The organism is Halopseudomonas pelagia CL-AP6, assembly GCF_000410875.1.
Taxonomy (GTDB): Bacteria; Pseudomonadota; Gammaproteobacteria; order Pseudomonadales; family Pseudomonadaceae; genus Halopseudomonas; species Halopseudomonas pelagia.
The window spans coordinates 1-56,435 of record NZ_AROI01000021.1; the positions used below are offsets into that span (position 1 = coordinate 1).

Sequence of the window (56,435 nt, forward strand, 5' to 3'; positions counted from 1 at the left end):
GGTTGTGGCCAAGGTCAAAATGGATTCCCGCCTGCGCGGGAATGACGAGGTGGCGGCGGGAATGACGAGGTATTGGGCGGGAATGAGGGATGAGGGGCGGCGTTGACGGGTGTGGGGCGGGATTGACTCGGTTTTGGATACGCTGCGACGCTCAAACACGCACTCTGTACTCCGCCGCCATCGTCATCCTCGCGAACGCGGGGATCCATTGTTGGGTTGGCAAGAATCGGGGTTATGCACCATGTTTAGCGGGCTGCTACCAGTGGCTGTCGATTTCAGGCGCTGCTGTGCGACTACGGATATCACCATTCATTTTGGAGGTCACCAGCATGACAGCTATTACTCAACGGATTGTTCCGCACCTCTGGTTTGATACCCAGGCCAAGGAAGCCAGCGAGTTCTATGCGAGCTTGTTCCCAGAGTCAGCGGTGCTGGCTGTAACCACACTGCATGGCACGCCGTCAGGCGATTGCGAGCTAGTCTCGTTGCAATTGTGGGGGCAGCGGTTTGCCGCTATCAGCGCCGGGCCGTACTTTCAGTTCAATCCATCCATTTCCTTTATCGTCAACTTTGACCCACTGCAATTTGCCAGTCCATCGCCGCGACAGGCGGCGAAAGCGGCATTGGAGAATGTCTGGGCAACATTGTCTGCGGGCGGGAAGGTACTGATGCCCTTAGACGAGTATCCGTTCAGCAAAGCCTATGGTTGGGTGCAGGATAAATATGGTTTGAGCTGGCAGCTGGCTCTCTGGGATTCCGAAGGCGAGCCGCGGCCAGCTATTGTGCCTTCGCTGTTATTTGTAGGTGGCCGCTGTGGAAAGGCAGAGGAGGCCGGCGGTTATTATGCGTCCATCTTTCGTAATGCGCGGTTGGGTGAGTTGCATCGCTACCCGGCCGGCCAGGCGCCGAACAGGGAAGGCACAGTGATGTATGCTGACGTCATGCTCGAGAGCAGCTGGTTTGCCATCATGGATAGCGCACTCGAACACGACTTTGGCTTCAATGAAGCTACTTCATTTATGCTCAACTGCAATACTCAGGAAGAGATCGACTACTACTGGCACAGGCTGTCGGCGGTACCCGAGGCTGAACAATGTGGATGGCTCAAGGATAAGTACGGTATCTCCTGGCAAATTGTTCCTGCCGAACTGGAACAGATGATACGTAGTGGCACGCCTAAGCAGCGAGAGCGGATCACCCAGGCATTTCTGGGGATGAAAAAGTTCGATATTGCGGCCTTGCGCGACGCTTTTCGATCAAGATGACAGCGGACCCGCTGAACTGAAATCCCGGCAAGATGTCTCAGAGGGGTACGGTCGAATCCCGATCGTTAGCAGGAGTACTACCATGACCAGCACCACAGACAAGATCAAGGGCACTGCCAATGAAGTGGTTGGCAAGGGCAAGCAAGCTGTAGGTAAATCAGTCGGCAATGAGCAGCTTCAGGGTGAAGGCGCGGCTCAAGAGATTAAGGGCAAGGCGCAGAATCTTAAAGGCGACGTTAAGAAGGCGGTCAAAGACGGTATAGATAAAGCCTGATAGCGATTTTTACTCGCAGCAGCACGGTGGGTTAAGCTACCGGTGCTGCTGTGCATTATACTTATTTCCGTGCGAAAAATTACCGGCAGTTCCCCGCTTTCCGATATCCCTGCGTCTGCGCTTGATCCTCGGTTTGAAACAGCACCCTGTTGCGCTCACCGACCTGGCTATAGCTAGGGCAACCTTGTGGCAGGTGAAATACCTTGCTGTTGCGATTGCCGATGATGGGGCCAGTAGCGTCGGCTGGCTGGGTACGGTTCTTCACCGCGCTGGGTTGTTGCGCAGTCAACTGCTGCAAACCTTCTCCACTAGGCCGTTGTCCGAGGGTCCAAGTGCGTTTACCCGTTACATATGGATTGCTGTGCCCCATCACTGCGGCAATACGCTGGTCGCGGACGCGCTCGGGTTCAGTCACCGGATATTGGCCATACCAGGCCATCAGCAATTGTTGCTGCTGTCTGGACATGCTTAACCCGTAGCGATCATGCATATAGAACTGGATTCGGGCTACTGTGCCTTTTGCTTCGTCACGGGGTTCGGCGACACGCTCCTTGAAATCAACGCGTGAGGTACAGGCACCATAGCGGTAGGGTGTGCTGGTCAGTTGGCCGTAGTTATAGTTACTGCGGTCGGCGTTCACCTCACCTACCGTAGGCCACAAATTGTGCATATCGGCCTCCATGGCACGGAACACTGGATCGGTACGAATACAGTTTTTGCGGCCACCCTGTTGCCAGCACTGACGCTGGTGCCCGAACGCCCAGGCTGGCATCACATGTTCCCATTCCAGGCGTTCGGCCCGCACCGCCTGCGCGCGAATCTGGTAACCGCAGGAAGCCAGATCCATGCTCCCGCCAGAACGGCCCTGCCATTGCCAATTACAGCCACAGTAAAGATCGCCAGCGGTATTCTGGTCATGAAATACCTGCCTGCGTAGTTCTGTTTTGGCTTGGTCAAAGGAGAGTGGGGCGGCGGTAATCGATAACGACGCAAGGGCGGCTAGCGCACCAGCGATAAGGTAGATAAATGGCACTGCTATTCCTATTGCTGAAGGAGCCATTACTGCGGGCGGCATGGTAACTGGGTGTTCTGTGCCGGACAACGTGTTTCGCAGGGAATGCTGCGTTTAGAAAGTTGCTAACCCCGTTACAAAACCGAAAGAATGTGTGCTCTTTTTCATGTTGATACGTGCCTGATGTGCTTGAATTCAGCTCACAGGAGGAGGTGTATCAGCATGAGCGAGGCCGGGAAGCCCATCACCTTGATGATCATTGATGACCACCCGCTACTGAGGGCTGGCATCGCAGCGGTGATCAGCATCCATGCGGATATTGAACTGGTGGGCGAGACCAGTGGCGGCCGTAACGCCATCGTCTTGTTCCGAGACCTGCAGCCCGACGTGACACTGATGACCGTGCAAAGGCCGGTAGTGCATACTGTTGACGCAATCAATAGCATTGTCAGCGAATTCCCCCAGGCAAAAATTGCAGTCCTGAGCAGCGACCGTAAAGAAGCCCGAGTACAGCAGGCGATCAATGCGGGCGCCTGTGCTCATCTGCTGAAAAATAACTTACACAAGGAACTGGTCGGCACCGTGCGCGCGCTAGCAGCTGGGCGACGCTGCCTTCCAGCGGAAGTTACGGTTGATTTACGCACTCAGGTGGGCCGCACCAGCCTATCCATTCGTGAGAGGCAGGTATTGCATTGGGTCGCTCAAGGCCGATCAAACCGGCACGTGGCGCAGTTGCTGAGCATTAGTGAGGCAACCGTGAAGGGCCATCTGCACAATACAATGAACAAACTGGGCGCTCATAATCGAACCCATGCGGTGACCATTGCCTTGCAGCAGGGAATTATCCAGGTAGAGCGCTGAAGACGGCAAGCAAAGCGAGGCTCGGCAACCTGGTGGACGCCGAGCCTGCTCACCAACCAGGTCGCGGTTACTTTGCCAGTGTTGGAGGCTGTTTTTACACAACCTCACAAAGCAGGCTTTTTATCGCCTCCAATAGTGCTTAGAACTTGTAGTTGAATCCAACCTCGAATGAGCGCTCAGGTCCCACGTAAATACCCTGACGCAGACCCGTGATATAACGCTTGTCGGTGAGGTTCTTCACCGCGCCCTGCAATCTCAGGTTCGGATTGATCTGATACTGGCTGGTCAGGTCATAGACGGTGTATGAGCTCATTTTTCCACCCCAGATGCCGCCTCCGGCGTTGGCCGGGATTTCCGAGGTATTGCTCGCGTCGCCGTACTGCTCACCCTGGTAGTGGGCATTGAGTGCGTTGGTCAGCTTGCCATGGTTATGCACCAAGCCTACGTTGGCTAGGTACTTGGGTGCGTAGGGCAACCGGTTGCCCTTGTTTTCACCGGTCTTGAACTCTGATACAGGAACCCAAGTGGCGTTGGAATCGATGCTGAAACCCATGCCCAGTTCATAGCCAAGGGCAGCTTCCAGGCCATAGTGCCGTGTTTTGCCGGCATTGGATTGCGACAGATTGGGATCGCTGTTGCCGGTAATTACCTGATTCTTGAAGTCCATGTAGAAACCGGTGACTTCATAACTCATAGGGCCCGACGCGCCGCGAACACCCAGCTCGTAGTTAATGGAGCGCTCACCATCCAGCTTCTGATCTGTCAGTCCGTCCAGCGCAACACCGTTGGAAGCGGGGGAGAATGCTCGGTAAACGCCGCCATAAAGCTGGGCCGCCGGGGTCAACTGGTAGGTCGCGCCAATGCCAGGCAGAAACTCGGTATTGGTCGTATCGGCTGATTCGTTGTTTTGTGTCAGTACCTTGCGCTCTTGCTTGTAGGATTCGATACGCAGACCGGGTGTGACCGCAAAACGGTCAGTAAAGACAACCCGGTTTTGTACATAGCCGGCAATGCTTTCTGCGGTGTCTTCGATATGCCGGTCATTGATACCGGTGCGGTCCTGAGCTCGCGTGGCGCGAATGCGCCGGTCATCAGACTCTTCCTTCATCAGCCGCAGGCCGAATTCGGCTTCGTTGATCAAGCCAAACAGGTCGTGGTCCAGAGATAACCGAGTTTCCACCCCGAAACGTTCAAAAGAGCGGTTGTTGCCCGTCAGGTCATCGGTGTAGACCCAGCGGCCGGCTGCGTTGGATGCAGGGGTATCAACGTTGTAGCGCCAGTAGTCGCGGGTCACTTCGCTCCAGTAGGCCAGCGTGCGCAGGGTGGCGCGATCATTGAGGTGCCACTCGTGGTTGACGTCAAACGCTTTACGATCGGTCAGATAGTAATCGTCTGGCGCTGGGTTATAGGTACGGCCAGCACGGTAATCTTCCAGGAAGATGCCGCGGTAAGAGATATTGGCGTCGTTCTCATACCAGGAAAACTTCATGCCCAGGCTCTGGGTGTCACTCAGGGCAACACCGGCCTTGAACATCAGGTCGGTCATTTCATAGTCTTTGTCCATGAAGCCGTCGCTGCGCGCATGGGTGGCGACCAGGCCGCCAAATGCGTCACCTGAGCGGGAGCGGCCACCGGCTTCAAGGGTTGTTTCGCGGGTGTTGAACGAACCGACGCGGCCGGACACAGACACGCCGTCGTCCGGAGTCTTGGTCTTATAGTTGATCACACCACCGATGGTAGACGGACCATAGCGCAGGGAAGAGGAGCCCTTGAGCACCTCAATGCCTTCCATCCGCTGAATACGTGGGTTGTAATAACGGTCATTGCCGATAAACAGGCCTGGTGCAACCGGTACACCATCTTCCAGAATCAGCGATTTGGCTTCGCTGGCGGAGAGACCGCGAATACCTATATTGCTGACTACCGCGGACTCTTCCTCAGTTTTGGTGTGGACGCCAGGCACCCGGCGCAATACGTCCTCGGTTGAGGTGGGTTGAATGCGTTCAATCTCTTCGCGATCAATGATAACTACCGCACCCGTCTGGCGCGAGATCGCGTCCTGTTCGGTTCCTATGACCTCCATCGAAGGCATGCGGAAAACGTCTTTTGTCTGAGCCATGCTACTGGCGGGCAGTAACGCAACGGCTACCGCAATAGGGAGGTATTGGCGTTGAAAGAGTGAGGTTGGCATCATCTCATTGTCCTGATTATCGGTTTATGAATTATTAGAACCGTACCCTGGCGGGGAAATGGGGCAGGGGGCCTAGCGCGGCGTGATTCTAAAAATAAATGATAATCGTTGTCAATCGTGTTAATTGTTTAATTTGATGGATCGTTTTCTGACGACAGCGGTATGGTTGTCCTGAAAATAGTGCTCGATGCTCGTTCGGCTGATGGCGTACGCAGGTTAAGAGTCCCTACGTACCGTGCAGCGGGGTTCAAGGCGGCTGGTGCAACTTCCTGGTTAATAGTGGTGTCTATAAGAGCGCTTCGGGGTTGCCTTTTGCTGTAGAAGCGTTTGTAACAGGCAGTGATGGAAAGGCGCGTTCATTCGTGATCTGATAATAGTGCCGACCCTGTGCCGCGACCCCTCGACTCCACGTTTATGGAAGAATCATGCTGAAAGCTCGAATGGAAGAAAAAAGCTTTATCTTGTTATTGGTGCTGGTGTCCATCGCTTTCATTTTCTTGCTGTTGCCATTTTACAGTGCGGTGTTCTGGGGCACGATTCTGGCGATTATCTTCCAGCCGGTGCAGCGCTGGGTAGAGGCCAAGATGGGCGGGCGGCGCAGTCTGGCGGCGTTCGTGACGTTGATAATGATTTTACTGATAGTGATTTTGCCAGTCATATTCCTCACCGGTGCGCTGGTACAACAGGGTGCGGCGCTGTACGAGCGGATGGAGTCGGGCAACATCAATTTTGGTGACTATTTCGAGCAGATAATGACTGCACTGCCGGGTCCCATTCAGGATTTGCTGGCGCGCTTTGGTTTGACGGATATTTCCAGCGTCCAGGATCAACTGTCTGAGGGCGCGCAGCAGGCCAGCCAATTCTTAGCGACCAAGGCTTTTAGCGTCGGTCAGGATACGTTCCGCTTTTTGATCAGTTTCGCGATCATGCTCTATTTGCTGTTTTTCCTGCTGCGGGACGGGCCTACCGTGTCTCGACACATCAAGCGTGCGATCCCGCTGGGCGAGTCTTACAAGCAACATTTGCTGACCAAATTCACCATGGTGGTCAAGGCCACAGTCAAAGGCAATCTCGCCGTCGCAGCAGTACAGGGCGCGTTGGGTGGCTTTATTTTCTGGGTGTTGGGGTTGCAGGGTGCTTTGCTCTGGGGTGTGCTGATGGCGGTGCTATCGTTGTTGCCTGCAGTCGGCGCTGGGCTAATCTGGGGCCCGGTGGCGATTTACTTTCTGGCCACTGGGGCACTCTGGGAGGCCGCAGTATTGACCGCTTTTGGCGCCATTGTGATTGGCCTGGCGGACAATATCCTACGCCCGCAGTTGGTTGGCAAGGATCTCAAGTTACCCGACTATGTGGTGCTGATCTCTACATTGGGTGGACTCTCGCTGTTTGGTTTGAACGGTTTTGTCATCGGTCCGATGATCGCAGCGCTGTTCATTGCTGCCTGGAGTCTGTTTGCTGATGCACGGGAAGAGGGCGTCATGGCGGTGGACCTGGCCGATGCGCCGCTGGATCCGCATGAGTCGCTTGGCGTGGATACCTTCCCCATTCAGGCCAGTGATGAACCGCGTAGCTGAGCATTACTGATGGTAAGCGGTTAGTCCCTGACGCGGCGGACGGCGTCCAGCCAGCCGGTGTAAAGCTGTTTGCGCTTGGCCTCCGGCATCGCCGGAGTGAAGGCGCGTTCGCACTGCCAATGGCGAGCGATCTCTTCAAGGTCCTTGAATAAGCCAATATGTAGCCCGGCTAGATAGGCCACGCCCAGCGCGGTGGTTTCGGTCACCTCTGGGCGATCCACGGGCACCCCCAAAATATTGGCCAGCGCTTGTACCACCCAATTATTCACTACCATGCCGCCATCGACGCGCAGCGCGGCGGTGCTGTTGGCGCCATCGGCGGTCATGGCGTCAAGCAGATCGCGGGTCTGGAAACACACTGACTGCAGGCCGGCAGTGACGATCTCGGCAATACCGGTATCACGGGTTAAGCCGAAGATCGCGCCGCGGGCCTCGGGATCCCAATAGGGCGCACCAAGCCCAGTAAAGGCTGGGACCAGATAGACACCACACTGATCGCCGGTTTGCTCCGCCATGGCTTCGGTTTCACCGGCATGCTGGATCAGCTTGAGTCCGTCGCGCAGCCACTGGATGGCGGCACCGGCTACAAAAATGCTGCCTTCCAGGGCAAAAGTGGTCTTGCCATTCAGCCGGTACCCGACGGTGGTCAGCAGCCGGTGCTCGGACCTGATGGGCGTGTCACCGGTATTCATAACCATGAAACAGCCGGTGCCGTAGGTGCTCTTGACCATGCCCGGCTCGAAGCAGGCTTGGCCGATCAACGCAGCTTGCTGGTCTCCGGCCATGCCGGCGACGGGTATGGCCGCGCCCAGTATCTCGGGGGCGGTGCTACCAAAAGCGGCAGCGCAGTCCATTACTTCGGGCAGCAGGCTGGTTGGGATATCCAATAACTCAAGCATCTGCTTATCCCACTGCTGCGTGTGAATATTAAACATCAGCGTGCGTGAGGCATTGCTGGCATCGGTGCGATGTACCTGGCCGTCGGTCAGCCGCCAGAGCAGAAAACAGTCAACAGTGCCAAAACGCAGTTTGCCTTGTTCGGCGCGCTCGCGCGCACCGTCCACGTTGTCCAACAGCCAGCGCAGCTTGGTGCCGGAGAAATAGGGATCGATCAATAGACCGGTGTTGGCGCTGACCATTGCTTCATGGCCAGCGGCCTTGAGTTCGCTGCAGTAGTCAGCGGTACGCCGGTCCTGCCACACAATGGCGTGGTGCAACAGTTCGCTAGTTTCGGCATCCCACAGCAGTGTCGTTTCGCGTTGATTGGTGATGCCGATGGCGTTGATATCGTCGGCCGTGAGCTGGGCTTGTTTCAGCGCGTCGCGGCATACCTCAAGCGTGCTCGACCAGATTTCTTCACCATCGTGTTCGACCCAGCCATCCTGCGGGAAGTACTGTTTGAATTCCGTCTGCGAGACGGCCACGAGCCTGGCTTGGGCGTCAAAAATGATAGCGCGGCTGCTCGTCGTGCCCTGGTCAATAGCGAGAATATGCTGGGCCATGGCGCTGAGGTCCTTGTTGTAATGGTTTTTGACCCTCAGTGGGTCGTTTTGTCCAAGCGGCTAATGCTAGCAAACTCGCCACGGGTCTGGTCAGCCAAATCAGTTGGCGCCAATTCGATTTCCAGGCCGCGACGGCCGCCGCTGACATACAGCGTCGGCCATTGTTGGGCGCTGTTGTCGATAAAGGTACGCAGGAATTTCTTCTGCCCAAGAGGGCTGATGCCACCCAGCAGGTAGCCGGTGCTGCGCTGAGCAGCGGCAGGATCGGCCATGGTGATTCGCTTGGCATTGGCTGCTGTTGCCAGCGCCTTCAGGTCGAGCATGCCATTGACCGGCACGATCGCCACCAATAATTCATGGGCATCAGTGCTGGCCAGCAGCGTCTTGAACACGCGCGCTGGGTTAAGGTCGAGCTTGTCGGCGGCTTCGCCGCCGTAGGATTCGGCCTTGGGGTCGTGCTGATAGCGGTGAAGCCGGTAATCGATACCGGCTTTGTCGAGCAATTTAGTGGCTGGGGTCATGGCATTTTCCGGGTAGGGGTCCTGCAACAGGGACCCGGTAAAGGTGATACGGCAAGAGGCGCGCGGCTAGCGGCGCGCGGCGAGGGTAAAGAGTCCCCGAGCTGTCGCCAAGTGCCGATCAACTGTCGGCGATCTTGACTACCAGTTTACCGAAGTTCTTGCCTTCCAGCAGGCCCATGAAGGCGGCTGGCGCATTTTCCAGCCCATCGACCTGATCTTCCTTGACCTTGACCTTGCCCTCAGCAACCCACGGCGTCATGACCTTGAGGAACTCGGGATAGTGCGGCCCGTAATTATCGAAAATAATAAACGCCTGCATGCGTATACGCTGGCTAAGCAGCAGGCGCATCAGCTGCGGCAGGCGATCCGGGCCGGGTGGTAACTCGGTGGCATTGTATTGGGCGATCAGCCCGCATACGGGAATGCGCGAATGCGGATTGAGCAGTGGCATCACCGCGTCAAAGACCTTGCCACCGACGTTTTCAAAGTACACGTCGATACCCTGTGGACAGGCTACAGCCAGTTGCTCAGCGAAGTCATCCTGCTTGTGATCCAGGCAGGCATCAAACCCCAGTTCTTTCACTGCATAGGCGCACTTTTTCGCGCCGCCTGCCACGCCTACCACGCGACAACCCTTAAGCTTGGCCACCTGGCCGACCACCGCGCCCACCGGGCCGGTTGCAGCGGCCACCACAACGGTCTCACCCGGCTTCGGTTGGCCGATATCCAGCAGGCCCATATAACCGGTGAAACCGGGCATGCCGAGCACGCCCAGCGCCTGGGAAGGATTGCTCATGTTCGGGTCGAGCTTGAACACCATAGTGCCATTGCTGAGGGAATAGTCCTGCCAGCCAGCGGTGTAGGACATCACCAGATCGCCCTTGGAGAATCCGTTCAGGTGCGATTCTTCCACGCGGCATACGGCGCCACAGGTCATGACGCCGCCCACCGGAACCGGTTCCGAGTAGGACTTGGCATCGCTCATCCGGCCACGCATGTAGGGATCCAGCGACATCCACAGCGCACGCAGCAGCATCTGGCCCTGCTCAGGTCTGGGGATGGGGCTTTCAACCAGGTTGAAGTTCTCATTACGCGGGGCGCCGACGGGGCGCGAAGCGAGCAGGATCTGGCGATTGACCTGATTGTTTTGAGGCATGGGTGTCTCCGGCGTTGGGTGGCGAGGGCGATTGCAAATAGCAGCATGCGAGGGGTTGACCGACAGGTCAACCAGACTGCCGGAGCCTGATGGTGGGGTATTGATCAGGAGCAGATCACGGCTTGATCGCCATGGGTCATATTCCAACTGCTGATGAAGTCGCGCGCGCTGGCGCCTTGGTGCGGATAGGCAAGCTGCCAGACCTGAGCCAGCGCCGGCATGTCGGCGCAGTCGTCCAAACACACGGCCTGTTGCTGATAAAGCATCCATGCTATAGCGGTGGCATAGCCCAGGTTATAGGCGAGTTCGGCATGCGGATCTTGCAGAAAGCAGCGTTGGCTAGCCAGACCGCGGATCAGACTCGCCAGGTCGGGGTGCAGCGCCAGGTACTCATCCCACAGGCGGGTATGCACGGAGGCGCTGATAGCGTACGGACCTATACCATCACAGCAATGTTTGTCTGTAGGTAACCAGGCCATAGTGAGCAGTGTGCCGAGCAAAAGATTTTCTGCAGCGTTGCCGGCAACGCCCAAGTAGGCCAATGTGGGGCGAATAATGTTGCAGCGCAAGCTCTGCGGCGGCACAAGGACGGCAATGTTTAGCGGAGGATTGGATTGGGGGGGCTGGCTCTGACCCTTTTCCAGGTCTGGCCCGGCCGGGTCATGCTGGTGGTGTTGCGTTAGTAGTGGGCTAATAACGATCACATTATCACCTTACTGCAGCTTTACATTAAAGGGCTTAGCTGAAGCATAGTCGTAAAAAGGCAAAGCAAAATGTTGTTTTTAAACTGATTAATTTTTTAATATTGTTCCTATATTGCCCGATGGTATAAAAACGCCATCATGCATCCAATAACAACAGGAAATTGGCCATGACCCCCGGCCCTGCCATCAATCCACCTATCGATGAGCCAGCGTTGCTGGCTCAGCAGCGCAGCTTCACCCACCTGCGATTCAGCCGAGCCCTGGAGGCCGGTTTCCAGCTCTATCTACATGGCAAAATGTGTAGCCGGGTCGCGGTTGTTGCGTTCTCATGCATCAGCTTTATGTTGCTGTTTGTCTGGGTCGATTTGACCTTCCTGCCTGACTATCTCAACCGTTACACCATTGCCGTGAGGTTGGCGGTTCTGGCCGTGGTGTGCGTTACCCTCTGGTACGCCAACCGGGCAGGGCAGGTGCCACCGCGTCGCGCTTTTGCTGCCGCAATCTTAAGTTATGTGCTCAGTGGCCTGATGGTGACAATGATCATTGTTGTCAGTCGTATTGCCAATATCGGCGTCACAGTCACCCATGATGGCTTGTATCTGGTGCTGCTTTCCGGTTTCTTTCTACTGGGGCTGCCCATGCGGCATGCGGTGTTGGGCTCCTGGACCATCGTCGTGTGCTATCTGGGGGCGGAATACCTGATCGGCAGTCCTCGCAGCTTGCTCATTTCCAGCGGTTTGTTTCTGGTGTGCTTCAATCTGATTGGTAGCCTGGGTGCCTACATTTATGAATACATGATGCGTGGCGCTTATCTCAACGAGCGGCTGCTGGTGGCGGCCCGCGCCCGAGCTGAGCGTGAAAGCCAGAGCAAAACGCGTTTTCTGGCCACAGCTAGTCACGACTTACGCCAGCCGTTACATGCGATGTCGCTATTTATCCAGCATCTGGATGAGCGGGTGACCGACCCTCAAGCGCGACTAACAGTCAAACGGTTGAGCGATTCCACGCAACTGTTGCAGGCCATGCTCAATTCGCTTTTGGATATATCGCGGCTCAGCGTGGGCATGGTGCGTCCGCAGTTGAGTACCTTCAATCTGCATCCTTGGCTGCTCAGGGTGCTGGCCGGGCTCGAAGCTAGCGCCGAGCAAAGAGGGATTCGGATACAACTGGTCTGCCCACACCATAGCGCAGTACATAGTGATCCGCTGCTGCTGGAGCGGTTGATCCGCAATTTTCTCAATAACGCCGTGCTGCATGCCCAGGCAACTGACGTGCGTGTTGAGGTCACCCGGGTTGAACAGCGGGTACGCCTGTCGGTAGTGGACAATGGCTGCGGCATGAGTGCACAGGAGCAAGAGCGCATCTTTGAGGAGTTCACGCAACTGAACAATCCAGCACGTACGCTGGAAAAGGGCGTCGGCCTTGGTTTGTCGATCTGCCGGCAGTTGATGCATCTGCTTGAGTATCCTTCTGGGTTGCTGTCTGCGCCAGGGCAAGGTTCGCGGTTCTGGATTGAGGTACCCTCGGCCGACTGGACCGAAGATGCGCCGAGCGCCCGTGAACATCCTCATGCCCGATTATGTGGACGGGTGGTGATAATAGAGAACGATCTGATCAACCAGGAGGCAATGGAAACAGTGTTGCGCGAATGGGGGTGTGAAGTACGCTGCTATCAAACGCCCGAGCAGGCGCTGGATAACATCGAATCCGGTCGCATCGATCTGCTGATTAGTGACTATCGGCTGGAGGGAAGCCTGGATGGTATCGCGTTGATCCAGGCCCTACGTGGGCGGGGTTTATACAGCGGGCCAGCGTTGTTAGTTACCGCCGATACCAGCGAGGAACTGGTCGAAGCTACGCGGCTGACGGATATCGAGCTACTCTACAAGCCGGTGTTGCCGGCGCGGCTAAGGCGCCTGATCCAACAGTTTTTGGCAGAGCCCAGCACCCGCTAGCGGCCGAAACAGTACTCTAAAAACTGATCAGCCCGAGCTTGCGCGCAACGCCGACGCATTCGGTGCGATTGTGGCAGTTAAGGGTGATGAACAAGGCTTTGAGGTGCGTCTTGACGGTATCTTCCGAAAGATTGAGCCGCTGGCAAATGACCTTGTTGGGCAGGCCTTCACACAAGAGGTCGAGAATTTCCAGCTGTCTTGGTGTTACCCCCATCTCACGCGCGGCGGCTTGACGGTCCAATGGCTGGGTGCCATTCCCGATCACGACTTGCTCGCCAAATAGCAAGCGCGTAACGGCATTGAGCAGGGTTGTACCATCAGCGGTCTTGCTAATGAACCCAGCTGCGCCGAGTTGCATGGCAGCATCCAGGTCGCTGGCACTGTTGCTCGCGGTCAGTACCGCAATCGGCACTAGTGAGTCGATCTTGTGTAGCTTCTGTAGCAGGGCCAGCCCGCTACTGTCAGGCAGCTGCAGATCGAGCAGAATCAGATCATAGGTATGGGTGTTCGCGTGATGCTCGGCTTCGCTGGCATTGTGGGCGTGATCAAGTGTTATTCCCTGGCAGAGGTTCTGCAGTGTCAGGCTCAAGCCGTCGAGATAAATCTGATGATCGTCGATCAACAGCAATCGGGTGTCGGGCGGCAGACTGGGTGCCAGCATGAGTTCTGTTCCTTGGTAATGCACCATGTAAAACGCGCAGGCATCACGGTGTCTTTATTGTTGTGGGGATCATAAGCAACCTTTCCCTTGCGGTCTAGGTGCAGGGTTCGCAATACGGTCTGATGGCCCGCTCCGGCTAAGCCGTGCCACTTTTGCGGCGCAGGTAGAAAATCAACCCAAGGTTGATTAACAAAATCAACAGGCTGCCTGCAACCACGCTGGGCCAACCGGCTAGCCGCCAGAAAGGCTCTAGGTAATACACGCCCAGCGCCGAGCCCAGATAGTAAAACACTGAATACAGTGAGGACGCACTGGCTTTGCTGTGCAGTGCATGTTGGTTGATCCAGGCGTTGGCCAGCGAATGGGTAAGAAAGAACCCGAAAGCGTTGCACAGCAACCCGACGAGGATCAGCCATAGTTGTCCGGATAATGTCATCAGGCAGCCGCCGATCAAAAGCAGCACGCCTATGGCCATGCCGGGCAAGCCGCCGCCGCGCTGCAGGCGCCCGGATAACGCAGCGGAAAAGGTGCCGGCCAGATACGTTAGAAACAGCAGGCCCAGTGCGCCTGCGCCCAGGTGCCAGGGTTCTGCGCTGAGGCGGAAAGTCAGATAGGTGTACAGGTTGATGAATACCATGAAGTTGCATCCACCGAGAAGAAATGCCGGTAGCAATTGGCGGTTGCCCAGATGATCGGCAAAGTTCCTGAAGCTACCGGCCAATGACAAGCGCTGCGGCAAGAATCCGGCAGGGCGGGGCAGTAGTAACGTCACGCCTATCAGGCCAATCAAGGTAAAACCGGCTAGGGCGAGAAAGACCGCTTGCAGGCCAAGGTGTTCGCCAATAAAGCCGCCGACAAGGCGTCCGCCGGCGCCGCCCAGTGTGTTTCCGGCAATATAAAGTCCCACTGCGGCCACCAGGGCCTTGCGGCTCATACTGTCACCGAGATAAGCAATTGCTACAGCAGGCAACACCCCCAGGCAGACACCCAGTGCCGCGCGTAGCCATAGCAGCAGCGTATAATCGGTGGTATGGGCCATGGCCAGATTGAGCAGCAGTGTGCCACTGATGCCTGTCAGCAACGGGCCTTTACGACCGATCGCGTCCGATAATGGCCCGTGCAGCAGCAGCGAGCAAGCCAGGGTCAGATTGGTCAGGGTAAACATGCTGCTGGCTTGCAAGCTGGTGACCTGAAAGGTCTCGGCGATCAGCGGCAGCAGCGGGTGAATGGCATATAGGTTGGCGAAGACCACCAACGAGGCCAGAATTAATGCCAGGCAGGCGCGGCGAAAAGCCAGCGTGCCGGTTTCAATCAGTGGTTCAGCGCTCACGCAGCTCGTTACGCAGTGAGCCGAGCTCTTCCCGTAGCTGACGCACTTCTTTCAAGAGCAGTTCCTGCTGTACGCCCGACAAGGTGCTGGCATGGTGTTCTGTTTGCACCTCACTAACGATACCGGATTTAAGCGCCTTGGCCGCTGCAATGCGTTCCCGCTGATTCTGAATGGCGTCAACAATCACCGCAATAAACAGATTGAGTATCATGAACGTGGCAATCAAGATGAACGGCACGAAGTACAGCCAGGCGAAGGGGTAAACCTCCATAACCGGGCGCACGATACCCATCGACCAACTCTCCAGCGTCATGATCTGGAATAGCGTGTACAGGCTGGCTCCCAGGGTGCCGAACCAGTCGGGGAAGGCCTGGCCGAAAAGCTGGGTAGCGATGACGGCGGCGACGTAGAACACCAGGCTCAATAAAGCGACGATACTGCCCATGCCCGGCAACGCCGACAGCAGGGATTGAACGACGATCTTCATGCTCGGCACGATGGACACCAGCCGCAGTATTCGCAATACACGTAGCGCGCGCAGAACCGCCAACGGCCCGCTGGCCGGAACCAGCGCAATGGCGATGACAAGGGTATCGAACAGGCCCCACGGGTCCTTGAGCAATCGCCAGCCATGGGCAATAAAGCGCAGGCCTATCTCGATCACGAAAAGCCCCAGGATGATCTGATCCAACCGCTTCAGCAGGCCGCCCCAGTGCTGCATCATGGTGGATGACGTTTCCAGGCCAAGGATCACAGCGTTGATCAGAATCAGCGCCATCACCAAAAACTGAACGCGCGGTAGCTCCAGCCGTTCGGCCAGCCGCTGACGCCAGGGCCGAGACATCTCAAGGGTATTGGTGTTCATGTGTACTCACACTCTGAGCGCAGAAGCGCTCAGGATAACGTTTGGGTTGGAGGTGAAGCAGAGTTACTCATCAAGCCCGAAGGCACACAGGGTATAGGTCGGAATATCCGCGTCCTGCATCTTCCGCGAGCCACCCAGGTCGGGGAGGTCGATAATGGCTGCCGCTTCATAGACCTTGGCACCCAGTTGCTTGACCAGTCCGGCGGCTGCCAGAAAGGTGCCGCCGGTAGCGATCAGATCATCTAGCAGCAGCACTTGTTCGCCGCCCTTGAGAGCGTCGCGGTGCATCTGTACCACACAGTCACCGTATTCACTGCGGTAGGTTTCGCTGATCACATCGGCGGGCAGCTTGCCGGCCTTGCGCACCAATATCAGAGGTTTGTTCAATTCGTAGGCGAGCACCGCACCGAGCAGAAAGCCGCGTGCGTCTATGGCGGCAATGTGCGTAACCGGTGATTCGACGTAACGCTGGATAAGACTGTCCGCCACCATGCGCATGGCGCGCGGCGACTGATATAGCGGCGTGATATCACGGAAAGTTACCCCGGCCTTGGGAAAATTCGGTATCGGGCGGACCAGGGATTTGATGCTGTACTCGTCAAATATCATTACGGGCTTCCAATGGTGTTGGTTCAGTCACTCTGGCCCCCGGCAAGGGCACAGAGTTCAATGTGGTCTAAAATATCGATCTGTTTGCCTTCGGCAGCGATCAAGCCTTGTTGCTGAAAGCGGGTAAATACTCGCGATACGGTTTCCACAGCAAGACCTAGGTAATTACCGATTTCGTTGCGTGACATGGCCAAGCGGAAACACTTTGCCGAGTAACCGCGTGCCCGGAAGCGGGCTGACAGGTTGATAAGCAACGTAGCGATACGCTCATCGGCGGTTTTCTTCGACAGCAGCAGCATCATCTGCTGATCTTCGCGGATCTCCCTACTCATCAGGCGCATGACCTGTTTGCGCAGTTGCGGCATAGTCGCGGTCAGGTCATCGAGCCGCTCGAAGGGTATCTCGCACACCGAGGTTGTCTCTAGCGCCACGGCGGACACTGGGTAGCGCTCACTATCCATGCCGGACAGGCCAATCAATTCGCTGGCCAGATGAAAGCCGGTGATCTGCTCTGCACCGTCATCCGACAAGCTGAAGGTTTTCACCGCGCCAGAGCGTAAAGCATAAATCGACTCGAAGGGTTCGCCCTGGCGAAACAGCATCTCGCCCTTTTTGACAGGCCGCCCACGCTTGACAATGTTGTCCAGTGCTTCGAGCTCTTCTTTGTGTAACGCTAACGGCAAGCACATGCCTGATAGGCTGCAGTCTTTGCAATGGGTTTCGGGTAGAGCGGCGCGCAAAGTGATGGGCGTAGTCATGGGCAGCTTCCTGGCTAAATCTAGCGATACAACAACGATTGTAAAGCGTACATCATGGATGCCGTCTCTGCCATTCTTACCCTTGGCAATACTCAGTGGTTTTGATGGCCAGCGGGGGCGGAAACTGAACTTTCATGGCTGCCATGCCCCATCAACCAGGCCTTGTGCGGCCCCGGCAATGTCCACACACCAAACAGGATAACCAGAATCGCAGCGGAAATGCGTACGCTGCGTTTGCGTAGCCAAAACATCATCTTTTGTGCCGCGAGGCCTGTGGCCATGAGCGTCGGCAGCGTGCCCAGGCCAAAGGTCAGCATCAGCCCTGCAGACACGCTGGCATTGCCATGACTGCTAGCCCATATCAGGGTGCTATACACCAGCCCGCAAGGCAGCCAGCCCCAGAGCGCACCCAGCGCAACGGCCTGGCCGGGCGATTTGACTGGCAACAGCTTGCGTGCCTGGGGCTCGATATGCCGCCATAGGCCCCGCCCGAGCTGCTCTATGCGCGTTAGCCCCGACCACCAGTTAGCCAGATACAATCCCATGGCAATCATCAGTAAGCCTGCCAGGATGCGCATAAACATGCCCAATCCGAGGTCTTGAGCAAGCCAGCCGAGGCTACCGAGCAGCGCACCAGCGAGACTGTAGCTGGCGATGCGGCCCGCGTTATAACCAAGCAGAATACGCCACAGCGGCCAGCCCTTGCGCTGTTCTGCGGGGATGGCCATGGTCAACGCGCCCATCAGCCCGCCGCACATGCCGATGCAATGCCCGCCGCCGAGCAGGCCGAGAGCCAGGGCGGTGAGAAACAGGGGAAGTAGCTCGCCGTTCACGGCCGGTTGCTCCGCTCGTCGTCTGCCGGGGAGTGCTTTTTGAGGCTTTCTTTCTCATCCGGCTTCGCTGATTTTTGTTCTGACTGAGCCTCTATGTGAGCGGGGTCTTCGTCGTCAAACAGAATGCTGTGCGCGGGGCCATCCAGGTCGTCGTATTGGCCGCTGTCGACCGCCCAGATGAAAACCCAAATGGCGATAATCACCAGAACCACGGCAATGGGCACCAAAATGTACAAAAACGTCATGCCGAACTCTCCGAAAAAATGGGTGCGGCGCGTTTGGTGGCGGACTCACTGGTCCCTAGCCGGGTTAAACGTAGGGCATTGAGCACGACCAGCAACGAGCTGGCTGACATACCAATAGCGGCCCAGGCGGGCGTTACCATGCCGAGAGCGGCCAGTGGCAGAATGCCGGCGTTGTAACCGCTGGCCCAGAACAGATTCTGCAGCATGATCCGCCGCGTGCGCTTGGCCCCACTCAGCGCCTGCAGTAGCACTTTCAATTGGCTACTGAGTAACACGGCATCGGCGCTGGTCTTGGCCAGGTCGGATGCTTCGCCCATGGCGATGGAAATATTAGCACTAGCTAGTACCGGTACATCGTTGACACCATCACCCAGCATCAGCACGTTGTGGCCTTCGCTCTGCAGCTGCTGCACGTAGGCCAACTTGTCCGCGGGGCTGGCATTGCCGATGGCGTGCTCAATGCCCAGCTGTTTCGCCATCCGTTGAACCACTTGTTCATGGTCGCCGGAGAGCAATATCACCCGCAGCCCCCGTTTGTTCAGGCCGGTGATCAGCTCGGCGGCATCGCTGCGCAAACGGTCGTTCAGAACAAACCAGGCTATAGGTCCAAGGTCATCACCTAACAGCAACCATTGGCCCGGTTGGTCTGGTAGGGCGGGCGCTGGCTGGCCGCTTAACGCGGCGACAAATGCGGGCTTGCCGATCCGCAGTAGTTGCCCATGGCATTGGCCCTCCAGCCCGCTTCCGGGGTGGCTGGTTACGCTGTCGGCCTGCTCCAGGGTGCGGCCAAAGGCGCGTGCTATCGGGTGTTCCGAGCGGGCTTCGAGCATCTGCGCCAGGCGTAGCGCCTGTTCGCCATCATGACCTGGCAGCGGCTCAATGCGCTCCAGGGTCATGCGCCCCTCGGTCAGCGTGCCGGTTTTATCGAGAATGACCGTATCAATCTTGGTCAGGCCTTCCAGCACATGCCCGCGGGTAATCAGCACGCCGAGTTTCTGCAGGCTTCCGGTAGCTGTGGTCAGGGCGGTGGGAGTGGCCAGTGACAGGGCGCAGGGGCAGGTTGCGACCAGCATCGCGAGGACGATCCAGAACGCCGTTTCACCGTTGACCAGCCACCACCACAAGGCACCAACGATAACCGCCGCGCTCAAAACGGTCAGCAGAAAATACTGTGCTACCTGATCGGCGATCTGTGCCAGACGCGGTTTGTCGCTTTGCGCCCGTTCTAGCAGCCGCACAATGGCGGACAGCCTGGTTTCCTGGCCTATCGCGTTGACGCGGATGCGCAGCGGGCCTTCCACGTTCAGTGTGCCGGCTGTAATGGTGTCGCCGGGGCGTTTGGGCAATGGCAGGTATTCGCCAGACAGCGCCGATTCGTCCACGCTGCTGATGCCGCTGACGATCTCGCCATCGGCCGGGATACTTTCGCCAGGCTTGATCTCCAGCAGGTCTCCGGGGCGTACTTCGTCCAACATGATGCGTTCGGGCAGCCCCTCGCTGTTCACCCGCATGGCGCTGGGCGGTAGCAGATTCACCAGCTTGGCGCTGCTTTCGACGGTGCGCTGCCGGGCGCGTCGCTCAAGGTAGCGGCCGGCTAGCAGAAAAAATGCAAACATGGTCACCGAGTCGAAGTAGATTTCCCCGGTATTGGTTACCGTCGCCCAGATGCCAGCCAGATAAGCTCCCCCGATAGCCAGCGACACGGACACATCCATGCTCAGTCGTTTGTTGTTCAGGTCACGCCAAGCACCCTGGAAGAAGGGCGCGCAGCTGTAGAGCACTACCGGGGTGGTCATCGCCAGGCTCACCCAACGCAGAATGATCGCCATGTCCGCGGTCAGGTCCTGGTTGAACTCTTCATACAGCGCCATGGTGGCCATCATTACCTGCATGAACATCAAGCCAGCCAAGCCCAAACGGCGGAGGTAACGGCGGTTTTCCGCAGCAATCTGCTCGCTGGCCTTGTCGGCTTCGAACGGGTGCGCACCGTAACCAATACGTTTGATTTCCGCCAGCAGGCTGGAAAGCCGCGTAATGCTTGGGTTCCAGGTTAATGTCAGGCGGTGATTGCCAAGATTCAGGGTAGCCTGGCTGACACCCGGCACCTGGATCAGCCGTTTTTCGATCAGCCAGCCGCAGGCCGCGCAACTGATACCTTCGATCAGCAACTGGATCTGCTGAAGGTCACCCTCGCTGTGCACGTAGCGTTGCTGCACATCCGCGCGGTCGAGCAGTTCCAATTCATCCTGCAGCACGCGGGGCAGGGCTTCTGGATTGCTAGCGTTGTCGGTGCGATGGCGGTAATAGCTTTCCAGCCCCCCGGCGACGATAGCGTCGGCAACGGCTTGGCATCCCGGGCAGCACATGGCTCTGGGCTCGGCAAGAATATGGCTGGTCCAGGAAGAGCCGGCGGGTACCGGCTCACCACAGTGGTAGCAGGGGACAGGGCTGGCCATGCTTACTTGGCGCTGAGACGATAAGTCTGTCCGGCACTGAGGGTGATCTCGTCGGTCAGGCGCCAGCCGGTCTCACCGGGGTTGATGGGATCACTCAGGTCCACGTAAAGTCGACCCTGCATCGCCTCGGGCAGTTGGCCGGCATATTGGTTGCTACTGACACGCTTGAGCAACACGGTGCGGTCACGCTCAGCATGGGAGGGGGAGATAAAGTCCAGCTGCAAATCCGCAGGCAAAGGCGTCAGCTCGCCATCGAGCGTCAGGCTGATTTCGCCGGTCAGGTCGTCGACAGTGAATGCCGAAGACAAACGCAAGTCCTCGGCCATTTGATCACGGCCCAGATGCATATTGATCGCCCGACCTTCCTTGTAATAGTTGTCGCGCACCATGCTGTCCTGATTCGCCAGGGCGATAAACAGCAGGCCCAGCCCGATCACCACGGCAAAGACCAGAATGCCAATGATGAACCAGGGCCAGAACTGTTTGTACCAAGGTGGAATAATGTCGTCGTGTTGCATGTGCTTACCTGAGTTTGGGGCCCATAAAGCGACTTTCGGACACGGTGGTGACCTGTGCATCGTCTTCGGCAGTGACCCGGAAATTGACCGGCATGTTAGTGCTCTCAAGGAAGGCGGGATCCAGCTGCACGTTAACCGGTAATTGCAGGTGACCATTGGCTTCTACGGTCAGACGGTTGTTCGGCAGATGCATCTCCAGCTCCGGATGCCCTTCGATGGTGAGATCAAAAGTGCGTTCCTGCTGGGCCTTGTTGAAAATCCTGACAATATAAACGTTCTCGATATCCCCACCACGTGCCTCGCGGAACAACACGTTGCGGTCGCGCTGGACGTCTAGCGATACTTCCGAAAGGTTGGTTACCGTAACGATAAACAGTCCGATCATGATAGCCAGCAAGGCGCCATAGCCCAGCAGGCGCGGGCGAATCACCTTGGTTTTTTCGCCGGTGAGATTATGCTCAGTAGTGTAGCTGATCAGCCCCCGCGGGTAGCCCATCTTGTCCATCACCTCATCACAGGCATCGACACAGGCCGCACACTGGATGCACTCGTATTGCAGGCCATCGCGAATATCGATGCCGGTAGGGCAGACCTGTACGCAGATATTGCAATCCACGCAGTCACCCAAGCCCACTGCTGCCGGTTCAATACCTTTTTTGCGCGGCCCACGCTGCTCGCCCCGAGCTGGATCATATGCGACGATCAAGGTGTCCTTGTCGAACATCACACTCTGAAAGCGCCCATAGGGGCACATATAGAAGCACACCTGTTCGCGCATCCAGCCGGCGTTGATGTAAGTGGCCGCAGTAAAGAAAAATACCCAGAACAGCGTCCAGCCACTGATGTGCAAGGTGAAGGTGTCTGGCACCAGCTCGCGAATGGGCGTGAAGTAGCCGACGAAGGTCAGCGCCGTCACTATTGAAACGCTTAGCCAGATGCTGTGCTTGGCGGTGCGCCGCAGCAGCTTGTTGGCGTTCATCTTCTGTTTGTCGAGTTTGATGCGGGCGTTACGCTCACCCTCAGTGACTTTTTCCGCCCACATGAATATCCACGTCCAGACGGTTTGCGGGCAGGTGTAGCCGCACCATATTCGCCCCGCGAACACAGTGATGAAAAACAAGCCAAAGGCACAGATAATCAGCAGGAACGACAGCAAAAAGAAGTCTTCCGGCTGGAAAGTCGAAGAGAAGATGTGGAACTGGCGTGCAGGTAGGTCGAATAGTACTGCCTGACGGCCACCCCAAGTTAGCCAGGCAGTGCCGAAATATAGCGTGAACAGTAGGCCTACGCCGATCAGGCGCACATTACGAAACAACCCTTTGTAAGATCGCGTATGGATCTTGTCGCGCTTGGCGTACAGATCGTAGGTCTGAACCTTATCCGATGGTGTGACGTTTTTGACGGGAATTTTTTCACTCATGATGATCGGCCATGGCGTTGTGCGGAGGAGGTGCCCGGCCGGAAGTCCGGCCGGGGCTGGTAGCACTTAACCACGCAAGAATAGTGTGGCTATTAGATTGCCGCCATGCGACCAAGGGTCGCGGCGTGAGGTTGCTTATTCTTCTTCGGCGTCAGCGTCACGTTGCGCAAGGCCATACACGTAGGCAGTGAGCACGTGCAGCTTGTCTTCACCCATATGGGCTTGTGCAGGCATGTTGCCGTTACGTCCGTAGCGCAGGGTCTGCTGGATTTGCAGCATGCTGGAGCCATACAGCCAAGTATCGTTGGTCAGGTTAGGCGCGCCCAACAGGGGGTTACCCTTGCCGTCCGGGCCGTGACAGGCCACGCAATTGGTTTTGAATACCTGCTCGCCTGCTGCAAGGTCTACGTCTGCCGTTTCCAGCCCGGAAAGGCTACGAACGTAAGCCGCAGTATTGCGCACACCTGCCTCACCTATGATCGCAAGCCAGGCTGGCATAGCCGCTTGGCGGCCCTGATTGAGGGTCGTGCGAATCTGGTCGGGCGTGCCACCCCATATCCAGTCATTGTCAGTCAGGTTGGGGAAGCCAAAGGCACCACGCCCGTCTGAGCCATGACACACCGAGCAGTTAACGGCAAACAGGCGTTGGCCAATACGACGTGCCTCGTCGTCCTGGGCTACTTGCTCCACTGGCATGTCGGTAAATTTGGCAAAGATCGGCGCAAAACGCTCCTGTGCAACAGCGACCTCTTTCTCATATTGGCCGACCTGGGTCCAGCCGAGAATGCCGGGCCATTTGCCCATGCCGGGATACAGCACCAGATAGATCGCGCTGAAAATGATGGTGGCAAGAAACAGCATGAACCACCAACGGGGCAAAGGGTTGTCGTACTCCTCGATACCATCGAAGGAATGCCCCATCGTTTGTTCGGTTTCTTCTGGCCGCTGTCCCTTACGGGTAGCGAACAGCAACCAGATGATCAGCCCTAGCGTGATCAGGGTCAGGACAATGATGTAACCGCTCCAGAAATTACTCATTCTTTGTTACTCCTAGCATCATGCTGCTCACGGGGCGTTTTTTCATCATCAGGCTCGTCGGCGAAGGGCAATTGTGCCGCTTCGTCGAAATCTTTTTTCTTGTAGGAGCTGTAAGCCCATACGGTGACGCCAATGAATGCCAGCATCGCAAGGATGGTGGCAATGCCGCGGAGAGTGTTGATATCCATGGTCAGTTACCGGCGGTCTGAGAGAACAGTGCCGAGGTGTTGCAGATAGGCAATCAGGGCGTCCATTTCGGCAACACCTTTGACTTCCTGCTCAGCTCCGGCAATGTCTTCCTCGGTGTAAGGTACGCCCAGTCGGCGCAGGGCAGTCATCTTCCCGGCAGTATGCTTGCCGCTCAGTTGGTTTTCCTGCAGCCAGGGGTAGGACGGCATTTTCGACTCAGGCACCACATCACGCGGATTGATCAGGTGAGCGCGGTGCCAGTCATCGGAGTAGCGCTGGCCAACGCGGGCCAGATCCGGGCCGGTACGCTTGGAGCCCCACAGGAATGGATGCTCATAAATGCCTTCACCAGCAACCGAGTAGTGACCATAACGCTCGGTCTCGGACCGGAACGGACGGATCATCTGCGAGTGACAGCCTACGCAGCCTTCACGGATGTAGATGTCTCGGCCTTCAAGCTCAAGCGCAGTGTAAGGACGCAGGCCCTCAATAGGCTGAGTGGTTTCCTGCTGGAAAAACAGCGGGACGATCTGGGTCAGGCCGCCAAAGCTGATCGCGATGACAATCAGTACCACCAGCAGGCCAACGTTCTTTTCTACTATTTCATGTCTTTTCATCAGTGTGCTGCTCCTTGGGCCATTTGCGCGGCGGCTTGTGCTTCAGCCGGCTGGGAGGCGCGGATTGTGCGCCACACGTTGTAACCCATCAGGAGCATACCGATCAGGAAGAACAGGCCGCCGATCAGGCGGACGATAAAGCCCGGATGGCTGGCTTCCAGCGCTTCAACAAAGGAGTAAGTCAAAGTGCCGTCGACGTTCACCGCACGCCACATCAAGCCCTGGGTGATGCCGTTGACCCACATGGAGACGATGTAGAGCACGGTGCCAACAGTGGCTAGCCAAAAGTGCACGTTGATCAAGCCAACGCTGTACATTTCCTCGCGGCCAAATATTTTCGGGATCATGTGGTATAGCGAACCGATGGAGATCATAGCTACCCAGCCCAGCGCACCTGCGTGTACGTGACCGATGGTCCAGTCAGTGTAGTGAGACAGGGCGTTGACGGTCTTGATCGCCATCATCGGGCCTTCAAATGTGGACATGCCATAGAACGCCAAGGCCACAACCAGAAAGCGTAGAATCGGGTCGGTACGCAGTTTGTGCCAGGCACCGGACAGGGTCATCATGCCGTTGATCATGCCGCCCCAGGAGGGTGCCAGCAGGATCAGCGACATCACCATGCCAAGCGACTGTGCCCAGTCAGGCAGCGCGGTGTAGTGCAAGTGGTGCGGGCCGGCCCAGATATAGATGGCGATCAGTGCCCAGAAATGCACAATCGACAGGCGATAGGAGTAGATCGGGCGGTTGGCTTGCTTGGGTACGAAGTAGTACATCATGCCCAGAAAGCCAGCAGTCAGGAAGAAACCCACCGCATTGTGACCGTACCACCACTGGATCATCGCATCGGTTGCACCGGAGTAGATCGAGTAGGACTTGGTCAATGTCACCGGAATCGCCAGGTTGTTGACGATATGCAGCACTGCGACAGTGATGATGAATGAGGCGAAGAACCAGTTGCCTACATAGATATGCTTCATCTTGCGCTTCATGATGGTACCGAAGAACACGATGCCATAGGCCACCCAGACTACCGCGATGAGAATGCCGATTGGCCACTCAAGCTCCGCGTATTCCTTGGAGGTCGTCAAGCCCAGAGGCAGCGTGATGACGGCAAGTACAATAACGGTTTGCCAGCCCCAGAATACAAAGGCCGCCAACCCGTCCGAGAACAGACGCGCTTGCGACGTACGTTGCACCACGTAGAACGAGGTGGCCATCAGTGCACTACCACCAAAGGCAAAAATAACTGCGTTGGTGTGCAGCGGACGCAGGCGTCCAAAGCTGGTCCAAGGCAGGTCGAGATTGAGGGCGGGCCAGACCAGCTGGGCTGCCAATAGGACACCAAGGGCCATGCCTACAATGCCCCAGATCACCGTCATAATGGCGAACTGACGTACGACTTTGTAGTTATAGGCTGTCGAAGTGGTAGCTGTGCTCATGCGAGATTCCACGGATAGCAATAGGTTTAAGGGGTCTAAAACGGCGGCAAGTATGAGCAAAGCTGCCCTCCTTTGCAATGACACAGGTCAAGGTATGCTCCGCTTTAAAGCCCTCAGGGAGGTCTTGTGCAGCGTCCTTGACGATGTGGCGTCTGACCGTGGAGGTAACCGGTGCAGTTGTCTGCAGGGTGTCCAGCACGATTGCCTTTTTAGCTGTCTACATGGCTGCTTATCTGACCGCTTGCGGCGCAAGATCGATAACCGGCGAGAGATTGTTGTGGTTGGGCCGGCCCCGTCTCCATGGCTATCGTGCGAACATGGATCAGGCAACGGTTAGCTTAGTACCCCCTGTATGATGTGTGAAGCACATTACCCTTATTAATTACGTGGCATCTTGTCGCACGACCTTTAGCCGGGAGCTATTCCGATGCTCTGTACCGAGTTGATCGATCTGCCTGAAGATGGCAAACCCTTTGCCACACTGCTGCTTGCTCACGGTGCTGGTGCACCCATGGACAGCCCATTCATGCAACGGCTGAGTGCCGAGCTCAGTGCGCTGGGGTTGCGTGTGATCAGGTTTGAATTCCCTTATATGCAAGATCGGCGGTTGTCGGGCCGCAAACGCCCGCCAGATCCGATGCCCCGGTTGCTCGAGTGCTTCCGCGCGCAGCATGCAAACGCCCTTGCGAATAAAGTAGGCCCAGTATTTCTTGGCGGCAAATCGATGGGTGGCAGGGTGGCCAGCATGCTGGCTGACGAGCTGCCGGTGTCAGGCGTCGCCTGCTTTGGTTATCCCTTTCATCCCCCAGGTAAACCGGACAAGACGCGTACCGCACATTTACAGCAGCTAACCACTCCGGTGCTGATACTCCAGGGCACGCGCGACCCGCTGGGCAGGCCCGCGGAGGTTGCAGGTTACCTGCTTTCGCAACCGTTGCAGGTGCAATGGCTGGAGAGCGGCGATCACGACTTTAAACCGCTCAAGGCTTCTGGTCGCACCCAGGCAGAGGTGGTTAAGGAGGCAGCCAAGGCTACTGCGGTTTTTTGTCGAGAGCGCCTGGCTGGCTGATTCTTATGCCGCCAGCGACGGCAGCCACAAGGAGATCGCCGGAAACATGATTAGCACCACGGTCGCGGCCAGCAATATCAAAATGAACGGCAGAGTCCCGCGAATCACGTCGAAATAGGGCCGCCTGAATATCGCCATCGCGGTGAAAATATCACAACCGAAAGGCGGCGTAGCCGAGCCTATAGCCGCTTGCAGTGTGACGATCACGCCAACATGAACTGGGTCCAGGCCAGCAGCTGCTACCGCAGGCTTGAACAGTGGGGTGAGGATCAGAATGACGACAATGGGGTCGACAAACATGCAGCCGATAAAAAAAGAGACGGCGATCAGCGCCAGGACCAGGGTCTGGCTATCGCCAATGGTTTCAATAACCGGCCCGAGGATTGCCTGGGGGATGCCGGCAAAGGAAATGGTATAGGTGAAGGCATTACCCGCCGCCACCAGAATAAACACCACGGCGGTGATCAATCCGGTCGACAGGGCGACATCCCATAGCTCGCTGACCTTGACCGCGCGCAGAATGACAACCTCCAATACAAAAGCATAAAGCACAGCAATAGCCGCGGCTTCGGTAGGGCTGAAAATACCGCCATAAATACCGCCTACCACCACCAAGGGGAAGCCCAGCGGTAGCAAGGCTTTTTTCAACGCCCGCCCACGCATTATCCAAGTAGCCCGTTCTTCCGGGGCGATGCCCATGCGGATCGAGGCATACCAGCAATACACCGAAAACATCAGCAGAATCAGCAGGCCGGGCAAAATCCCGGCAATGAAAAGATCGCCAATCGAGGCACCTGAGACTACCCCGTAGATAATCATGCCGATGCTGGGCGGGATCAGTAGGGCGATGTCGCTAGCGTTGATGATCAAAGCAATGCTGAAAGAGTCCGAATAGCCTTTTTCCAGCAGTTTCGGGCGCATCGGGCCGCCCATGGCGACGACAGTGGCCTGAGTGGATCCCGACACGGCGCCAAATAGAGTGCAACTTGCCGCCGTGGTAATGGGCAGGCCGCCGCGAAGGTGCCCGACAAAGCTTTGCACCAGATCCAGCAGGCGATTGGCCGTATGGCCACGGGTCATCAGATCTGCGGCAAAGATAAACAGGGGGACGGCCGCCAATGCCCAGCTTTGCACGCCGCTGATCATCTGGCCCATGAGCAAGCCGACGTTGTTCATGTCGATGACCAGAAACAGAAACATGAGACTGGCTACCAGCAGTGGCACCATCATCGGGAAACCGAGTAATAACAGCACAATCATGCTGATGACGATGATCGTTATCATGGGCGAGCCCATAGGTCAGGAAGTAGGGTCAATGGGCACCTCGTCGTAACGCTCTTTTTCGCTGAATGAGCGGTAGATGTCCTTGGAAATGAGGTTGCGTGCCGCTGTCAGCCAGTACTGCAACCCGGCTAACGCAAATCCGATTGGCGCAGCCAGGTAGGGAATCCACAAGGGTATTTGCAGTGCCGACGAAATGCGCCCGCGGCTTTGGATATTGCTGACGTAATCCCAGGCGTGCCAGCACAGGTAAAACATCAGCGCCCCGGTTAGCGTGCTGATGGCTATGAGCAGTGCCTTGCGGGGCCAGCCCTTGAGCTGATCGTAGAAGGCCGACATACAAATGTGCCTGGCTCGGCGCACGCCGTAACCCAAGCCTGCAAAGGTCATGACGACCATGCTCATTTGTGTCAGCTCCACCTGACCAGTGACGCCGCTGCCAAAAAGTTGCCTGCCCAGTACATGGGCGACCAGCAACACGGAAACGAATAGCACGGTGGAGCCTAAAATCAGTTTTTCGATCTGCTCGGTGAAGCGATCCAGCAAACTGAAAGCGCTGATCAATCCCTTTTTCCAACCGTTGGTAGCTGGGGGCCCTTGTGGCTCGGGCATGTGATTGTCCTCTGCATACAGTCCATTTGCGACACTGTTGCTAAATAGCGCTTTGAATGTTGCTTAATTCAACATAACCCAAGTCGATTGTTTTTGCATAGCGCAGCTTGTGCTAAGGTTAAAAATGTTAACCAGAACAATTGATAAGGAGCGTTCCATGATAATGCGTAATGGATTAATTGCCGGGGCTGTCGTATTGCTGGCAGCTTGTGGTTCAGACGAGCAGGAAACCGCGTCAACGACACCGGACACGGCGGCTCCAGAAGCTACCTCAGCAGAAGTCACAACATGGGGTTTTGGTCTGGAAGAGATTGAAGGCAGTGTGCAATACGAATACGGCGAAAAATTTGCCGAGCTGATCAGTGAAAAGTCTGACGGCGAAATTGAAGTCAGGCTCTATCCCTACGGCCAGCTAGGCGGCTTGACTGATATCTATGATCAGGTTCAGGAAGGGGCCATTCAACTGGCTTTTGGATCGGGTTTTTTGGGTGGAACGGTTCCTGAGTCGCAACTTTTCAGCCTTAATTTTATCTTGACCGATGATGAAAAACTGAACGCCGAGATTCTTAATGACCCGGCGTTCCGCAAGCATGAAGACCTGGTAGCGGCTTTCCGCGAACGCAATCTGCAACCACTGGCGATCGTGCCCGAGGGTTGGCAGGTATGGAGTGCCAACAAAGCGGTCCGTACTCCGGAAGATTTCAGCGGCATGGCCATTCGCACCATGGATAACCGTCTGTTGCGTGAAACGTACAGTGCCTACGGCGCCCAGCCCACCACCATGGAGTATGGCGAGTTGTTTAGCGGCATGCAGTTGGGCCAGTTGGATGGCAATATTCAACCGGTTTTTGCTCATCAGGAAATGGATTTCTATCAGGTTCAGGATTATCTGATCTTTGCCAATCAGGCGCAGTTTATCGCGACCTTTATGGGTAACCAGGCCTGGTATGACGACTTGTCTGATGAACACAAGGATATGATCGAGGAGGCGGTAGTCGAGCTAGTGCCGCATATCCATGAGGTGCAGACGCGCCTGAATACCGAACGCCTGGATATCATCACCGAAAATAGCAATATCGAACTGGTGTACCTGACGCCGCAAGAGCGTAACGCTTTCCGTGAGCTGAGCATGCCTGTACGAGATACCTTCGTCGAGATGGTCGGGGAGCGCGGTGAGCGCTTGATGAATGCCTTGATCGAGCAGGTTGAAGCAGCGAATCCAGGCGATGCTGATCTGGAAGAGGAAGTAGAAGAAGGCGGTAGTGAAGAAGAAATGGAAGAAGCTGACGCTGCTTGAGCGTTTTTGCTAAGGCTTGATGGCGGAAGGGAATAGGAGTCGAACCTACCAGACGCGCTTGGCGCATCTCACCGGGTTTGAAATCCGAGCGCCCCACCGGGGACGATGCCCTTCCAATATCGGCAAATTAACACAGCGCGCCGGTCGGCGCGCTGTGTATCAGGATGCTAGATGACGCGAAATAACGCGCTTGCCGACTACTCTGCCAGTAAACCGTAGCTCCGCTGTGTGGCGGCCCTCTGTTTTTCTCTGATCCTGTTTTTTAATACAAGCAAATGGCCTGCCGGGGTTTCCTGCGCGTGAGCCAGCCATTAGCATGTAAACCTGATCTCCCCTTTGGAAACGCCCATGTCATCTATTGATCGCAGCAATATTGAACGCGCCCTGAGTCAGTATCAGGACCCTTATCTGAAAACGGACCTGATCAGCGCTGGATGTCTGCGTGATGTCCAGATTGAAGGCGGCAAGGTAACGGTGGAGATCGAGCTGGGCTACGCCGCTGCCAGCTTGACTGCCGGAATCGCGCAGATGTTGCAGGTGGCGGTGGAGGCGGTTGATCAGGTCGAATCTGCCAAGGTCAATGTACGCTGCGTGGTCCGTGCCGCCCCTGTTCAGGGCAGTATTGAAGCGCTGGCTAACGTGAAGAATATTATCGCGGTAGCGTCGGGCAAGGGCGGTGTGGGCAAATCAACCACCGCCGTCAATCTGGCACTGGCACTGGCACGTGAAGGCGCTACGGTAGGCATTCTCGATGCGGACATCTATGGCCCCAGTATGGGCTTGATGCTTGGGCTGCCGGCTAACACCCGGCCGCAAATCAAGGACAAGAAACTGTTTGTCGCCCCTAGAGCCCACGGCGTGCAGGTGATGTCCATGGCCTTTCTGATGGACGAGAATACCCCGGCCGTATGGCGCGGTCCCATGGTGTCGGGTGCGCTGATGCAACTGCTGACCCAAACCGCCTGGGATGACCTGGACTACCTGGTAGTCGACATGCCGCCCGGCACCGGCGACATTCAGCTGACGTTGGCGCAAAAAGTCCCGGTGACCGGCGCGGTGATCGTGACCACGCCGCAGGATCTGGCGCTGCTGGATGCGATCAAGGGCATCGAGATGTTCAATAAGGTGAATATTCCGGTGTTGGGTGTCGTGGAAAATATGGCAATACACATTTGCTCGCAGTGTGGGCATGCCGAACACCTGTTTGGTGAAGGTGGAGGCGAGCGGTTGGCCGAGCAGTACGGAGTTGACCTGCTGGCTTCCATGCCATTGTCGATGATGATTCGCGAGCAGGTCGACGGTGGTACGCCAACCGTTGTAGCCGAGCCGGAGTGTCAGATCAGCATGATCTATCAGGACATGGCGCGGCACGTCGGTGCGCGCATAGCCGAGCGCGCAGGCGATACCCAAGCCCTGCCCAGCATCAGTATCAGTGACGATTGAGGCCTGGCGATCAAGCACCCTTTTTTCACTGGAGATTACCCGTTAACATGCAACCTCTTTTTTGCACACCGCAGGGCATATCATGAGCATCAAGTCAGACCGTTGGATACGTCAAATGTCCCAGGAACAGGGCATGATCGAGCCCTTTGTCGAGCGTCAGGTACGCGGCGAGGAGAGTGACCGGGTCATTTCCTATGGCGTGTCCAGTTACGGCTACGATGTACGTTGCTCGAATGAGTTCAAGGTTTTCACCAACATTCATTCGGCTACAGTGGATCCCAAACACTTCGACGAGAAGAGCTTTGTCGATATCACCAGCGACGTGTGCATCATCCCGCCTAACTCCTTTGCTCTGGCGCGCACCGTTGAATATTTCCGCATCCCGCGCAATGTGCTGACCATCTGCTTGGGTAAAAGCACTTATGCGCGTTGCGGCATCATTGTCAACGTCACACCGCTGGAGCCGGAATGGGAAGGCCATGTAACGCTGGAGTTTTCCAATACCACAACCTTGCCGGCAAAGATTTATGCCAATGAGGGTGTTGCACAGATGCTGTTTTTTGAATCCGATGAGCCCTGTGAGGTGTCTTATCGTGATCGTGGCGGCAAGTACCAGGGTCAGCGCGGCGTAACACTGCCGAGAGCCTAGCCAGTCTCAGCTGTTATCGGACGAGGCTCACATCAAGGTCTAATGAAAAAGCCCCGGCTTCCACTACTGGAAGCCGGGGCTTTTCGCGCTTACGGCTCTAATACGTATAGAACCTGTTGATTTCTTATCAGAACGACTTGGACACAGCAAGCGTAACGCTGGAATCGCAGGAGCTGCTGCTAACATACGGGCAGTCGCTGCCGAGGTCTGTATCGCTGTACATTAACGCCCACCCCAGGCCCAGCATGTCTTTGCTTACGGTCAGGGCCCAGTCAGCGTATTTCTCATCGCCACTATCGCCATCCAGTGGGTCCTTGGTATCGGTCAAGCCGTAATGCAATGCCAGGCCGATGTCATAGGGGAGATCGAAACCGTACCCAATGTATGTATAAAGCTGGCTCTGCGGGTCGTAAGCGTACTTGGCGCCCAAGGTGAAGCCATACAGATCAACGCTAGCCAGCAGTTCATCTACACTGTCGATCCCTTTCGGGTAGGTGTAGGTAGCCCACGAAAGGTCATAGCTGATGTCTTCTGTAATGGCGCCGCCGTAGCCGACGTAGTAATCAAGCTCAATGCTGCCACCGTCAAAGTCCTCGGAGTCCACGTTCGACCCCCAGGCTCCAACGTAAATCCCGCTTTCGTGAGCGAAATCCAGACTCGCTTGTACTGCACCCGTGCCATCAGTCTGAGACTGACCACGCCAGATGTAGTCGGTTGCCAGTGTGGCAGTCATGCTCGCATCAATGGTGCCGATAGCGGTGTCGAACTCTTCTGCATGGGCCATATTGGCAAAGCCCAGAGTGGTCGCTGCGGCGATGGCGGCGGTCAGTTTTTTCATCATTATCAAATACCCCATATGTGTGATTTATAAGCTATCAATACGTTGGCATGAGTCACTAAGCACATTGCTTGCCAGTTTTTAATAGCGTTTTATTTTCATGGGGTTATGAATGAAATGTGACAATGCAAAAGCGTATTTTCAGTGCCATTCGGCCAGCATTGCACCCGGGTAGTGCGCCATGGGTTGGTCAGGCTTGGTTGTGGTGCGGGATGCAATACGCAGGGCTGGATTCACTGTGATCAGCCCAAATGGACCATCGCGATCAACTGTTTGTCGTGCTGATAGCGGCTGAGTTTAGTGGCCAGCGATTGCGGCAGGTCAGCGGCGATCTGGTAGCCATGGCGCTGGTAAAGGCCGCCGAGTTCGGGCCGGCAGAAAAGCCAGATAGGACCTTCAACATTGGACCGCACATGATCAAGCAGGCGCCCAGCCAGGCCGCAGCAGCGCAATGCCGGGTCAACGAACAGGCTGGTTAGCCAGTGCCCTTCGCTGCCAGGTACCGGCTGAACGCAAGTGCATGCGGCTATATTCGGCGCTCCTGCGATCCACACCTGATGCGCTTGTCGCGCTTTTATAGCGCTGCCATGCCGACGATAGAAATCGTTGGCCTGTGCCTGCTGATTGGGTGGTAGCTGTTGACAGTAAGCGTTGGCTGGCATGAGGGAGTGAATGCGCTGCATCGTTAAAGGTGGCCGATCGATAGACTACACGCAGCCTACAGTTCAGCCTTTGGCAAGATCAAGGTCCAAGCAAGCGCCGGTAAGTGGCTCGATTTGTGGTCAGAACCTCAGCGCTTGCCCATGGACCGGCGAGTACCCTTGGGGGCCATGCCAATTCTCTTCTCATGCCGCGGATTGCTACCCTTGAGGTGCCAGGGCTGCTTGGCGTTTTTAGCAGCCAGTGCCTCGGTGGTGGAAAAAGGTAGCTTGAACGCAGGCGTTTGTGCAGCTTGCTCGGTATCATGCTGAGCGGCGCAATGTTCCGCTGTTGGCTGGTCTGACGGGTTGTCGCTGCTCATGAAAAATCCGTGTAGTTATTCCGGGGTTCCGGGTGCGCGAGTATACCGGTTTATTGCAAGTGTTCCAGAGTAGGCAGATTATTTCCGGACCAGATGCAATCGGTCTGGATCAATCTGCGCTTTAAGCTGTCAGAAACGGAACATGATTTCTCTTTAACAGGTTCACACATGGAAGATGCTTCGCCTTGCACGCCCCCGCTTGCACCACAACATCTTGTTCTTGGACGCTTTGCTTGCGCTGCGCTGCTGGCCTCGGGGTTGCTCGCTGCGGCCTCGGTCAGCGCCGATGAGACCACGCAGGTGGTTACCCTTATAAACGAGTACCGTGAATCGGGTCGCGATTGTGACGGGGACTTCAAGCCGCCGGCGGGACCTCTGGCCACCAGTGTGGCATTGACCGGGTTACCGAATATCTCTGGCCAGGACCTGAGCAACCTGTTGCAGCGTGCAGGTTACCAAGCGGCACAGGCGCAGGCTGTACGAGTCAGTGGTCCGGAAGATATCGCCATGTTAATGACCGTGCTCAAGCAGCAGTATTGTGGTGTGTTGATGAATCCGGCTTACGCAGATGTTGGCGTGTCACGGGACGGCAAAAGATGGCAGTTGGTCATGGCGCGCTCGCTGTTATCCAGCGGGATGGTTGACTGGGAGGAGGCGGGCAAGGAAGTGTTGGATCTGGTCAATGAGGTGCGTGGCGAGTCGCGCACCTGCGGTTCTCAAACCTTTGCCAGCACGCTGCCGTTAGCTTGGAACGAGCAGCTCGCCAGTTCAGCGTTGGAGCATAGTCATGATATGGCGAAGCAAAACTACTTCAGCCATACCGGGCGAGATAATAGCCAGGTGGGAGAGCGGGCCAAGCGCGAGGGCTATGACTATCAATTGATCGGCGAGAATCTGGCGGCGGGTCATGGGTCGCCAAAGCAGGCGGTGGCGGGATGGTTGATGAGTCCAGGGCATTGCGCGAATCTTATGAATCCGCAGTTTACTGAGATGGGCGCGGCCTATGTTGTGAACCCGGCCAGCGATAGCGCCATTTTCTGGACGCAAGTCTTGGGCGCGCCAAAAGAGTGACAAATAATCTGAACTTGTGCGCTTTATGACCGGTCAACTTACTGTAAGCGACATTTATTTTCGCGACCATTGACGCAAACATTGACGCAAAGGTGACAGTAATGACTAGCACAACAGACAAAATCAAAGGCAAAACCAACGAAGCAGTCGGTAAAGGCAAGCAGGGCGTTGGCGAAGCGACTAACAACGACAGCCTGAAAGGCGAAGGTAAGTTGCAGGAAGCCAAGGGCGATCTGCAGCAAGCCAAGGGCGATGCCAAAGATGCGGTCAAGAAAGGCGTCGACAAAGCCTAACCAGGCTTGAACGCTGACAGAAGCGCTTATATTCGTTTCTGAATAAGGGCCGGTACACATAAGTGTACCGGCCCTTATTGCGTTCTGGCTGACTGTGATGTAGTTCGCCGTCCTGACTGTATGGTGTCAAGCGACTGGATTGCAGGCCTAATAGACGCTTTGCAGGAGAATCGTCATGGCCCCGCGAGATTTAGTCTTGGCACTAGTGGTCATTGTCGTTTGGGGCATGAATTTTGTTGTGATCAAAACCGGACTGCAAGGGATGCCACCCATGTTGCTCGGTGCATTGCGCTTCATGTTGGTGGTGTTCCCCGCCGTGCTCTTTATCAAACGCCCTGACGTGCCGCTGCGTTGGCTTCTGGCCTACGGCCTGACGATTTCACTGGGCCAGTTTGCTTTTCTCTTCTATGCGATGTCGGTTGGCATGCCGGCGGGTCTGGCCTCGGTTGTACTGCAGTCCCAGGCGTTGTTCACCCTGTTTTTTGCGGTGCTGTTTCTCGGTGAGCGGCTACGCGGGTTCAATCTGATCGGGTTGTTGGTAGCGGCTAGCGGTTTGACCTTGATCGGCCTGCAAGTAGACAAGGTAATGACGCTGGCGGGCTTTCTGTTGACGATCTGCGCGGCTTCCATGTGGGCGATGGGTAACATCGCCACGCGCAAGATCGGCAAGGTGAATCTGGTCGGGCTGGTGGTGTGGGGCAGTATGATTCCGCCGTTACCCTTTTTGGCGCTGTCTTTGTGGTTGGAGGGCCCACTGCTGATGCGCGAGGCCTTGCTGAACATCAGTCTGGATACCGTGCTGGTGCTCTGCTACCTGGCTTTTGGTGCCACTCTTCTCGGATACAGCCTGTGGGGGCGATTGCTGTCGCGCTATCCGGCGAGTCAGGTCGCGCCCTTCTCGCTATTGGTGCCGGTGATCGGGCTAACCTCCGCCGCGTTGTTGGCAGGCGAGCGGGTAGGGCCTATGCAATTAACCGGCGCGTTGCTGGTCATGCTCGGGATTCTGATCAATGTGTCTGGCGGTTGGTTGTTTGGCCGCTGGCGGCTGCGCGCCGCGCGTTCTCTATAGCTGGCTGGGCGAGTGCCCAGCCAGTTTTCTGGTATCAGTCCTGACGACTGGTCACTTCCAGCAGGTGATAGCCGAATTGGGTCTTGACCGGCCCTTGAACGACATTGATCGGCGCGCTGAACACCACGGTATCAAATTCCTTGACCATTTGACCTGGGCCAAATGAGCCCAAGTCGCCGCCGTCGCGGCCGGACGGGCAGGTTGAGTTGTCTTTGGCAATCTTGGCGAAATCAGCACCGCCTTCGATAGCGGCTTTCAATTCGTTGCACTTTTCTTCTGTGGGTACGAGGATATGGCGAGCTGTGGCTTTAGGCATGGGGGTTACTCCAGTAAGGTGGCCAATAGGGCAATCAGTTGAACGATCAGTTGAGCGGTCAATTGAAGAAGTAGCAGAGGGTAGCGCAAAGCGCGGCGCCTCGAAAGCGCCAGTCTTAACTCCGATTAGGTAATAAATCATTGCGGCGGCTGAACCAGTCTGTGAAAAGCCGGGACTTTGCTCTAGTGTGAGTAATGAGCACACCTACTATTAATGCAGCCAACTAATGCAGCCAACACAGCCATGTCAGATAAAACTGAGCGCCAGACCAAACAGCAGCAACCGAGCCGGGGTCGTCATGACTTGCCAGCGACCGCCGGTGAAAGGTCGGATAAACAGTCTATTGAGCAGTTTATCCACCAGGTCCGTAATCTGCCGACCAAGGCCGAAGGCCAAGGGCGTCTGCTATTTGCACTGGACGCTACGGCCAGCCGTGAAGCTACCTGGGATCAAGCCTGTGATCTGCAGAGTGAGCTGTTTCTGGTTACCCGTGATCTGGGCGGGTTGGCGATCCAGCTGTGCTACTACCGTGGGTACGGCGAGTTCAAAGCGACTGCCTTCGTGACCCAGACCAATCAGTTGCTCAAACTAATGAACGGCGTGCGTTGTTTAGGCGGGGTTACTCAGATCAACCGCGTCTTGCAGCATGCGTTAAAGGAAACACGTACCCAGCCAGTTAAAGCCGTCGTCTTTATTGGCGACTGTTGTGAAGAGTCGGTTGATCCGCTCTGCCACAGTGCCGGAGAGCTGGGCATGTTGCGCACACCAGTATTCATGTTTCAGGAAGGCCAGGACGCGCATACCAGAGCGGTCTTTGAGCAGGTAAGCAAGCTGTCGGGCGGCGCCTATGCACCCTTTGATCGTAGCAGCCCACAGTTGTTGAAGGAGCTGCTGGCCGCTGTTGCGGTCTATGCATCGGGCGGCGTAAAAGCGTTGAAGCACTATGCCAGTCAGAGCTCCCCCGAGGTAAAACGTTTGACCGGGCAGATTCGCTGAGTAGCGAGCGTCGCGTCAGGCAACCCGATCGACAATCGATCATGCAGCTCGTCGGAGGACGTCTTGGGCTTACTGTTAATTGTATTAATCATCATCGGCGTGATTGGCTGGTTCTGGGTCCGCAGCCTGCCAGCGCCTCAGCGCCGCGCTGCATTAGTTATGTTGCTGTTGCTGGGCGTGCTGCTGATTATGGTCGTATTGGCGTTGTCAGGGCGTTTCTACCTGGTTTTGGCGCTGCTCGCCGGACTGCTGCCGGTTATCAAGCGTCTGGTGCCTGGGTTGGTCATGGGCGGATTGCTGCGCGGCACGAAAATGCCCGGTAGCCGCGGGCAGCCGAGCGCAGGAAATCAGTCAAAGGTGACCTCTCAAGTACTTGAAATGACGCTGGACCACGACTCTGGAGACATGGCCGGCAGCGTGCTAAGTGGCCCATTGGCAGGTCGTGCGCTGACGGATCTGAGTGAAGGTGAATTTATCCAGCTATTGCACTATTGCCGTGAGACTGATGAGGACTCGGCGCGCTTGCTGGAAACCTATCTGGACAGGCGCTTTGGCGACTCCTGGCGCGATGACGACACGGCTGATCAGGATGGGCAGCCTGGACGTGCCCAGGGTCAGCAGCGCAGTGGCGCGTTGACTGAGCAAGAAGCGCTGGAGGTCCTTGGTCTTCAGGCCGGCGCCAGTCGTGAAGAGGTCATCGAGGCGCATCGGCGCATGATGCAGAAGATGCACCCGGACCGCGGCGGCAGTGATTATCTTGCGGCATTGATTAACCAGGCCAAGGATGTGCTGCTGGGTTAATGCGCGTGGAGCCTGCTCGGAGGGCAGAATCAGCTAGCCCAGTTCGAACTCGTCCTCGCGCCTATTTATGAAATAAAGGTTATTTAAAATCAAATGGTTACGTTACAGCCCATCGTATTTGAACAGGTTGAAACCCTGAGCTTTCGGCAGATTGATCAGCTCAATAGTTTGACCAAAGGAGCAAGTTTTAAACTGTTCAAGACCTACCAGAGAAATCTACTAGAAGGCAGGGATTACTTCTATCTCCCGCAGGAGCAATACGCTCAGCTATTGGACGCGCTCAAGAGGACGGAGCAGATTTATGCCAGCACGGTTCACCTGGTGTTATTGACCCGTCAAGGGTACTCCCAACTTCAGATATTATCGGCGCAGGGCGGCCCGCAAAATACGGCGGGTGACACGGATGCTGGAGCGGATGACGGGGCAGGTGAAAGCCCTGCGAGATTGAACTAAAGGCACTTGGTAAGGACTATAGCTAGGTTGTATACGCGCATATGTTGTCAATATTTCCACCGAGAAGTCACGCATATGACCAAAGCATTGTTTCGCTATAAGGACCGCTTGATCACTAGGCTCGACCTCATCGACGACGCTGACTCCGAGGCGTTAATGAAGAACTTGGCGTCTGTGACGGCCCCCTCGACAGTTGCTTTTCTCAACCAGCATGCCTACAACCTTGCTCAGAAAGATCCTGAGCTGCAGCAGCGTTTCGCGGATATGACTTACTTGCTTAGAGATGGCATCGGAATTAAATGGGCCTGTCAGCTCAACGGTCGTGAGCCGAAGGCGAATATGAACGGCTCTGACTTCATTCCGCAGTTGGTTGATCACTTGCTTGAAACCACCCCGTGCGATTACCAGTTCTTTGCCATGGGAACCCGAAACCCCTGGCTGGAGAAGGGTGCAGAGCAATTGTTCAGGCATCACAGTTTTCATGCCGTGGATGGCTTTCAGCCGACAGAAACCTATCTTGATTACTTGCGCCAGCATTGCCAGCAGGGACGCTTCCCAGTGATTCTTTTGGCGATGGGGATGCCCAAACAAGAGGAGGTTGCGCGGCACATGCAGGCCGCGATCAAGGGGCCCGCATTGATTATTTGTGGGGGTGCGATCCTGGATTTTGCAGCGAACCGGTTCAAGCGTGCACCGCTGCTTTTCCGCAAAGCAGGTATGGAGTGGTTTTACCGGCTACTGAAGGAACCTAGGCGTCTGGCTCTGCGCTATGTGTTGGGGATTCCACGCTTTTTCTACTATCTTGCGCGTAACGGTATGACCGCCCGCTAGTATTAGGTCGCACAGTAAAAAGCCCCACCCGGTTAACGGATGGGGCTTTTTTGAGCGGAAGGTTACTCCAGCTCGTTGGTGCAACTTTGCGCAGCGGTGATCAGACGTTCCTGAATAGCTGGGTCAACTGCTTCACCGCCCATGGCTTCCAGTTCATCCGAGCTCAGATCCTTTTCGACCTCATCGGCGGCGCATTCGCAAAAAGCCTGAGCCTTGGCGGGAGAGTGCTCCAGTTGAGTGGTTTCAACGCACTCGGAGATAAAATTGTCGCGTGCGTTGTCCGGCCAATCTGCGAACGCAGGTAGCGCAAAAGCCAGTGGCGCAAGAAAAGCGATGAGTTGACGCTTCATGTAGAAACTCCTTTTATTTACAGCTGATATGGGTCATTAATTTACTGATAAGCTATCAATCGCTGAACGCGCATCCGTAATCAGGATTCGCCAGTTAACTAGTCAGCGTTATTTTTTGGAGGCCGAAGGGCGGCAGTAGTTCATTTATCCGATGGTTACCGGGCTGGCGCAGGTGGCCTTCGCAGTGCTCAATGCTTGGTTTTGCGACAGTCTTGGCAAAACGCAAAGTGACTGGTCGGGTAAGGGGAACTTGTTGTTTGTAGAAGGGTCTTTCGGCTGGCAGAACCTGGTCGGCATTACTGGCCATAGGCCTGTCTGGCTTGAGCCCACCCAGGCCCGGGTATCCGCCACCATCGTCGCACAAGACTGCTGACAGAATTCAATGCATCAGATTCTGGCCGCTGGACCAAGGTCATGAGTCTGATCAGCTGCAAGTGAAAATAACTATGCCCAAATCCAGAAGTGCTTCTGCTGTTCCAGTATTCCGCATGCCCCGCATAACCTCCTGTGCGGCCTGTATCGGCGCTCTATTGATGCTGTCCACTCCCGTCAATGCCCAGGAACAGAGCAGCAATGACCGCTGGGTGAGTGACAGTCTGAATACCTATGTGCGCAGCGGTCCCACGGACGGCTACCGTATCGTAGGCACGCTGACCTCGGGCGAGCGAGTTGAGCTGCTGACTACCCAGGGCGACTACAGCCGGGTGCGAAGCGCATCGGGTGATACGGTATGGATTCCCAGTAGTGAATTGCAGGACGTACCAGGTCAGGGCGAGCGACTGCCGCAGTTGGAGGCGCAGGTCGCCGAGCTCAGTGCGGAGCTTGAAGGCATTGATGCAACCTGGGCTGCACGAGTACAGGGCATGCAGGAAACCCTCGATTCGCGTAAGGCGTTGATTGATGAGCTAGAGGCCACGCGACAGGTGCTGCATGCCGAGTTGACCGAAACCCAGTCCGAATTGCGCAGCGTGCAGGCGCAGCTGGGCGATGAAAGCAAACAGGTATTGATGCGCTATATGCTCTACGGGGGCGGAATTGCCGGCCTGGGGATTATCTTCGGCTTGATCTTGCCGTCGATGACCCGCAGCCGAAAACGCAACGATGGTTGGGTATGACGGTGGCGCTGGGCGATTCTGGTAACATGAGGCCTACTATTTTCGGGTCGGATACCAGAATGCAAAAACACGTAGTCAACGTTTCAGTCAACCCAAGGGGCAGCCTGGAAACGCTGTCCCAACGCGAAGTACAGCAGCTGAGTGAGGCGGGTTCAGGCAGCACCTACAGCCTGTTTCGCCAATGTGCACTGGCGATTCTGAATACCGGCGCACAAATTGATAACGCCAAAACTATTCTCGAAGCCTATGAAGACTTTGAAGTGCGCATTCATCAGCAGGATCGTGGTGTTCGACTGGAGCTATTGAATGCGCCAGCCGATGCTTTTGTTGATGGAGAGATGATCGCCAGCACCCGCGAGATGCTGTTCAGCGCCCTGCGCGACATCGTTTATACCGAAAGCGAACTGGGCAGCCCGCTAATCGATTTGAGCAGTTCCTCGGGCATTACCGATTACGTGTTCCAGCTGCTACGCAATGCGCGTACCTTGCTACCAGGCGTCGAGCCAAAGATGGTTGTGTGCTGGGGCGGCCATTCGATCAGCACCGAAGAATACAAATACGCCAAGAAAGTCGGTCACGAACTCGGGCTGCGCAGCCTGGATATCTGCACTGGTTGCGGCCCTGGTGTAATGAAAGGCCCGATGAAGGGCGCGACCATTGCCCATGCTAAACAGCGTATTCGCGGCGGCCGTTACTTGGGTCTGACCGAGCCTGGCATCATTGCTGCCGAGGCACCGAACCCCATCGTCAACGAGTTGGTTATTCTTCCAGATATCGAGAAGCGTCTGGAAGCTTTTGTGCGCGTCGGGCACGGCATCATTATCTTCCCCGGTGGCGTAGGCACTGCCGAGGAATTTCTTTATCTGCTGGGGATACTGCTGCATCCGGACAACCAGGCCTTGCCATTTCCCGTCATCCTCACTGGTCCGAAAAGCGCCGAAGCCTATTTGCAGCAGTTGCATGCCTTTGTTGGCGCGACCCTGGGGCCTGATGCGCAAAGCCGCTATCAGGTGATTATTGATGATCCGGCTCAGGTTGCAGTGCAGATGGCTGCCGGGCTAAGAAAGGTGAGCGAGTTTCGTCGCCAGCGCAACGACGCCTTCCACTTCAACTGGCTGCTGAAGATTGAAGAGGGTTTTCAGCGGCCCTTTGATCCCACCCATGAAAACATGGCCAGCCTGCAACTCACCCGTGCCGTTCCTGCGCACGAACTGGCGGCCAACCTGCGCCGAGCGTTTTCCGGGATTGTGGCCGGCAACGTCAAGGACACCGGTATTCGCCGGATTGAGAAATTCGGGCCTTACGAGATTCGTGGCGAGGCGCACATCATGCAACCGCTGGATGATTTACTGCAGGCCTTTGTAGCGCAGCACCGTATGAAGCTGCCTGGCGGCACAGCCTACGTGCCCTGTTACCGCGTAGTGAGCTGATGGTCGAGGTGCTGGAGGGTGCGGGCTATCAGACGCTGGCAGCGGCAGGTAGTCCGGCGTCTGCTGCACACCTTGATTTGTGCTGGCGCTGACCTAGACCTACTTCGGTGCTTGACCGGTGGCGAACCTCCCGTCGGCGATGGCAAACAAAAGTGGAACGGTTATTCGGGGGCATAGTCATTAGCTTACGATGACTATCACTGGAGGACGAGTTGATGAATACCCCTATCAAAAAGAATCTGACTCAAAATGTCGGCGAATTCGAGCGTGTGGCTTCCGTAGTGAGTGGCCTTTTGTTGGTTGGCAAGGCTGTTCGGCGTGGCGGGTTGGGCGGCATTTTACAGTTTGCTATTGGTAGTATGGCGCTGGCGCGCGGCTTCACCGGGCACTGCGAAGCCAAGCGGATATTCAACGAAGCCTTGGAAGAGAAGCAGGCCAAGGCCGCCATTGACCAACGCTACAGCCATATGCCAATGGATTCTGAAGTACATAGCCCGGATTTTGAAAGCTCGGCTGTTATCCTGCCAGACGCTACCCCTATGGGCCATGAAAAACAGGCCGGCGCCCGCGGTACTCCCTCCGCAAACAGCTGATTAGCCATGCTTGCAGGTACCTCGCCAGTGTAAAGCTGGTACCTGCATATCCAGCCCGTCCGAACATACGCTTGGCCGCCATCGCTTAAATAGTCCCCTGAAAGCGACCTTTCCCCCGCCGATATTTGTACTACGCTTGCCTCAGGCTTTTGAATGCTTGCTCGATCAAACAATTTTAGTTAGCGTTCTCATCTTTATTCCAATTAGTAATGTTCGTCTTAGCATCAGGGAAGTTAATGGAATATGGGTGAGGACGTTAAACAGGATGATGGAAAAGGGCATTCAGCCTATCGGCCTAACCCAGAGCGGTTGACACATATTGCCAATTTGCTGTGTGTAGTGCTGCTGGTGATCGGGGCTCGTGCGGTTGCGTTGGGCGGTTGGCTGGACGTGGTACTGGCGTTGATGGCGCTGGGGATAGCGCTGGTAGGGCGCCACTTGATTCGTCGAAAGCGGATGGAGCTGGCGGTGACACTGGTGCTGGGCATTATGATGGTGCTAGTCAGTGTGTCATTGCTGGTCAACCAGGGGCTTTATAGTGGCGCGCTGCTGTCCTATCCCTGCCTGCTTATTGCCGCCGGCATGCTAGCCTCGCGCCGGGTATTTTTTGGCCTGTTGCTCAGCATGCTAGGCGTGGTAGCCATGATCACCTGGCTATCCGTTTCCGGTGCCCAAGAGTACGTGGCGGTGCCCCATGGTCCGGGGCGCATGTTGGTGGTCAGTTCGCTGCTATTGCTGACCGCAGTGGCTACCTGGTTGTTAGCCAACGACTTGCATCACGCCCGGGAAAATCTAGATCACGAGATTCTTCAGTTGGAAAGTTCCCAAGCCAGCCTCAGCTACCTGGCGCAGCACGATCCGCTAACGGATTTGCCCAACCGCCTGCTGATTGAGGAGCGGGTGGAAAATGCTATCAGCCGCGCCAAACAGTCTAACAAGATGGTCGCGTTGTTGTTTCTGGACCTGGATCATTTCAAGATCATTAATGACTCTCTCGGGCACATTGCTGGGGATGAATTACTACGTGAAATTGCTCTACGGCTGAAGAAGGTTATCAGAGGCGGTGACACCGTCAGCCGTCAGGGCGGTGACGAGTTTCTGATCGTTCTTTCCGAAGTCGACAGCATCGATGCGCTGACGGCGATATTGGTCCGTATCCAGACGTTGGTAGCACAGCCACTGAAGTTGCAGGATATGGAGTTGGTGGTTTCCCTTTCCATCGGTATTTCGGTCTACCCACAGGATGGTGATGACTTTGGTACCTTGTTGAAAAAGGCCGACACGGCGATGTATAAGGCCAAATCCGCCGGTCGCAACGCTTATCGGCTGTTCAGTGAAGAAATGAGCGCTGACACCTATGCGCGCCTGGGAATGGAGCAGGATCTGCGTCAGGCGCTCTTGCGTGACGAGTTCGAGCTGCATTATCAGCCGATTGTGGATATGCAGGACGGACGGTTGGTCGCGGTGGAGGCGTTGTTGCGCTGGCAGCATCCTGAGCGCGGCCTGCTCGGTCCAGACACTTTTGTTCAGGTGGCCGAACAATCAGGGTTAATCGTTGAAATGGGTATCTGGGTGTTGCAGCAAGCTTGTCAGCAGATGGTGGCCTGGCAGGGCGAGGGCTTACCCGAGGTGTTGATCGCGGTCAATCTCTCGGCCGTGCAAATGCACCGTGGAGATTTAGAGCAGTCGGTGCGGCATGCGTTGGAGCGTTCCGGGATGAAACCCGCTCTGTTGGAACTGGAGCTCACCGAGTCAATGCTGCTGCAGGATTCCGAAGCCTCTATTTTGCTTCTGCAGCGTTTAAAAAGTCTGGGTGTCAAGCTGGCTATGGATGACTTTGGCACCGGCTACTCCAATCTGTCCTACCTGCAACGTTTCCAGGTGGATAGATTAAAAATTGATCGCTCTTTCGTACAGTCGATCAACAGCAATGAGCAAAACCGGGCGATAGTCACGGCCATTATTCAAATGGCGCACAGCCTGAAGCTGGAAACCACCGCCGAGGGCATCGAAGACGAGCCGACTCGCCAATTACTAGCACAGTTGGGCTGTGATTGCGGCCAGGGTTATCTGTTTTCCAGGCCAGTAACGGCGTCAGCGTTTATCGCACAGGCTCTATAGATGCCCGGTATTGTTGCGCATCAGTCACGTAAACCGGGCCGGCTAGCGCTACGGCTTGATGCTTGGCCATCAATCGGCTAGAGTTGTGGCCATACTAATGGAGATTATCATGTCATTTCTGTCAAACCACCGCGCCATCACCTGCCGTGCCCCGTGCACCGGGTTGGCGTGCGCGTTGACAGCAGTGGTTGGTGGGTCTTTCTATTTTGGGTATTGGTTTAGCCGCATGCGCGCCTGATACCCCAACAGGCGCCCGGTTCAAGGGTCGCCACCAGCAGTTTCAAAACCCCGGTCGGCTTCCCGCCCGGGGTTTTTTTATGTTCGATCATTTGATGCTTTCCACCTATAACGAGGATTTCACCATGTACGCATACAGCACTCACAGCACGGCTTCATATCGTAACTGGCGATTTACCGGCGCCCTGCGCGCTGACTCCCGATCACTGAACCGAACGATACATAGAGCACAATAGTGCTGTGGTGTTGAACGCCACGCAAGGAACCCAATATGAACGTCACTCTCGCTACCCTTGATAACACCCTGCATACCAGCCAGATGGATCGAGTTGACTCGGCTCAGGTTGAGCCCGTCAGCGTGAGCAACTCGCGCCACACAACGCCTTTACCCAGCCCCGCACAATTACGCCAACGCCTGCCGCGCAGCTTGGCGCTGGGCAAGCAGATAGCGCGTCAGCGCGATGCCATTCGAGCCGTGCTTAACGGCGATGATGATCGACTGTTGGTTATCGTTGGCCCCTGTTCCCTGCATGATCCCGACTCAGCCCTCGAATACGCCCAGCGCCTTTCTCAGCTAGCATCTCAGGTAGGCGATCAGTTGCTGCTAGTGATGCGTACCTACTTTGAGAAACCCCGCACCACCGTAGGTTGGAAGGGCTTGATGTACGATCCGCATCTTGATGGCAGCAGCGACATGGCTGCGGGGTTGGCGCTTTCACGGCGGCTGATGCTGTCCATCGCCGAGCTGGGTTTGCCGTTGGCCACCGAGCTGTTGCAGCCGATGGCGACGGGTTACCTGGACGATCTGCTCGGTTGGGCAGCGATTGGTGCTCGCACTAGCGAGTCGCAGATCCACCGGGAAATGGTCAGTGGCCTGGGTTTGCCCGTTGGCTTCAAGAACGGTACCGATGGCAGCTTGAGTATTGCCTGTGACGCGATGCGCTCGGCCGCGCACCCACACCAGCATTTCGGACTGGATGATCACGGCGGGCCTGCGTTGATCGAGACCCGTGGCAATATTGATACCCATCTGGTCCTGCGCGGTGGGCTTGGTGGGGCGAACTACCAGCCAGCAGCCGTAGCTGAGGCAAAACTGGCTTTGCAGCGCCAGGGTCTGGCCGCCAAGTTAATAGTCGATTGCAGCCATGCTAATAGCGGCAAGAATCCGCTGCGTCAACCCGTGGTGCTCGACTCCATTATTGATCAGCGGCTGGCCGGCGACCGAAGCTTGCGTGGTGTGATGCTGGAAAGTCACTTGTTCGATGGCTGTCAGCCGCCAAGTGCCAACCTGGAGTACGGCGTATCCATCACTGATGCCTGCCTGGGGTGGGCTGGCACCGAGCGCGCCCTGTTGCGGGCAGCCGAGCGTCTGGCACCTGCATAATCCAGCAAGCCGGGCCGACGAGCTGACTTATTCTGGTTTGTTGGCCTCCAGCCACTGTTCGAACTGGGCGGGTGGCAAGGGTCTTGAAACGAAGTAGCCTTGTACCTCATCACAGCCAAGGCTATCGAGAAACGCATAGGTTTGATGATCTTCTACCCCTTCAGCCACCACGCTGTAACCCAGGTCATGGGCCATGGAGATCATCCCCTTGACCAAGGTGCGGCTGCGTTTTTCCTGTTCGATACGTTGGATAAAGGAGCGGTCGATCTTGACCACTTGCGCCGGGATTTCCTGCAGGTACGCCAGGCTACTGTAACCCGTGCCAAAATCATCAATCGCGACGCGGATGCCCGCCGTTAACAGTGCATCCAGCTGGTTCGAGGCAATGGGGCTGTAGTCCACCAGAGCGCTTTCCGTCAGTTCCACTTCTATGGATGTAATGGGTAGGCCGTGCTGGCGCATAGCGTCGAGTAATCGGTCGACGAGGTCGGTCTCCTCCAGGTTGGAGGCGGAAATATTCACCGACATGCACAGATCCAATCCCTGGGCTTGCCAGCGCACCGCTTGCTCAATGGCCGCCGTCATCACCCATTCCGTCAGCGGTCTGGCTAACTGAGTCTGTTCGATGATAGGGATGAATTCAGCCGGCGAGATATTGCCCCATTCGGGATGGGTCCATCGTAGTAGGGCTTCCGCCCCGATCGTTTCACTGGAGCGCGTGGAAATACGCGGCTGGTACTCAAGATGCAGTTGGCCTGGCTGCTCCAACGCAGCGCGAAAGTCTACCAGCATCTGAAAGCGCCGCTGGTGATCCGCATCTAGCTCGCGTGAGTACAAAGCGACGCCAGTCTCGGTCAGGCGGGCATCCAGACAGGCGCTATGGGCGGTGCGTAAAATATCGCCCGAGTGCTGATCCTCAAGCTGCAGCCGCGCGATACCTACTACCGGGCGGACCATCACCGCAGCAGCTTCTCCGGTGGTCAGTCCACGCAGTGCTTCACGTAGGGCCACGGCCTCGCGCACTACATCATCATCGCTATCGGCAATCAGCAGGTGCGCAAACTGGCAGGGGCCCAGATGGTAAACACGCCCACCCTCTGGTAGCGTCTTGCCGAGTAAGCGGCCTGCCGAACGCGCCAATTCCTCTACATAGGCGGGCCCCATAACGCGCTGTAGCGATCCGATGGACGCCACATCGACTACTTCGCTGAACAATACATAAACCGCTTTCGGTTGCCGCTCTCGACTCATGTCCTGAAGGTCAACGGCAAATTGACTGCGGTTGGGCAGACCGGTCAGAGGATCGAGCCGGCCATAGGCACTCTGCAGTTCAATCTGATCCATCACCATCGCCGCCAGATCCTGCAGCACTGCCAACTCCTGATCCGTCATGTATCGGGGCTCGTTACCGAGTACGCATATTGCACCCAGGGTATAGCCTTCACGGGTGGTTAGCGGAGCGCCGGCGTAAAAGCGGATGCCGGATTGGACCAGCACGCTGTTTTTGTAACGTGGGGAGGCGAGTAGATCAGGAATGGTCAAGCGAGTGGAGGTTTCGGTGACTTCGCTGTCGCAAGCCTCAGAGCGCGGTATCTCTGAACGGTCAGTGCCTACGCGCGATTTGAACCATTGGCGGTTTTCATCAGTGAGTGAAATCGCCGCGATGGGCAGGTTGAACAGCTGGCTGGCCATGCGGGTGATGCGGTCAAAGCTATCGCTGGGTAGCGTATCGAGCAAATTCAATTTCTTCAGGGCATAAAGTCTGTCTTGCTCATGCACGCTCATGGCGCTATCTCGAATAAGTTATTTGAGTCCTTTCTTACTGGCCAACTTACCGGCCCTACCGAATTAGCCATGCTCTGCTTAATTAGGTAATGAAATTAATTTAGCACAGCTTGCAGTGGTAGTTATTGAAAAGTCATTCAAGATGTTTGCACAAAGCCCGGTATAGAGCTTGCGAATGCCAACAAATAGCCCATCATCCAGTCTGCCAGGCGAGACTCTTTGCACTACTCCCTGCTGCAGTTCACGCAACAGCTGCCTGGGCCACACCCGGTTCTCACCGAGGGTTAAAACAATTACGGGCATCAAGGCGCTTTCAGTCGAATAGGCTGACCTTGGTCCAATCCTCTTTGATTTGCTTTAGTAATTGGCGTAGCGCGGGGCTGGTGTATTTGGCTGCGGGGTCTTCCCAGCGTAAACGAACGCTGCGGTGTAGCTGCGATTCCGGCGCCCGTATGCTGGAGCGGCGCATGATGCGATAGAAACCCTTGTACTCGTTGTGCTTGCTGCCCAAGTGATTTGGCTGCAACTCGGTCTGCAGGTGCGGCTCCAGTTGCAAGCCCGCGGTCTGTGCTTCACGGCATATCCACAGTCCTGCGTAGTCACCCAAAGAGTGGTCTGAATAGCCGCCGCCGATATCGGTATGTACGCCGGCAAACCACACCTGTTTTAAATCAATCCCCGGTTTGAGCGTCCAGAGTGCAGGTTCGAAGTCCTCGCGGTTCTCGTCGATAGCCACCGCATGCCGCGCGTGGCGAATGATGCTGCTTGGCTCAGTGTCATGAAATAAATGCCGAGCGGTGCCGAGGGTGCCCAGAAAAGGTGCGGGTATACCCAGCGCACCAACGGTATCGAATACGCCGATGAACTCGATGTGGGTCACATCGGCGACTGCATAGTCTTTTCTGAATGCGCGTGCTTTGGCTTCACTGGGGGAGGAGGTTGGCCCGCGCTGGCGATACAGTTCGTAAGCTGCGGCGATTTTCTCAGCATGTGCGCGTTTGAGAATGCCGCAGTTGCGGATCAGGCCGCCTAGCGAACGCACGGTGTAGGCACCACGACTGAAGCCAAACAGGAATAACTGATCACCGCTATCGTAGTTGTGCACAATAAAGCGATAGCAATCCATGATGTTTTTGTCGATGCCCTTGCCGGTCACACCCCCCGTAAGCCGGTCACCCTCAGACCCTACCCCCCAGTCGTAGAACACTACCTGTCTATTGCCTTGTGAGTCAGTGGGTGCAATTGCCTGGGCGATGCGCAGAACATGGGTAGGGGTGTCACTTTCCGGTGACTGCCAGGTGCCGTCGGCACAGATCACGATCCGTTTCATCGCATTCTCCATAGCTAATACTGGAGCACAACTGCGGCGGTAGCCTGCACTCGTATTATGAGTGGACCGTAAGGCAGGCCTTGAAGGGCAAAACCGGTCCTCGGTTGGTTCAGCGGCTACTGGATTCAGAGCCCGCTGTGTAAGGTATAGCGCAACCGCCGGGAAGTGGCAGGTTACGCCAGGATATTTACTTTCGCGCGGTCTTGAACTGGCTTACCAGGCTATCCAGTTGTTGGGCTGCGAGTTTGAGTTTTTCGGTGTTGTCCGCCGTATCTTTGAGCTCGAACATAACCTTGTCACCCAACGCGCTGAGCTGATTCAGGCTGCTGGCGATCTCGTTCGAGGTTTGGGACTGCTGCTCTGCGGCAGCAGCGACCTGGTGGGTCATGTCGGTAATGGTCGAGACAGACGTGGCGATTGCCGCCAGTGCACTACGCGATACCTCTACCTGGGTCTGCATTTCTTCGGACTGACGATGGCTGTCATCCATCGAGCTCACCGCTTTACTAGTGCCGGCCTGCAGGCCGCTGATCATGACTTGAATTTCGTCTGTGGATTTTTGCGTGCGGCTTGCCAGGGTGCGGACCTCGTCAGCTACTACCGCGAAGCCGCGGCCCTGTTCACCTGCACGGGCGGCTTCAATCGCGGCGTTCAGGGCCAGCAGATTGGTCTGATCTGCCACTCCGCGAATGACGCTCAATACCGAACCGATGGTCTTTGAGTTTTCACTCAGCTCGCTGACCGCCTCGCCAGCCTGGGCTATCTCTTTGGCCAATACCGTCATCATGTTCGAGGTTTGGTCGGCGGTGGTGTGTCCGCGGGTGGTCTGTTCACTGGCATCCTTTGCCGCTTCAGCAGAGTCCGACATGCGCCGGGCAATTTCTTGCACTGTCGCGCTCATTTCTTCTACGGCAGAGGCGATAGTGTCCAGCTCGCTCTTCTGTTGATTGTAGGAACTCTCGGCTTTGGCCATCGCGTCGCCAACATCGCCAGCGATACTGTGGTTGCGGGCGACGACTTCGCGCAGTTGGTCAATCACGCCCGCCAGCTTGTCGGTGAAGGCGTTAAAGCCCCGGGCCAGGCCAGCAACTTCGTCGTTACCGCTGGCATCAAGGCGCTGAGTCAGATCTCCTTCGCCGGAAGATATATCATTCATCGCCCTGACCGCATGGGCCAGTGGCCGGTTGATGCTGGCTGCGATCAGTTGGTTGAAGCCGAGCAGTACCAGCAAACCAATCAGTGCCAGGATCAGCTTGGAAGTCATTTCCTGCCAGAAGACGACGTCCACATCATCCAGATAGATGCCCGAGCCCAGAACCCAGCCCCAAGGCTCAAACAGGCTGACGTAGGAGATTTTCGCTACCGGGTCCGTCACGCCAGGCTTTGGCCATTGGTAATCCACATAGCCCGCGGCGTCGGCCCTTACCCGGGTGTTCATGTCGCGAAATAGAAACTTGCCGTTGGGATCCTGTACCTCGGCAACGCTATTGCCCACCAACGCCTTGCTGAACGGGTGCATGATCATCCGCAAATCCAGCGAATGGACCCAGAAATAGTCTTCTGCGCCGTAGCGTACTTGTTCGAGCGCAGCCATCGCTGCTGCCTGTGCCTGTGCCTCGGTCATTTCGCCGCGTTGTTGCAGGCCGTGGAAGTAGGTCAGGGTGCCCATGCCGGCTTCGACAATGTGCTGGGTTTTCAGTGCTCGGCCATCAAGCAGGCTTTTGCGAAAATCCAGCGCGAATCCGAGCACCAGCCCGAACACAATCAGCAGGGTCAGGCAGGTGACAGCGATCAATCGTTGAGAGATCGAGAAACGGCGTAATAACGTCATATGGGCTTCCCTGATTATTGTTGTAAGGGCTGAATTAAAGAATGGCAGTGAAAGTGGCCAGACTCACAGGTCGAACGATGCAAGATCATTGCTCTTCCAGAAAAGCGACGTTCGCCTTGGGCAGCACCACTGTGAAAGTGGTTCCAGCACTCTGCGTGGACTCAACGTGGACACTGCCGTTATGGGCCATGACCAGATCTTTGACTATATAAAGACCCAGGCCTAGGTTTTTGTTTGGGTTGCCTTTCTCAAGATGTTTGCGCTTGGAGAGCTCAAAGATATTCTGTTGCCGCGATTCGGGTATCGGGTCGCCCTCGCTCTTGACGGTCAGTATTACCTTGTCATCAAGGCCTTCACAGCTCACTACTATTTCGCCTTCCGGAGCACCATGCTGCAAGGCATTGCTGATCAGGTTTTGGCAGATTTGCCCGACGCGGCTGGCGTCCCAGTTTCCCACGCAATTCCCGGTATCCAGTTGCCTGAAACTGTGATCATGGTGTGAAGACCGAAACTCGTCTATCAACTGGCGGGCAATCTCGGCCAGGTCGGTCGGACCAAGATGGATAGTTAACCCTTCGCCAATCCGGCTTTCGGTGAAGTCCATTAAATTGTCAAGCATTTGCTTCATCCGCTGTACGCTGGCAATCATGGTGGAGCCCAACTGGTTCAGGCTGTTGTCGGCATCCTCCATGTGCTTCAGTTTTGCTGCGCCAAAGCTGAGCACCTGCAGGGGCGAGCGAAGATCATGCCCGAGCATTCCGACAAAAATATCGGAGTTCTCGATCACCGCTTCCGAGTAGCGGGCAACCGATTCTGCGAGGGCTTGATCTATGGCTTCATTGAAACGAATCAGATCCTCTAGTTCATTGGCATCTTCTTGCCGGTGCGCTGCTTCGCCTTTGAACCACAGGCGCAGGACACTGGCACGTAACGCCCTGTATTCAGCCACTAGAAGACTGATAGAAAAACCAGCGCCCAAGCGCTCATCGGCATGCACTTCGGCAGCGGTGTCCGAGTGGGAGTCGGGGCTATTGCCCTGCGACTTGGATTCTCGTTCCAATTCGGTCTGGGCGGTTTTCATGTCGCGGACAATGTTATTCAACATCTCCTTCGCATGGTCGCGAAGGTCGATGACCTTCAAATCTCCGCCGGAAGGTTGGTTAGCGCGGGCAAAGTCTTCCCATTCCTTGAGAATGGCTTCCATATTAGCGGAAATGAATTTATCTAATCTCATGGCTTGCTGCTCTAGCGAGGCCTGAACTCTCGGAAAGTTTCAGACCTCAATGTGAATACCTGTTGCGCCAAGACAGGGAGGGCTCGGTCAGTTGCTGTGCTGACAGGAGTATTTCGGACTATACGGAGGCTGGCCACCCAGTACCAGCTGCAGAAGAACGCTAATGTGTGGGTTAACGCCGTTTGTTGGCCAAGTCTGTCAACGAGCACGGTTTGCCTCATGCGTTCGCTACTTCAATTCTTTGGCAAAGCGTCCAACGGCGTTGACCACCTGCCTGGCACCCTGTTGAATCTCTACGATAACCGTGCCGGCCTGGCCCGCCAGCGCCAGGCCCTGAGCTGCTTGCTCGCGGCTACGGGCCATGTCGTGCACCGCCTCGTCGGCCAGGGACTGATTTTTTTCCACCACCTGGATAATCTCTTCAGTGGCCTTGCTAGTGCGGCCTGCCAACTGCCGAACTTCATCAGCCACGACCGCAAACCCTCGCCCCTGTTCGCCTGCACGGGCAGCCTCGATAGCCGCGTTGAGAGCCAAAAGGTTGGTCTGCGCCGCGATGCCGCTGATGGTCTGGACGATCGAGCTGATCAGCAGGGACTGCTTGCCCAGTGCTTCTATGCCTTGGGTCGCGGACTCCACCTCGCGCGCTACGTGCTCCATGGTCTTGACGGTATCCTGCACGACCGAAGCGCCTCTTTCCGCACTCACATCCGTTTGCAGAGAAATCTCGTAAGCCATGCTCGCAGCCTCCCTGACCTCGGCCTCACGTTCAACCTGATCGCTGACCACGCTGGCAAATTTGACGACCTTATAGAGTTTGCCCTCGGAGTCATACACGGGATTATAACTGGCCTCTAGCCAGACACTTCGGCCCATGCTGTCGACCCGTTGAAAGCGGTTGGATACGTATTCGCCACGATTCAGGGTCTGCCAGAACTGCTTATACTCCGGCGAGGCCGTTGTTTCGGGAGTACAGAAAAGACTGTGATGTTTGCCGATAATTTGCTCGGTCGAGTAACCCATGGCTTGCAGGAATTGCTTGTTGGCGGTGATCACGTTGCCGTTCAGATCGAACTGGATCACTGCGGTGGAGCGTGCCAGCGCATCAATGAACTCTTGGTTTTCCTTGGAAACTTGAATGGTTTTGGTCACATCGCGGGCAAAGCCCTTAATGCTCAGCAACTCACCACGTTGATTTTTCAGCGGGTACCAGTTCACCCGCAGCCAGGCAAGGTTGCCGTTGCTGTGTAGGTAGCGATAGTCGTCTGAAATCGGTTGCAGTTTAGCCACTGCAGCCCTGAAATTATGAAAGCACGGCAGTTTGCCTACGTAGCCAGGTACGATCTCTGCCATGGGGCGGCCGTGCAACTGCTCTGGCGTGTAGCCCAGTGTTTGCGCAAATTTCTGATTAACGGCGGTTATTTTAAAGTCGTTATTCAGCTCAATATACAACGCGTCGGATGCCATCAGATCCGCTAACTGACGCAACCAGTGCAGCTCCTGCTCTTGTTCTTGGAGCTTGTGCTTCAATTGCTGGTTAAACATGGCAATGTCCGTGGCGTTGTTGATATCTTATTATCGGCAACCGAACGCAATTCTTTACCCAGACAGCCAAAGCTTATTGGTCAAGCTGATACCGCATCGATAGTAGGCCATAACTCCTATATGGATATTCCAGTGGATCAAGCTCAAGTTCAAGGCAATCTGGTCAAGGCCCCTGCCAGGCCATCTCACCCAGCTCGTCGAGCTGGTTTTTACTCAACAGCTTTGCCGCTTCCTTGAACATCTCCTCTTCCTCGATATGGTGCTCAAGCAGCTCCTTGAGTAGTTCTATAGCGTTCATCATGTCTTCCCCGTCGGGTGCTAATCAGGGTTACTGCAGGAGACGCCTCTCGTTTGCTGACAACATACGGATTCAGTCGGTTAAACCTTGGTTGTACGCCATGCATGGCTAGTACGAGGTAACTTTTTGCCTGGCGGACAATTTGCCTGGCGGACAGTGCCGCGATCATGGGGTCTGCCTCAGCTCACATGCGCACTATTGCCGGATCGTCGGGATTCTGTTCCCGCAGTTGCTCCATCAATAACACGGCTTCCGCTGCCGTGGCCCCCAGATAGCTGACTAATGCCAAGCGCAATTGCCGGTTGGCAGGATCGGCGGCCAGCTGCTTCCTGAGTAACTGCCGTGCCTGCTCTGGCTTGCCGCTGTCGTGTAGGGCGATGGCCAGTACGTAAGTGTAGTCGGGGTTATCGGGTGCCAGTTGTTGCGCTTGGGTGAAAGCGGGGAGGGCATCTGCCAGATTGCCTTGACGCACCAGGGCCAGGCCGAGTGCATAGTGTAGGCTAGGTTCCTGCGGGTGGGCTTTAACTGCCTTGTGCAGCAGGGTTAAACCCACCTTTGGCAGGCGCAAGTATTGCTCCTGCCATTGCGCCTGCATGACCACGGCGGGGAAGAAGGCGGCGTCGCGTACCAGGGCTTCGCGCAATGCCCCTTCGACCTGATCTTCACGGCCGCTGAGTTGATAGAGCATGGCCAGGTTGAAATGCGCGTCGGCGCGTTCCAGTAAGTTGTTTTGCACCTGTTCGTATTCGGCTTGTAATACCGGCCAGGCAGTTAGGCCAGCACGCAGTGGCGGGGGCAGTTGCGCTAGTTGCCAGGCAACGGCCAGGCGCACAGCGCGAATAGGGTCGCCGGCCAGGGGCGCTAGCAGTTCCATGAGTTGGGCTTCACTGGCCAGGGCAGGCAGGCTGTTAACGGCGGCGACCCGCACGCTGGGATCAGGGTATTGAGCTGCGTTGGCCAAATGCTGCAGTGCGGTGAGGGACGGGTAGCGGGGTAGTTCGCTGACCAGCGTAGCGACCCTGATGGCCGGTTGATCATCACGGGTCAGTTGCCTCAATAGGCCGGCCACCGCGCCGGGCTTGCCGTCGCGCGCAGCGGCCAGATCCTGGGCATAACCGCCGTCCCGGGGCTCCGCGTCGGGGTATTGCG

Annotated in this window: 54 protein-coding genes, 1 tRNA gene and 2 pseudogenes (1 of these 57 running past the window's edge); 22 read left to right on the top strand and 35 right to left on the bottom strand. The window is 56.2% G+C overall.

Translation table 11 applies throughout. The annotated features are described in order from the left end of the window. Positions 1–329: 329 nt before the first annotated feature. Both K787_RS0115265 and K787_RS0115270 read left to right on the top strand, forming a co-directional pair. The gene (locus K787_RS0115265) at positions 330–1,265 is read left to right on the top strand and encodes a VOC family protein (RefSeq protein WP_022963677.1); all 936 of its coding nucleotides are present in this window, start codon (positions 330–332) and stop codon (positions 1,263–1,265) included. 82 nt (positions 1,266–1,347) lie between these two features. Beyond that, positions 1,348–1,539, top strand: a complete 192-nt coding sequence (locus K787_RS0115270) for a CsbD family protein (RefSeq protein WP_022963678.1) — start codon at positions 1,348–1,350, stop codon at positions 1,537–1,539. Between the two features lie 79 nt (positions 1,540–1,618). Here K787_RS0115270 and K787_RS0115275 read toward each other — a convergent pair whose 3' ends face one another. Beyond that, positions 1,619–2,563 (bottom strand): endonuclease, encoded by a 945-nt coding sequence (locus K787_RS0115275; protein WP_028614986.1) that lies wholly within the window; start codon positions 2,561–2,563, stop codon positions 1,619–1,621. Positions 2,564–2,773: 210 nt separating this feature from the next. Between K787_RS0115275 and K787_RS0115280 the strand changes: the two genes are divergently transcribed. After that, a complete protein-coding gene (locus K787_RS0115280) occupies positions 2,774–3,412 on the top strand; it encodes a response regulator transcription factor (protein ID WP_022963680.1) in 639 nt (212 codons plus the stop codon). 139 nt (positions 3,413–3,551) lie between these two features. On the opposite strand, the gene K787_RS0115285 is transcribed toward K787_RS0115280, so the two are convergent. Next, entirely contained in the window at positions 3,552–5,606 is a 2,055-nt protein-coding gene (locus K787_RS0115285) for a TonB-dependent receptor family protein (RefSeq protein WP_022963681.1), read from the bottom strand. A gap of 422 nt (positions 5,607–6,028) precedes the next feature. Between K787_RS0115285 and K787_RS0115290 the strand changes: the two genes are divergently transcribed. Further along, positions 6,029–7,177, top strand: a complete 1,149-nt coding sequence (locus tag K787_RS0115290) for an AI-2E family transporter (protein WP_022963682.1) — start codon at positions 6,029–6,031, stop codon at positions 7,175–7,177. Between the two features lie 20 nt (positions 7,178–7,197). Here K787_RS0115290 and glpK read toward each other — a convergent pair whose 3' ends face one another. The 4 genes from glpK to K787_RS0115310 all read right to left on the bottom strand — a co-directional run bounded on the left by glpK (position 7,198) and on the right by K787_RS0115310 (position 11,060). Beyond that, a complete protein-coding gene (gene glpK / locus K787_RS0115295; protein WP_022963683.1) occupies positions 7,198–8,679 on the bottom strand; it encodes a glycerol kinase GlpK in 1,482 nt (493 codons plus the stop codon). 35 nt (positions 8,680–8,714) lie between these two features. Further along, positions 8,715–9,200 (bottom strand): Cys-tRNA(Pro) deacylase, encoded by a 486-nt coding sequence (gene ybaK / locus K787_RS0115300; RefSeq protein ID WP_022963684.1) that lies wholly within the window; start codon positions 9,198–9,200, stop codon positions 8,715–8,717. 118 nt (positions 9,201–9,318) lie between these two features. Then, positions 9,319–10,356 (bottom strand): NADPH-dependent curcumin/dihydrocurcumin reductase, encoded by a 1,038-nt coding sequence (gene curA / locus K787_RS0115305; RefSeq protein ID WP_022963685.1) that lies wholly within the window; start codon positions 10,354–10,356, stop codon positions 9,319–9,321. Between the two features lie 104 nt (positions 10,357–10,460). Next, positions 10,461–11,060, bottom strand: coding sequence for a hypothetical protein (locus K787_RS0115310; protein ID WP_022963686.1), 600 nt, complete (start codon positions 11,058–11,060; stop codon positions 10,461–10,463). A gap of 167 nt (positions 11,061–11,227) precedes the next feature. Here K787_RS0115310 and K787_RS0115315 point away from each other — a divergent pair, with 167 nt between their 5' ends. Next, the gene (locus tag K787_RS0115315; protein WP_022963687.1) at positions 11,228–13,015 is read left to right on the top strand and encodes a hybrid sensor histidine kinase/response regulator; all 1,788 of its coding nucleotides are present in this window, start codon (positions 11,228–11,230) and stop codon (positions 13,013–13,015) included. 16 nt (positions 13,016–13,031) lie between these two features. Here K787_RS0115315 and K787_RS0115320 read toward each other — a convergent pair whose 3' ends face one another. The 14 genes from K787_RS0115320 to ccoN all read right to left on the bottom strand — a co-directional run bounded on the left by K787_RS0115320 (position 13,032) and on the right by ccoN (position 25,996). Further along, a complete protein-coding gene (locus K787_RS0115320; RefSeq protein WP_022963688.1) occupies positions 13,032–13,676 on the bottom strand; it encodes a response regulator in 645 nt (214 codons plus the stop codon). A gap of 136 nt (positions 13,677–13,812) precedes the next feature. After that, complete coding sequence (locus tag K787_RS0115325; protein WP_022963689.1) at positions 13,813–15,006, bottom strand: MFS transporter; 1,194 nt, start codon at positions 15,004–15,006, stop codon at positions 13,813–13,815. Beyond that, on the bottom strand, positions 14,996–15,871 hold the full coding sequence (locus K787_RS0115330; RefSeq protein WP_022963690.1) for an ion transporter: 876 nt from the start codon (positions 15,869–15,871) through the stop codon (positions 14,996–14,998). Before K787_RS0115330 ends, K787_RS0115325 begins: the two co-directional genes overlap by 11 nt. Positions 15,872–15,934: 63 nt before the next feature. Continuing rightward, entirely contained in the window at positions 15,935–16,480 is a 546-nt protein-coding gene (locus tag K787_RS0115335) for an adenine phosphoribosyltransferase (RefSeq protein WP_022963691.1), read from the bottom strand. Between the two features lie 23 nt (positions 16,481–16,503). Next, a complete protein-coding gene (gene fnr, locus K787_RS0115340) occupies positions 16,504–17,238 on the bottom strand; it encodes a fumarate/nitrate reduction transcriptional regulator Fnr (RefSeq protein WP_022963692.1) in 735 nt (244 codons plus the stop codon). Positions 17,239–17,330: 92 nt separating this feature from the next. Further along, positions 17,331–18,071 carry a sulfite exporter TauE/SafE family protein gene (locus tag K787_RS0115345; protein ID WP_022963693.1) on the bottom strand — a complete coding sequence of 247 codons (741 nt, stop codon included), beginning with the start codon at positions 18,069–18,071 and terminating at the stop codon, positions 17,331–17,333. Then, the gene (gene ccoS / locus K787_RS0115350; RefSeq protein ID WP_022963694.1) at positions 18,068–18,316 is read right to left on the bottom strand and encodes a cbb3-type cytochrome oxidase assembly protein CcoS; all 249 of its coding nucleotides are present in this window, start codon (positions 18,314–18,316) and stop codon (positions 18,068–18,070) included. Before ccoS ends, K787_RS0115345 begins: the two co-directional genes overlap by 4 nt. Beyond that, positions 18,313–20,772 carry a heavy metal translocating P-type ATPase gene (locus tag K787_RS0115355; RefSeq protein ID WP_022963695.1) on the bottom strand — a complete coding sequence of 820 codons (2,460 nt, stop codon included), beginning with the start codon at positions 20,770–20,772 and terminating at the stop codon, positions 18,313–18,315. Before K787_RS0115355 ends, ccoS begins: the two co-directional genes overlap by 4 nt. A gap of 2 nt (positions 20,773–20,774) precedes the next feature. Next, on the bottom strand, positions 20,775–21,290 hold the full coding sequence (locus K787_RS0115360; protein ID WP_022963696.1) for a FixH family protein: 516 nt from the start codon (positions 21,288–21,290) through the stop codon (positions 20,775–20,777). Between the two features lie 4 nt (positions 21,291–21,294). Next, positions 21,295–22,710 carry a cytochrome c oxidase accessory protein CcoG gene (ccoG, locus tag K787_RS0115365; RefSeq protein ID WP_022963697.1) on the bottom strand — a complete coding sequence of 472 codons (1,416 nt, stop codon included), beginning with the start codon at positions 22,708–22,710 and terminating at the stop codon, positions 21,295–21,297. A 135-nt stretch (positions 22,711–22,845) separates the two neighbouring features. Beyond that, the gene (gene ccoP / locus K787_RS0115370; RefSeq protein WP_022963698.1) at positions 22,846–23,748 is read right to left on the bottom strand and encodes a cytochrome-c oxidase, cbb3-type subunit III; all 903 of its coding nucleotides are present in this window, start codon (positions 23,746–23,748) and stop codon (positions 22,846–22,848) included. Then, positions 23,745–23,936 carry a CcoQ/FixQ family Cbb3-type cytochrome c oxidase assembly chaperone gene (locus K787_RS0115375; RefSeq protein ID WP_022963699.1) on the bottom strand — a complete coding sequence of 64 codons (192 nt, stop codon included), beginning with the start codon at positions 23,934–23,936 and terminating at the stop codon, positions 23,745–23,747. Before K787_RS0115375 ends, ccoP begins: the two co-directional genes overlap by 4 nt. Before the next feature lie 6 nt (positions 23,937–23,942). Continuing rightward, positions 23,943–24,554: a cytochrome-c oxidase, cbb3-type subunit II gene (ccoO, locus tag K787_RS0115380; protein ID WP_022963700.1), complete on the bottom strand. Its 612-nt coding sequence runs from the start codon at positions 24,552–24,554 to the stop codon at positions 23,943–23,945. Then, positions 24,554–25,996, bottom strand: coding sequence for a cytochrome-c oxidase, cbb3-type subunit I (ccoN, locus tag K787_RS0115385; RefSeq protein ID WP_022963701.1), 1,443 nt, complete (start codon positions 25,994–25,996; stop codon positions 24,554–24,556). The genes ccoO and ccoN overlap by 1 nt, the downstream gene beginning before the upstream one ends. Positions 25,997–26,423: 427 nt before the next feature. On the opposite strand from ccoN, the gene K787_RS0115390 reads away from it, so the two are divergent. Beyond that, positions 26,424–27,065 (top strand): alpha/beta family hydrolase, encoded by a 642-nt coding sequence (locus tag K787_RS0115390; protein ID WP_022963702.1) that lies wholly within the window; start codon positions 26,424–26,426, stop codon positions 27,063–27,065. 3 nt (positions 27,066–27,068) lie between these two features. Here the strand turns inward: K787_RS0115390 and K787_RS0115395 are convergent, their stop codons facing one another. Further along, positions 27,069–28,349 (bottom strand): TRAP transporter large permease, encoded by a 1,281-nt coding sequence (locus tag K787_RS0115395; RefSeq protein ID WP_028614991.1) that lies wholly within the window; start codon positions 28,347–28,349, stop codon positions 27,069–27,071. Positions 28,350–28,364: 15 nt separating this feature from the next. Next, positions 28,365–28,958 (bottom strand): TRAP transporter small permease, encoded by a 594-nt coding sequence (locus tag K787_RS0115400; protein ID WP_022963704.1) that lies wholly within the window; start codon positions 28,956–28,958, stop codon positions 28,365–28,367. Positions 28,959–29,115: 157 nt separating this feature from the next. Here K787_RS0115400 and dctP point away from each other — a divergent pair, with 157 nt between their 5' ends. After that, positions 29,116–30,255 carry a TRAP transporter substrate-binding protein DctP gene (gene dctP / locus K787_RS23335; protein ID WP_022963705.1) on the top strand — a complete coding sequence of 380 codons (1,140 nt, stop codon included), beginning with the start codon at positions 29,116–29,118 and terminating at the stop codon, positions 30,253–30,255. 20 nt (positions 30,256–30,275) lie between these two features. Here the strand turns inward: dctP and K787_RS25115 are convergent. Next, positions 30,276–30,370: transfer RNA gene (locus tag K787_RS25115), tRNA-Sec, on the bottom strand. Between the two features lie 233 nt (positions 30,371–30,603). On the opposite strand from K787_RS25115, the gene apbC reads away from it, so the two are divergent. Both apbC and dcd read left to right on the top strand, forming a co-directional pair. After that, positions 30,604–31,698: an iron-sulfur cluster carrier protein ApbC gene (apbC, locus tag K787_RS0115410; RefSeq protein WP_022963706.1), complete on the top strand. Its 1,095-nt coding sequence runs from the start codon at positions 30,604–30,606 to the stop codon at positions 31,696–31,698. Positions 31,699–31,780: 82 nt separating this feature from the next. Continuing rightward, positions 31,781–32,347, top strand: coding sequence for a dCTP deaminase (gene dcd / locus K787_RS0115415; RefSeq protein ID WP_022963707.1), 567 nt, complete (start codon positions 31,781–31,783; stop codon positions 32,345–32,347). A gap of 127 nt (positions 32,348–32,474) precedes the next feature. Here dcd and K787_RS0115420 read toward each other — a convergent pair whose 3' ends face one another. The 3 genes from K787_RS0115420 to K787_RS0115430 form a co-directional block, all read right to left on the bottom strand. Beyond that, on the bottom strand, positions 32,475–33,188 hold the full coding sequence (locus tag K787_RS0115420) for a TorF family putative porin (RefSeq protein WP_022963708.1): 714 nt from the start codon (positions 33,186–33,188) through the stop codon (positions 32,475–32,477). A gap of 239 nt (positions 33,189–33,427) precedes the next feature. Then, complete coding sequence (locus K787_RS24805; protein ID WP_084672128.1) at positions 33,428–33,847, bottom strand: GNAT family N-acetyltransferase; 420 nt, start codon at positions 33,845–33,847, stop codon at positions 33,428–33,430. 128 nt (positions 33,848–33,975) lie between these two features. Further along, entirely contained in the window at positions 33,976–34,206 is a 231-nt protein-coding gene (locus tag K787_RS0115430) for a hypothetical protein (protein WP_022963710.1), read from the bottom strand. A gap of 168 nt (positions 34,207–34,374) precedes the next feature. Between K787_RS0115430 and K787_RS0115435 the strand changes: the two genes are divergently transcribed. From K787_RS0115435 to K787_RS0115445, 3 genes are all read left to right on the top strand, one after another. Further along, positions 34,375–35,277 carry a CAP domain-containing protein gene (locus tag K787_RS0115435; RefSeq protein ID WP_161785946.1) on the top strand — a complete coding sequence of 301 codons (903 nt, stop codon included), beginning with the start codon at positions 34,375–34,377 and terminating at the stop codon, positions 35,275–35,277. A 101-nt stretch (positions 35,278–35,378) separates the two neighbouring features. Continuing rightward, a complete protein-coding gene (locus K787_RS0115440; protein ID WP_022963712.1) occupies positions 35,379–35,570 on the top strand; it encodes a CsbD family protein in 192 nt (63 codons plus the stop codon). Between the two features lie 175 nt (positions 35,571–35,745). Further along, positions 35,746–36,639 (top strand): EamA family transporter, encoded by an 894-nt coding sequence (locus K787_RS0115445; protein ID WP_022963713.1) that lies wholly within the window; start codon positions 35,746–35,748, stop codon positions 36,637–36,639. A gap of 34 nt (positions 36,640–36,673) precedes the next feature. On the opposite strand, the gene K787_RS0115450 is transcribed toward K787_RS0115445, so the two are convergent. Further along, a complete protein-coding gene (locus K787_RS0115450; RefSeq protein ID WP_022963714.1) occupies positions 36,674–36,955 on the bottom strand; it encodes a peptidylprolyl isomerase in 282 nt (93 codons plus the stop codon). A 243-nt stretch (positions 36,956–37,198) separates the two neighbouring features. On the opposite strand from K787_RS0115450, the gene K787_RS0115455 reads away from it, so the two are divergent. The 4 genes from K787_RS0115455 to K787_RS23345 all read left to right on the top strand — a co-directional run bounded on the left by K787_RS0115455 (position 37,199) and on the right by K787_RS23345 (position 40,036). Continuing rightward, positions 37,199–37,951: a hypothetical protein gene (locus K787_RS0115455; protein ID WP_201765117.1), complete on the top strand. Its 753-nt coding sequence runs from the start codon at positions 37,199–37,201 to the stop codon at positions 37,949–37,951. 63 nt (positions 37,952–38,014) lie between these two features. After that, positions 38,015–38,752: a J domain-containing protein gene (locus K787_RS0115460; RefSeq protein WP_022963716.1), complete on the top strand. Its 738-nt coding sequence runs from the start codon at positions 38,015–38,017 to the stop codon at positions 38,750–38,752. A gap of 93 nt (positions 38,753–38,845) precedes the next feature. After that, positions 38,846–39,205 carry a hypothetical protein gene (locus K787_RS23340; RefSeq protein ID WP_022963717.1) on the top strand — a complete coding sequence of 120 codons (360 nt, stop codon included), beginning with the start codon at positions 38,846–38,848 and terminating at the stop codon, positions 39,203–39,205. A 75-nt stretch (positions 39,206–39,280) separates the two neighbouring features. After that, on the top strand, positions 39,281–40,036 hold the full coding sequence (locus K787_RS23345; RefSeq protein WP_022963718.1) for a WecB/TagA/CpsF family glycosyltransferase: 756 nt from the start codon (positions 39,281–39,283) through the stop codon (positions 40,034–40,036). Positions 40,037–40,098: 62 nt separating this feature from the next. Here the strand turns inward: K787_RS23345 and K787_RS0115475 are convergent, their stop codons facing one another. Continuing rightward, positions 40,099–40,386 (bottom strand): hypothetical protein, encoded by a 288-nt coding sequence (locus K787_RS0115475; protein ID WP_022963719.1) that lies wholly within the window; start codon positions 40,384–40,386, stop codon positions 40,099–40,101. 488 nt (positions 40,387–40,874) lie between these two features. Here K787_RS0115475 and K787_RS0115485 point away from each other — a divergent pair, with 488 nt between their 5' ends. The 5 genes from K787_RS0115485 to K787_RS0115505 all read left to right on the top strand — a co-directional run bounded on the left by K787_RS0115485 (position 40,875) and on the right by K787_RS0115505 (position 47,266). Further along, the gene (locus K787_RS0115485; protein ID WP_052185391.1) at positions 40,875–41,501 is read left to right on the top strand and encodes a TIGR04211 family SH3 domain-containing protein; all 627 of its coding nucleotides are present in this window, start codon (positions 40,875–40,877) and stop codon (positions 41,499–41,501) included. A 59-nt stretch (positions 41,502–41,560) separates the two neighbouring features. Further along, positions 41,561–42,931, top strand: a complete 1,371-nt coding sequence (gene ppnN, locus K787_RS0115490) for a nucleotide 5'-monophosphate nucleosidase PpnN (protein ID WP_022963722.1) — start codon at positions 41,561–41,563, stop codon at positions 42,929–42,931. Between the two features lie 215 nt (positions 42,932–43,146). Continuing rightward, positions 43,147–43,524, top strand: a complete 378-nt coding sequence (locus K787_RS0115495; RefSeq protein ID WP_022963723.1) for a YgaP family membrane protein — start codon at positions 43,147–43,149, stop codon at positions 43,522–43,524. 243 nt (positions 43,525–43,767) lie between these two features. After that, complete coding sequence (locus K787_RS23350) at positions 43,768–45,645, top strand: putative bifunctional diguanylate cyclase/phosphodiesterase (protein ID WP_022963724.1); 1,878 nt, start codon at positions 43,768–43,770, stop codon at positions 45,643–45,645. Positions 45,646–46,201: 556 nt separating this feature from the next. Then, positions 46,202–47,266: a 3-deoxy-7-phosphoheptulonate synthase gene (locus K787_RS0115505; RefSeq protein WP_028614996.1), complete on the top strand. Its 1,065-nt coding sequence runs from the start codon at positions 46,202–46,204 to the stop codon at positions 47,264–47,266. Positions 47,267–47,293: 27 nt separating this feature from the next. On the opposite strand, the gene K787_RS0115510 is transcribed toward K787_RS0115505, so the two are convergent. The 5 genes from K787_RS0115510 to K787_RS0115530 form a co-directional block, all read right to left on the bottom strand. Continuing rightward, positions 47,294–49,051, bottom strand: a complete 1,758-nt coding sequence (locus tag K787_RS0115510; RefSeq protein ID WP_022963726.1) for a sensor domain-containing phosphodiesterase — start codon at positions 49,049–49,051, stop codon at positions 47,294–47,296. 313 nt (positions 49,052–49,364) lie between these two features. After that, positions 49,365–50,381 (bottom strand): T6SS phospholipase effector Tle1-like catalytic domain-containing protein, encoded by a 1,017-nt coding sequence (locus K787_RS23355; protein WP_022963727.1) that lies wholly within the window; start codon positions 50,379–50,381, stop codon positions 49,365–49,367. A gap of 187 nt (positions 50,382–50,568) precedes the next feature. Then, complete coding sequence (locus tag K787_RS0115520) at positions 50,569–52,212, bottom strand: methyl-accepting chemotaxis protein (RefSeq protein WP_022963728.1); 1,644 nt, start codon at positions 52,210–52,212, stop codon at positions 50,569–50,571. A gap of 85 nt (positions 52,213–52,297) precedes the next feature. Further along, positions 52,298–53,446 carry a sensor histidine kinase gene (locus K787_RS0115525; protein ID WP_022963729.1) on the bottom strand — a complete coding sequence of 383 codons (1,149 nt, stop codon included), beginning with the start codon at positions 53,444–53,446 and terminating at the stop codon, positions 52,298–52,300. A gap of 228 nt (positions 53,447–53,674) precedes the next feature. Beyond that, positions 53,675–54,988 (bottom strand): methyl-accepting chemotaxis protein, encoded by a 1,314-nt coding sequence (locus K787_RS0115530; RefSeq protein ID WP_022963730.1) that lies wholly within the window; start codon positions 54,986–54,988, stop codon positions 53,675–53,677. 117 nt (positions 54,989–55,105) lie between these two features. Here K787_RS0115530 and K787_RS25885 point away from each other — a divergent pair. Further along, positions 55,106–55,198: pseudogene (locus tag K787_RS25885) on the top strand (protease); the annotation flags it as partial. Here K787_RS25885 and K787_RS25320 read toward each other — a convergent pair. Then, positions 55,176–55,268: pseudogene (locus K787_RS25320) on the bottom strand (hemerythrin domain-containing protein); the annotation flags it as partial. The pseudogenes K787_RS25885 and K787_RS25320 sit on opposite strands and share 23 nt — an antisense overlap. A gap of 202 nt (positions 55,269–55,470) precedes the next feature. Beyond that, positions 55,471–56,435 carry the 3' portion of a tetratricopeptide repeat protein gene (locus K787_RS23360; RefSeq protein ID WP_022963732.1) on the bottom strand. It continues 1,321 nt past the right edge of the window, so the window shows 965 of its 2,286 coding nt (coding positions 1,322–2,286); its start codon lies off the right edge, out of view; the stop codon is at positions 55,471–55,473.

What these genes read in the sequence shown, in the direction of transcription:
- ccoS (WP_022963694.1), bottom strand. Translation starts at nt 18,316, where the DNA reads ATGACGTTTTTGTACATTTTGGTGCCCATTGCCGTGGTTCTGGTGATT.
- apbC (WP_022963706.1), top strand. Translation starts at nt 30,604, where the DNA reads ATGTCATCTATTGATCGCAGCAATATTGAACGCGCCCTGAGTCAGTAT.
- K787_RS0115450 (WP_022963714.1), bottom strand. Translation starts at nt 36,955, where the DNA reads ATGCCTAAAGCCACAGCTCGCCATATCCTCGTACCCACAGAAGAAAAG.
- K787_RS0115320 (WP_022963688.1), bottom strand. Translation starts at nt 13,676, where the DNA reads ATGCTGGCACCCAGTCTGCCGCCCGACACCCGATTGCTGTTGATCGAC.
- K787_RS0115445 (WP_022963713.1), top strand. Translation starts at nt 35,746, where the DNA reads ATGGCCCCGCGAGATTTAGTCTTGGCACTAGTGGTCATTGTCGTTTGG.
- K787_RS0115440 (WP_022963712.1), top strand. Translation starts at nt 35,379, where the DNA reads ATGACTAGCACAACAGACAAAATCAAAGGCAAAACCAACGAAGCAGTC.
- dctP (WP_022963705.1), top strand. Translation starts at nt 29,116, where the DNA reads ATGATAATGCGTAATGGATTAATTGCCGGGGCTGTCGTATTGCTGGCA.
- K787_RS0115520 (WP_022963728.1), bottom strand. Translation starts at nt 52,212, where the DNA reads ATGACGTTATTACGCCGTTTCTCGATCTCTCAACGATTGATCGCTGTC.
- K787_RS0115475 (WP_022963719.1), bottom strand. Translation starts at nt 40,386, where the DNA reads ATGAAGCGTCAACTCATCGCTTTTCTTGCGCCACTGGCTTTTGCGCTA.
- K787_RS0115510 (WP_022963726.1), bottom strand. Translation starts at nt 49,051, where the DNA reads ATGAGCGTGCATGAGCAAGACAGACTTTATGCCCTGAAGAAATTGAAT.
- ccoO (WP_022963700.1), bottom strand. Translation starts at nt 24,554, where the DNA reads ATGAAAAGACATGAAATAGTAGAAAAGAACGTTGGCCTGCTGGTGGTA.
- K787_RS23345 (WP_022963718.1), top strand. Translation starts at nt 39,281, where the DNA reads ATGACCAAAGCATTGTTTCGCTATAAGGACCGCTTGATCACTAGGCTC.
- curA (WP_022963685.1), bottom strand. Translation starts at nt 10,356, where the DNA reads ATGCCTCAAAACAATCAGGTCAATCGCCAGATCCTGCTCGCTTCGCGC.
- ybaK (WP_022963684.1), bottom strand. Translation starts at nt 9,200, where the DNA reads ATGACCCCAGCCACTAAATTGCTCGACAAAGCCGGTATCGATTACCGG.
- K787_RS0115455 (WP_201765117.1), top strand. Translation starts at nt 37,199, where the DNA reads ATGTCAGATAAAACTGAGCGCCAGACCAAACAGCAGCAACCGAGCCGG.
- K787_RS0115330 (WP_022963690.1), bottom strand. Translation starts at nt 15,871, where the DNA reads ATGAACACCAATACCCTTGAGATGTCTCGGCCCTGGCGTCAGCGGCTG.
- K787_RS0115430 (WP_022963710.1), bottom strand. Translation starts at nt 34,206, where the DNA reads ATGAGCAGCGACAACCCGTCAGACCAGCCAACAGCGGAACATTGCGCC.
- K787_RS0115505 (WP_028614996.1), top strand. Translation starts at nt 46,202, where the DNA reads ATGGATCGAGTTGACTCGGCTCAGGTTGAGCCCGTCAGCGTGAGCAAC.
- ccoN (WP_022963701.1), bottom strand. Translation starts at nt 25,996, where the DNA reads ATGAGCACAGCTACCACTTCGACAGCCTATAACTACAAAGTCGTACGT.
- K787_RS0115435 (WP_161785946.1), top strand. Translation starts at nt 34,375, where the DNA reads ATGGAAGATGCTTCGCCTTGCACGCCCCCGCTTGCACCACAACATCTT.
- K787_RS0115360 (WP_022963696.1), bottom strand. Translation starts at nt 21,290, where the DNA reads ATGCAACACGACGACATTATTCCACCTTGGTACAAACAGTTCTGGCCC.
- K787_RS0115290 (WP_022963682.1), top strand. Translation starts at nt 6,029, where the DNA reads ATGCTGAAAGCTCGAATGGAAGAAAAAAGCTTTATCTTGTTATTGGTG.
- K787_RS0115280 (WP_022963680.1), top strand. Translation starts at nt 2,774, where the DNA reads ATGAGCGAGGCCGGGAAGCCCATCACCTTGATGATCATTGATGACCAC.
- K787_RS23340 (WP_022963717.1), top strand. Translation starts at nt 38,846, where the DNA reads ATGGTTACGTTACAGCCCATCGTATTTGAACAGGTTGAAACCCTGAGC.
- K787_RS0115420 (WP_022963708.1), bottom strand. Translation starts at nt 33,188, where the DNA reads ATGATGAAAAAACTGACCGCCGCCATCGCCGCAGCGACCACTCTGGGC.
- K787_RS0115375 (WP_022963699.1), bottom strand. Translation starts at nt 23,936, where the DNA reads ATGGATATCAACACTCTCCGCGGCATTGCCACCATCCTTGCGATGCTG.
- K787_RS0115495 (WP_022963723.1), top strand. Translation starts at nt 43,147, where the DNA reads ATGAATACCCCTATCAAAAAGAATCTGACTCAAAATGTCGGCGAATTC.
- ccoG (WP_022963697.1), bottom strand. Translation starts at nt 22,710, where the DNA reads ATGAGTGAAAAAATTCCCGTCAAAAACGTCACACCATCGGATAAGGTT.
- K787_RS0115270 (WP_022963678.1), top strand. Translation starts at nt 1,348, where the DNA reads ATGACCAGCACCACAGACAAGATCAAGGGCACTGCCAATGAAGTGGTT.
- K787_RS0115285 (WP_022963681.1), bottom strand. Translation starts at nt 5,606, where the DNA reads ATGATGCCAACCTCACTCTTTCAACGCCAATACCTCCCTATTGCGGTA.
- K787_RS0115530 (WP_022963730.1), bottom strand. Translation starts at nt 54,988, where the DNA reads ATGTTTAACCAGCAATTGAAGCACAAGCTCCAAGAACAAGAGCAGGAG.
- K787_RS0115355 (WP_022963695.1), bottom strand. Translation starts at nt 20,772, where the DNA reads ATGGCCAGCCCTGTCCCCTGCTACCACTGTGGTGAGCCGGTACCCGCC.
- K787_RS23350 (WP_022963724.1), top strand. Translation starts at nt 43,768, where the DNA reads ATGGGTGAGGACGTTAAACAGGATGATGGAAAAGGGCATTCAGCCTAT.
- K787_RS0115400 (WP_022963704.1), bottom strand. Translation starts at nt 28,958, where the DNA reads ATGCCCGAGCCACAAGGGCCCCCAGCTACCAACGGTTGGAAAAAGGGA.
- K787_RS0115335 (WP_022963691.1), bottom strand. Translation starts at nt 16,480, where the DNA reads ATGATATTTGACGAGTACAGCATCAAATCCCTGGTCCGCCCGATACCG.
- dcd (WP_022963707.1), top strand. Translation starts at nt 31,781, where the DNA reads ATGAGCATCAAGTCAGACCGTTGGATACGTCAAATGTCCCAGGAACAG.
- K787_RS0115390 (WP_022963702.1), top strand. Translation starts at nt 26,424, where the DNA reads ATGCTCTGTACCGAGTTGATCGATCTGCCTGAAGATGGCAAACCCTTT.
- K787_RS24805 (WP_084672128.1), bottom strand. Translation starts at nt 33,847, where the DNA reads ATGCCAGCCAACGCTTACTGTCAACAGCTACCACCCAATCAGCAGGCA.
- K787_RS0115315 (WP_022963687.1), top strand. Translation starts at nt 11,228, where the DNA reads ATGACCCCCGGCCCTGCCATCAATCCACCTATCGATGAGCCAGCGTTG.
- glpK (WP_022963683.1), bottom strand. Translation starts at nt 8,679, where the DNA reads ATGGCCCAGCATATTCTCGCTATTGACCAGGGCACGACGAGCAGCCGC.
- K787_RS0115395 (WP_028614991.1), bottom strand. Translation starts at nt 28,349, where the DNA reads ATGATAACGATCATCGTCATCAGCATGATTGTGCTGTTATTACTCGGT.
- ccoP (WP_022963698.1), bottom strand. Translation starts at nt 23,748, where the DNA reads ATGAGTAATTTCTGGAGCGGTTACATCATTGTCCTGACCCTGATCACG.
- K787_RS0115525 (WP_022963729.1), bottom strand. Translation starts at nt 53,446, where the DNA reads ATGAGATTAGATAAATTCATTTCCGCTAATATGGAAGCCATTCTCAAG.
- ppnN (WP_022963722.1), top strand. Translation starts at nt 41,561, where the DNA reads ATGCAAAAACACGTAGTCAACGTTTCAGTCAACCCAAGGGGCAGCCTG.
- fnr (WP_022963692.1), bottom strand. Translation starts at nt 17,238, where the DNA reads ATGACTACGCCCATCACTTTGCGCGCCGCTCTACCCGAAACCCATTGC.
- K787_RS0115485 (WP_052185391.1), top strand. Translation starts at nt 40,875, where the DNA reads ATGCCCCGCATAACCTCCTGTGCGGCCTGTATCGGCGCTCTATTGATG.
- K787_RS0115265 (WP_022963677.1), top strand. Translation starts at nt 330, where the DNA reads ATGACAGCTATTACTCAACGGATTGTTCCGCACCTCTGGTTTGATACC.
- K787_RS23355 (WP_022963727.1), bottom strand. Translation starts at nt 50,381, where the DNA reads ATGAAACGGATCGTGATCTGTGCCGACGGCACCTGGCAGTCACCGGAA.